Annotated in this window: 55 protein-coding genes (1 of these 55 running past the window's edge); 26 read left to right on the forward strand and 29 right to left on the reverse strand. The window is 32.4% G+C overall.

Features of this window, described 5'->3' with window-relative positions; all coding sequences use genetic code 11:
- Positions 1–66: 66 nt before the first annotated feature.
- Positions 67–1,335 carry a serine--tRNA ligase gene (serS, locus tag B4L98_RS13720; RefSeq protein ID WP_038334750.1) on the forward strand — a complete coding sequence of 423 codons (1,269 nt, stop codon included), beginning with the start codon at positions 67–69 and terminating at the stop codon, positions 1,333–1,335.
- A gap of 68 nt (positions 1,336–1,403) precedes the next feature.
- Here the strand turns inward: serS and rfbD are convergent, their stop codons facing one another.
- From rfbD to B4L98_RS13760, 8 genes are all read right to left on the reverse strand, one after another.
- A complete protein-coding gene (gene rfbD / locus B4L98_RS13725; protein WP_038334743.1) occupies positions 1,404–2,258 on the reverse strand; it encodes a dTDP-4-dehydrorhamnose reductase in 855 nt (284 codons plus the stop codon).
- A gap of 54 nt (positions 2,259–2,312) precedes the next feature.
- A complete protein-coding gene (locus B4L98_RS13730) occupies positions 2,313–2,828 on the reverse strand; it encodes an OmpH family outer membrane protein (RefSeq protein WP_114998374.1) in 516 nt (171 codons plus the stop codon).
- Between the two features lie 26 nt (positions 2,829–2,854).
- Positions 2,855–3,442: an OmpH family outer membrane protein gene (locus B4L98_RS13735; RefSeq protein WP_286495463.1), complete on the reverse strand. Its 588-nt coding sequence runs from the start codon at positions 3,440–3,442 to the stop codon at positions 2,855–2,857.
- A gap of 61 nt (positions 3,443–3,503) precedes the next feature.
- Positions 3,504–6,026 (reverse strand): outer membrane protein assembly factor BamA, encoded by a 2,523-nt coding sequence (gene bamA, locus B4L98_RS13740; protein ID WP_286495464.1) that lies wholly within the window; start codon positions 6,024–6,026, stop codon positions 3,504–3,506.
- A gap of 20 nt (positions 6,027–6,046) precedes the next feature.
- Positions 6,047–6,790: an isoprenyl transferase gene (locus B4L98_RS13745; RefSeq protein ID WP_221854130.1), complete on the reverse strand. Its 744-nt coding sequence runs from the start codon at positions 6,788–6,790 to the stop codon at positions 6,047–6,049.
- A gap of 11 nt (positions 6,791–6,801) precedes the next feature.
- A complete protein-coding gene (locus B4L98_RS13750) occupies positions 6,802–7,575 on the reverse strand; it encodes a DUF6089 family protein (protein ID WP_291071124.1) in 774 nt (257 codons plus the stop codon).
- A 118-nt stretch (positions 7,576–7,693) separates the two neighbouring features.
- The gene (locus tag B4L98_RS13755) at positions 7,694–8,578 is read right to left on the reverse strand and encodes an NAD kinase (RefSeq protein WP_280049239.1); all 885 of its coding nucleotides are present in this window, start codon (positions 8,576–8,578) and stop codon (positions 7,694–7,696) included.
- The gene (locus tag B4L98_RS13760) at positions 8,578–9,234 is read right to left on the reverse strand and encodes an HPP family protein (RefSeq protein ID WP_291078510.1); all 657 of its coding nucleotides are present in this window, start codon (positions 9,232–9,234) and stop codon (positions 8,578–8,580) included. Before B4L98_RS13760 ends, B4L98_RS13755 begins: the two co-directional genes overlap by 1 nt.
- 243 nt (positions 9,235–9,477) lie before the next feature.
- On the opposite strand from B4L98_RS13760, the gene B4L98_RS13765 reads away from it, so the two are divergent.
- The 3 genes from B4L98_RS13765 to B4L98_RS13775 are packed head-to-tail and all read left to right on the forward strand — an operon-like array spanning position 9,478 to position 12,300.
- The gene (locus B4L98_RS13765; protein WP_291078512.1) at positions 9,478–10,395 is read left to right on the forward strand and encodes a mevalonate kinase family protein; all 918 of its coding nucleotides are present in this window, start codon (positions 9,478–9,480) and stop codon (positions 10,393–10,395) included.
- A 26-nt stretch (positions 10,396–10,421) separates the two neighbouring features.
- Positions 10,422–11,345 (forward strand): UbiA family prenyltransferase, encoded by a 924-nt coding sequence (locus B4L98_RS13770; protein WP_291071128.1) that lies wholly within the window; start codon positions 10,422–10,424, stop codon positions 11,343–11,345.
- Between the two features lie 10 nt (positions 11,346–11,355).
- Complete coding sequence (locus B4L98_RS13775) at positions 11,356–12,300, forward strand: pseudouridine synthase (RefSeq protein WP_038334708.1); 945 nt, start codon at positions 11,356–11,358, stop codon at positions 12,298–12,300.
- A gap of 54 nt (positions 12,301–12,354) precedes the next feature.
- On the opposite strand, the gene B4L98_RS13780 is transcribed toward B4L98_RS13775, so the two are convergent.
- The 3 genes from B4L98_RS13780 to rluF form a co-directional block, all read right to left on the reverse strand.
- Positions 12,355–13,077, reverse strand: coding sequence for a GLPGLI family protein (locus B4L98_RS13780; RefSeq protein ID WP_291059439.1), 723 nt, complete (start codon positions 13,075–13,077; stop codon positions 12,355–12,357).
- Positions 13,078–13,161: 84 nt separating this feature from the next.
- Positions 13,162–15,606, reverse strand: a complete 2,445-nt coding sequence (locus B4L98_RS13785) for an alpha/beta hydrolase family protein (protein ID WP_291078513.1) — start codon at positions 15,604–15,606, stop codon at positions 13,162–13,164.
- 114 nt (positions 15,607–15,720) lie between these two features.
- Complete coding sequence (gene rluF, locus B4L98_RS13790) at positions 15,721–16,635, reverse strand: 23S rRNA pseudouridine(2604) synthase RluF (protein ID WP_038334704.1); 915 nt, start codon at positions 16,633–16,635, stop codon at positions 15,721–15,723.
- 110 nt (positions 16,636–16,745) lie between these two features.
- Here rluF and B4L98_RS13795 point away from each other — a divergent pair, with 110 nt between their 5' ends.
- Together B4L98_RS13795 and B4L98_RS13800 are read left to right on the forward strand one after the other, a co-directional pair.
- Entirely contained in the window at positions 16,746–17,093 is a 348-nt protein-coding gene (locus tag B4L98_RS13795) for an arsenate reductase family protein (protein WP_038334703.1), read from the forward strand.
- A gap of 9 nt (positions 17,094–17,102) precedes the next feature.
- Positions 17,103–19,241, forward strand: a complete 2,139-nt coding sequence (locus tag B4L98_RS13800) for a S9 family peptidase (protein WP_291078515.1) — start codon at positions 17,103–17,105, stop codon at positions 19,239–19,241.
- A 91-nt stretch (positions 19,242–19,332) separates the two neighbouring features.
- Here B4L98_RS13800 and B4L98_RS13805 read toward each other — a convergent pair whose 3' ends face one another.
- From B4L98_RS13805 to B4L98_RS13840, 8 genes are all read right to left on the reverse strand, one after another.
- Entirely contained in the window at positions 19,333–21,534 is a 2,202-nt protein-coding gene (locus B4L98_RS13805) for a M1 family metallopeptidase (protein WP_221854110.1), read from the reverse strand.
- 267 nt (positions 21,535–21,801) lie between these two features.
- The gene (locus B4L98_RS13810) at positions 21,802–22,413 is read right to left on the reverse strand and encodes a DUF4254 domain-containing protein (protein WP_114998393.1); all 612 of its coding nucleotides are present in this window, start codon (positions 22,411–22,413) and stop codon (positions 21,802–21,804) included.
- 81 nt (positions 22,414–22,494) lie between these two features.
- Complete coding sequence (tatA, locus tag B4L98_RS13815; protein WP_038336575.1) at positions 22,495–22,677, reverse strand: twin-arginine translocase TatA/TatE family subunit; 183 nt, start codon at positions 22,675–22,677, stop codon at positions 22,495–22,497.
- A 37-nt stretch (positions 22,678–22,714) separates the two neighbouring features.
- Positions 22,715–24,382: a murein hydrolase activator EnvC family protein gene (locus B4L98_RS13820; protein ID WP_286495470.1), complete on the reverse strand. Its 1,668-nt coding sequence runs from the start codon at positions 24,380–24,382 to the stop codon at positions 22,715–22,717.
- Positions 24,382–25,182, reverse strand: a complete 801-nt coding sequence (locus B4L98_RS13825; protein ID WP_291046187.1) for a DUF4292 domain-containing protein — start codon at positions 25,180–25,182, stop codon at positions 24,382–24,384. Before B4L98_RS13825 ends, B4L98_RS13820 begins: the two co-directional genes overlap by 1 nt.
- 5 nt (positions 25,183–25,187) lie before the next feature.
- Complete coding sequence (locus tag B4L98_RS13830) at positions 25,188–26,210, reverse strand: sugar nucleotidyltransferase (RefSeq protein ID WP_291046185.1); 1,023 nt, start codon at positions 26,208–26,210, stop codon at positions 25,188–25,190.
- 93 nt (positions 26,211–26,303) lie between these two features.
- Positions 26,304–26,738 (reverse strand): dUTP diphosphatase, encoded by a 435-nt coding sequence (dut, locus tag B4L98_RS13835; protein ID WP_038336568.1) that lies wholly within the window; start codon positions 26,736–26,738, stop codon positions 26,304–26,306.
- A 2-nt stretch (positions 26,739–26,740) separates the two neighbouring features.
- The gene (locus tag B4L98_RS13840; RefSeq protein WP_125349197.1) at positions 26,741–28,159 is read right to left on the reverse strand and encodes a lipopolysaccharide biosynthesis protein; all 1,419 of its coding nucleotides are present in this window, start codon (positions 28,157–28,159) and stop codon (positions 26,741–26,743) included.
- A gap of 96 nt (positions 28,160–28,255) precedes the next feature.
- Between B4L98_RS13840 and B4L98_RS13845 the strand changes: the two genes are divergently transcribed.
- The 8 genes from B4L98_RS13845 (at position 28,256) to B4L98_RS13880 (ending at position 35,720) form a co-directional block, all read left to right on the forward strand.
- A complete protein-coding gene (locus B4L98_RS13845; protein WP_280062638.1) occupies positions 28,256–29,257 on the forward strand; it encodes an NAD(P)H-dependent glycerol-3-phosphate dehydrogenase in 1,002 nt (333 codons plus the stop codon).
- A gap of 1 nt (position 29,258) precedes the next feature.
- Positions 29,259–29,672: a hypothetical protein gene (locus tag B4L98_RS13850; RefSeq protein ID WP_291078517.1), complete on the forward strand. Its 414-nt coding sequence runs from the start codon at positions 29,259–29,261 to the stop codon at positions 29,670–29,672.
- A gap of 87 nt (positions 29,673–29,759) precedes the next feature.
- On the forward strand, positions 29,760–30,218 hold the full coding sequence (locus B4L98_RS13855) for a hypothetical protein (RefSeq protein WP_291078519.1): 459 nt from the start codon (positions 29,760–29,762) through the stop codon (positions 30,216–30,218).
- Between the two features lie 150 nt (positions 30,219–30,368).
- Positions 30,369–31,244 (forward strand): bifunctional 5,10-methylenetetrahydrofolate dehydrogenase/5,10-methenyltetrahydrofolate cyclohydrolase, encoded by an 876-nt coding sequence (locus B4L98_RS13860; protein ID WP_125349219.1) that lies wholly within the window; start codon positions 30,369–30,371, stop codon positions 31,242–31,244.
- Positions 31,245–31,248: 4 nt separating this feature from the next.
- On the forward strand, positions 31,249–31,896 hold the full coding sequence (locus B4L98_RS13865; RefSeq protein WP_052217917.1) for a 7-carboxy-7-deazaguanine synthase QueE: 648 nt from the start codon (positions 31,249–31,251) through the stop codon (positions 31,894–31,896).
- Between the two features lie 96 nt (positions 31,897–31,992).
- Positions 31,993–32,514, forward strand: coding sequence for a plastocyanin/azurin family copper-binding protein (locus B4L98_RS13870; protein WP_125349193.1), 522 nt, complete (start codon positions 31,993–31,995; stop codon positions 32,512–32,514).
- A gap of 234 nt (positions 32,515–32,748) precedes the next feature.
- The gene (locus B4L98_RS13875) at positions 32,749–34,482 is read left to right on the forward strand and encodes a thiamine pyrophosphate-dependent enzyme (RefSeq protein ID WP_286495849.1); all 1,734 of its coding nucleotides are present in this window, start codon (positions 32,749–32,751) and stop codon (positions 34,480–34,482) included.
- Positions 34,482–35,720: an MFS transporter gene (locus B4L98_RS13880; protein ID WP_286495848.1), complete on the forward strand. Its 1,239-nt coding sequence runs from the start codon at positions 34,482–34,484 to the stop codon at positions 35,718–35,720. Before B4L98_RS13875 ends, B4L98_RS13880 begins: the two co-directional genes overlap by 1 nt.
- A 46-nt stretch (positions 35,721–35,766) precedes the next feature.
- Here B4L98_RS13880 and pgi read toward each other — a convergent pair whose 3' ends face one another.
- The gene (gene pgi / locus B4L98_RS13885) at positions 35,767–37,419 is read right to left on the reverse strand and encodes a glucose-6-phosphate isomerase (protein ID WP_286495847.1); all 1,653 of its coding nucleotides are present in this window, start codon (positions 37,417–37,419) and stop codon (positions 35,767–35,769) included.
- Positions 37,420–37,582: 163 nt separating this feature from the next.
- Between pgi and B4L98_RS13890 the strand changes: the two genes are divergently transcribed.
- Genes B4L98_RS13890 through B4L98_RS13910 form a run of 5 tightly spaced genes read left to right on the forward strand, consistent with a single transcriptional unit; the run spans position 37,583 to position 43,278 of the window.
- Positions 37,583–39,208, forward strand: a complete 1,626-nt coding sequence (locus B4L98_RS13890; RefSeq protein ID WP_291046169.1) for an alpha/beta fold hydrolase — start codon at positions 37,583–37,585, stop codon at positions 39,206–39,208.
- A gap of 55 nt (positions 39,209–39,263) precedes the next feature.
- A complete protein-coding gene (locus B4L98_RS13895; RefSeq protein ID WP_291078521.1) occupies positions 39,264–40,010 on the forward strand; it encodes a lysophospholipid acyltransferase family protein in 747 nt (248 codons plus the stop codon).
- Positions 40,007–41,857: a M1 family metallopeptidase gene (locus tag B4L98_RS13900; protein ID WP_280049255.1), complete on the forward strand. Its 1,851-nt coding sequence runs from the start codon at positions 40,007–40,009 to the stop codon at positions 41,855–41,857. Before B4L98_RS13895 ends, B4L98_RS13900 begins: the two co-directional genes overlap by 4 nt.
- 3 nt (positions 41,858–41,860) lie before the next feature.
- Entirely contained in the window at positions 41,861–42,334 is a 474-nt protein-coding gene (gene rnhA, locus B4L98_RS13905; protein ID WP_038336544.1) for a ribonuclease HI, read from the forward strand.
- A 29-nt stretch (positions 42,335–42,363) separates the two neighbouring features.
- Entirely contained in the window at positions 42,364–43,278 is a 915-nt protein-coding gene (locus B4L98_RS13910; protein ID WP_125349186.1) for a hypothetical protein, read from the forward strand.
- A gap of 61 nt (positions 43,279–43,339) precedes the next feature.
- On the opposite strand, the gene B4L98_RS13915 is transcribed toward B4L98_RS13910, so the two are convergent.
- Positions 43,340–44,113: a TrmH family RNA methyltransferase gene (locus B4L98_RS13915; protein ID WP_291078522.1), complete on the reverse strand. Its 774-nt coding sequence runs from the start codon at positions 44,111–44,113 to the stop codon at positions 43,340–43,342.
- A 39-nt stretch (positions 44,114–44,152) separates the two neighbouring features.
- The gene (locus tag B4L98_RS13920) at positions 44,153–44,494 is read right to left on the reverse strand and encodes a DUF4377 domain-containing protein (protein WP_291078524.1); all 342 of its coding nucleotides are present in this window, start codon (positions 44,492–44,494) and stop codon (positions 44,153–44,155) included.
- Positions 44,495–44,648: 154 nt separating this feature from the next.
- Here B4L98_RS13920 and B4L98_RS13925 point away from each other — a divergent pair, with 154 nt between their 5' ends.
- The 3 genes from B4L98_RS13925 (at position 44,649) to B4L98_RS13935 (ending at position 47,118) form a co-directional block, all read left to right on the forward strand.
- Positions 44,649–45,941, forward strand: a complete 1,293-nt coding sequence (locus B4L98_RS13925; RefSeq protein WP_038336270.1) for a peptidase U32 family protein — start codon at positions 44,649–44,651, stop codon at positions 45,939–45,941.
- A gap of 13 nt (positions 45,942–45,954) precedes the next feature.
- The gene (locus B4L98_RS13930; protein ID WP_291053483.1) at positions 45,955–46,185 is read left to right on the forward strand and encodes a ferredoxin; all 231 of its coding nucleotides are present in this window, start codon (positions 45,955–45,957) and stop codon (positions 46,183–46,185) included.
- A 375-nt stretch (positions 46,186–46,560) separates the two neighbouring features.
- On the forward strand, positions 46,561–47,118 hold the full coding sequence (locus tag B4L98_RS13935) for a 5-formyltetrahydrofolate cyclo-ligase (protein WP_291066275.1): 558 nt from the start codon (positions 46,561–46,563) through the stop codon (positions 47,116–47,118).
- Here B4L98_RS13935 and B4L98_RS13940 read toward each other — a convergent pair.
- Both B4L98_RS13940 and B4L98_RS13945 read right to left on the reverse strand, forming a co-directional pair.
- Complete coding sequence (locus B4L98_RS13940) at positions 47,058–47,687, reverse strand: hypothetical protein (RefSeq protein ID WP_291078526.1); 630 nt, start codon at positions 47,685–47,687, stop codon at positions 47,058–47,060. The two genes, B4L98_RS13935 and B4L98_RS13940, sit on opposite strands and share 61 nt — an antisense overlap.
- Positions 47,671–48,753 carry a hypothetical protein gene (locus tag B4L98_RS13945; protein ID WP_286495841.1) on the reverse strand — a complete coding sequence of 361 codons (1,083 nt, stop codon included), beginning with the start codon at positions 48,751–48,753 and terminating at the stop codon, positions 47,671–47,673. The genes B4L98_RS13940 and B4L98_RS13945 overlap by 17 nt, the downstream gene beginning before the upstream one ends.
- A gap of 306 nt (positions 48,754–49,059) precedes the next feature.
- Between B4L98_RS13945 and B4L98_RS13950 the strand changes: the two genes are divergently transcribed.
- Positions 49,060–49,317 carry a hypothetical protein gene (locus B4L98_RS13950; protein WP_286495840.1) on the forward strand — a complete coding sequence of 86 codons (258 nt, stop codon included), beginning with the start codon at positions 49,060–49,062 and terminating at the stop codon, positions 49,315–49,317.
- Positions 49,318–49,347: 30 nt separating this feature from the next.
- Positions 49,348–49,569 carry a hypothetical protein gene (locus B4L98_RS13955; protein ID WP_125349179.1) on the forward strand — a complete coding sequence of 74 codons (222 nt, stop codon included), beginning with the start codon at positions 49,348–49,350 and terminating at the stop codon, positions 49,567–49,569.
- A 61-nt stretch (positions 49,570–49,630) separates the two neighbouring features.
- Here the strand turns inward: B4L98_RS13955 and B4L98_RS13960 are convergent, their stop codons facing one another.
- The gene (locus B4L98_RS13960; RefSeq protein WP_219034651.1) at positions 49,631–50,680 is read right to left on the reverse strand and encodes an NAD(P)-dependent alcohol dehydrogenase; all 1,050 of its coding nucleotides are present in this window, start codon (positions 50,678–50,680) and stop codon (positions 49,631–49,633) included.
- Between the two features lie 79 nt (positions 50,681–50,759).
- Positions 50,760–52,874: a prolyl oligopeptidase family serine peptidase gene (locus tag B4L98_RS13965; RefSeq protein WP_125349177.1), complete on the reverse strand. Its 2,115-nt coding sequence runs from the start codon at positions 52,872–52,874 to the stop codon at positions 50,760–50,762.
- Between the two features lie 200 nt (positions 52,875–53,074).
- Here B4L98_RS13965 and B4L98_RS13970 point away from each other — a divergent pair, with 200 nt between their 5' ends.
- A complete protein-coding gene (locus B4L98_RS13970) occupies positions 53,075–54,499 on the forward strand; it encodes an MATE family efflux transporter (RefSeq protein ID WP_291078529.1) in 1,425 nt (474 codons plus the stop codon).
- Positions 54,500–54,533: 34 nt separating this feature from the next.
- Here the strand turns inward: B4L98_RS13970 and B4L98_RS13975 are convergent, their stop codons facing one another.
- Positions 54,534–55,859, reverse strand: coding sequence for a hydroxymethylglutaryl-CoA synthase family protein (locus tag B4L98_RS13975; RefSeq protein ID WP_291078530.1), 1,326 nt, complete (start codon positions 55,857–55,859; stop codon positions 54,534–54,536).
- Positions 55,860–56,033: 174 nt separating this feature from the next.
- On the opposite strand from B4L98_RS13975, the gene B4L98_RS13980 reads away from it, so the two are divergent.
- Complete coding sequence (locus B4L98_RS13980; protein ID WP_291078532.1) at positions 56,034–56,672, forward strand: HdeD family acid-resistance protein; 639 nt, start codon at positions 56,034–56,036, stop codon at positions 56,670–56,672.
- A 42-nt stretch (positions 56,673–56,714) separates the two neighbouring features.
- Here the strand turns inward: B4L98_RS13980 and B4L98_RS13985 are convergent, their stop codons facing one another.
- Positions 56,715–56,858 carry a hypothetical protein gene (locus tag B4L98_RS13985; protein ID WP_168801854.1) on the reverse strand — a complete coding sequence of 48 codons (144 nt, stop codon included), beginning with the start codon at positions 56,856–56,858 and terminating at the stop codon, positions 56,715–56,717.
- Positions 56,859–56,892: 34 nt separating this feature from the next.
- Positions 56,893–57,671 carry the 3' portion of a cardiolipin synthase gene (cls, locus tag B4L98_RS13990; protein ID WP_291059471.1) on the reverse strand. The gene runs 718 nt beyond the window's last position, so the window shows 779 of its 1,497 coding nt (coding positions 719–1,497); its start codon lies beyond the right edge, outside the window; its stop codon occupies positions 56,893–56,895.

Raw genomic sequence — 57,671 nt, forward strand, 5'->3', positions numbered from 1 at the left:
CTAAATCATTTAATCTTTATTCTAAAAAATTAATTATTTATACATTTGTATAAATTTAATAAAAGTATGCTAGTAGTTTCTTACATTCAAGAAAACAAAGATCGTGTAATTGAAGGACTTAAAAAACGTAACTTCAAACAATTAGATCTTGTTGATGAAGTTTTAAATGTGGATGAACTTCGTCGTAAAACACAATTTGAATTAGATAATGTATTAGCTGAATCCAACAAATTAGCAAAAGAAATTGGTAATTTGTTTAAAGATGGAAGATCGGAAGAGGCTAATGAATTAAAAAACAAAACGGTTGATTTAAAAACTCAATCAAAAGAGTTACAAGATTTATTATCGTCTTACGAAACATCCGTTAAAGATATTTTGTATCAAATCCCGAATATTCCGAACGAAATCGTAAAAGCAGGAAAAGATGCTGATGATAATGAAATCGTTTTTGAACACGGAGATGCAACTGCAAAACCAAACAATTTGCCACACTGGGAAGTTGCTAAGAAATTTAACATCATTGATTTTGAATTAGGTGTTAAAATTACCGGAGCTGGTTTCCCTGTTTACAAAGGAAAAGGTGCTCGTTTGCAACGTGCTTTAACACAATTTTTCTTAGATAAAAATTCTGATGCTGGCTATACAGAAATTGTTCCTCCCTTCGTTGTGAATGAGGCTTCTGGTTATGGAACTGGACAGTTACCAGACAAAGAAGGACAAATGTATTATATTGGAGAAGATGATTTGTACTTGATTCCTACTGCGGAAGTTCCTGTGACGAATATTTACCGTGATACAATTGTAAAAGCAGAAGATTTACCAATTACGTTGACTGCATATTCACCATGTTTCCGTCGTGAAGCGGGTTCTTATGGAAAAGATGTTAGAGGATTAAATCGTTTACACCAATTTGAGAAAGTTGAGATTGTACGTATCGAAAAACCAGAAAATTCTTACGCTGCTTTAGACGGAATGATTGAGCACGTAAAAGGAATTTTAGAAGATTTAGAATTACCATACCGTATTTTAAGACTTTGTGGTGGTGATACAGGATTTACATCTGCAATTACATACGATTTTGAAGTTTTCTCTGAAGCGCAAGAAAAATGGTTAGAAGTTTCATCTGTATCTAATTTTGAGACTTTCCAAGCGAATCGTTTGAAATTACGTTACAAAGATGAAAACGGAACTCAATTAGCACATAGTTTAAATGGTTCTGCTTTGGCTTTACCACGTATTTTAGCCTCAATTTTAGAGAATCACCAACAAGCTGATGGAACAGTAAAAATTCCGAAAGCGTTGCAACCTTATACTCGTTTTGAGATTTTAGATTAATCAATAATCTGTCAGATAAATAAAAGCTCGAGAATTTCTCGAGCTTTTTTATGTTATTAAAATTGAAACTAAATCAGGTGTTTCAATTCTTTTTTCAAACTATCTTCCCAAGTCGGAATATCAAATTGATAAACTTCTTTTATTTTCGATTTATCCAATAAACTATACGCAGGACGTTTCGCTTTTGTCGGATAAGCTGAAGTTGGAACAGGATTAATTTCGATTGTTGAATTAGACAATTCTTTAATTTTTTGCGCAAATTCAAACCAAGAACATTTTCCTTCATTCGAATAATTAAAAATTCCATAGGTTAAATCATCTTTCAAAATAATCGTTAAGATTACATCAGCCAAATCAATTGCATTTGTTGGCGAACCAATTTGATCTGCTACAACAGAGATCGAATCTTTGTCATTAAACAACCTAAGCATCGTTTTAACGAAATTATTTCCAAATCGAGAATAAACCCAAGCTGTGCGTAAAATAATCGTTTTAGAATTGTTTTCTAATGCTAAATTTTCGCCATCTAATTTTGTTTGACCATACACCCCTATAGGATTTGTTTGATCTGTTTCTAGACGAGGTTGAGCTTCAGTTCCATCAAATACATAATCTGTCGAAACGTGAATAAAAGGAATTCCTTTTTGATTCGTGATTTTTGCTAAAAATTCTGTTGCTTTTGCGTTTACTAAATAAGCATTCTCTTGATCATCTTCAGCTTTATCAACCGCTGTATAAGCTGCACAATTGACAACAAAATCGAATGATTTATCTTCGAAATAATGATTAATTAATTCTTCATTCGTAATATCTAATTCATTTCGAGTGACAAAAAAACATTCAATTTCCTTGTAGTTTTTTGATTGCTCTAAAATCGATTGACCTAACTGACCATTCGCTCCGGTAACTAAAATTCTTTTCATATATAAAAAAAGCCACTAAAATAGTGGCTTGAAGGTATTATTAATATCTTAAAATTATAATCCTAATTCTTTTTTAACGTCATTTAATAAGTCGTATCCTCCAGCTTTGTAAACTAAAACACCTGCAGGTAAAACATATTTAACTCCTTTTTTTGCAGCAGCAGCATTAATTGCATCCATTACTCTTTTCTCGATTGGATCCATTAAAGCTTTCTCTTTTGCTTGCATTTCATCTTGAGCAGCTTTTGCATACGTTTCGTATTTCTTTTGCATTTCTTGCTCTTTCTCTTGGTATTTGTTCGCTGCAATTAATTTTTGAGCCTCTTCTTGAGATTTACCAGCTAAATCTTTTTGAGCAGTTTCCATAAAAGTTTTATAGTCTGCTTGTAATTTTGCGATAGCATCTTCGTGTTTTTTACCTAATGCTTGTAAATCAGCCTCTGCTTTTTTGTAAGCTGGCATTGATTCAATTACTGCTTGCGTATCAATATGTGCAATTTCTTGAGCGAAAGATAAAACGCTTCCGAAAACCATCATTGTAAATACTGCTATCAATCTAATTTGTTTCATTTCTAGTCTAATTTGTTTTTTAAAATTTATTTTCTTGTTTTATTGCTACTATTACTAGTTTTATTATTTCCAGAAGTTGATGTTTTTGAATTATTTGGTTTCAACTCTGGTCTTAAAGTCATTAATACTTCTCTACTTATGTCAAACTTTGGATCTGTATAAATCATGATTAAATCACTTCCTTTATCAAATACAAAACCATATCCTCTTTTATCTGCAACTTCTTTTGTCGCATTATAAATTTGATCTTGTAAAGGCTTTACCATTGATCTTCTCAGATTAACTAAATCACCATTTGGTCCATAACGTTTATCTTGCAAAATTCTTACAGCCGCTACTTCATCAGCTAGCTTTTTCTCTTGCTCTTTCACCTGTTCTGCCGTTAATAAAATCTTTTCGGCTTCGAATTCGGCTTGTAATTTAGCTAAATTTTCTTGTTTTTGCTCAATTTCTTTTTGCCAAGACTCTGTTTGAGATTTTAATTTGTTTTGAGACGATGTATATTCTGGTAAATTTTCTAAAATATACTGACTGTCTACATAACAAAATCTTTGCGCAAAAGAGAAACTTGCTAATCCAAAGAACAACGCTATAAAACTAATCCATTTTTTCATATTTGTGGTGTGTTAATTCTAAAATTATGCCAAAATGTTCTAAGCAAATTTATTCAATTTATTAGAATTGTTGTCCAATAATAAAGTGAGTTTGCCATCCTGAGCGTTCTGTTTGTCCAAATCCTTTATCAAATCCATATCCGAAATCGAATCCTAATAAACCAAATGCTGGCATGTAAATACGAACACCTGCCCCTGCAGAACGTTTTAATTCAAACGGTTTAAATTCACTTGTATTGTTCCAAACGTTACCTCCTTCCGCAAAAGTTAATGCATAAATTTTAGCTGTTTGGCTCATTGTGATTGGATAACGCAATTCTAATGAATATTTATTATAAATCGTACCACCTCCTTCTGGCGTAATATCTCCTGTTTGTCCACCAGAATTTGTTGCATCTTCGTAACCTCTTAATGAAATAATCTCACGTCCATCGAAACGATTTTGTGTAAGACCTGTTCCTCCTAAGTAAAAACGTTCGAAAGGAATTGTTCCAATTTTACGGTTATATGTTCCTAAAACTCCAAACTCTCCACCGGCTTTTAAAACTAATTTACCAGTTAATTCTTTGTAGAAATATGCTTTAGCTTTGAATTTATAATATTCTAACCATTTGAATTTTTCTACATCAGACATGTTTGTATAGTCTTTGTTATTAAAAGCTGAATAAGGAAATGTTGTCGTAAACGATAAACTAATTTCTGATCCTGATTGTGGGAAAATAGGGTCTGGTCCAGCAGAATTACGTGTTAAACCTAATGTGTAGTTTAAGTTGTTTGACGAACCATTTTCATATTGCATATTACCAACAGACATCGCATAATTATCGAAGTTATATAACTGATAAGAAATTGAGTTTGATAAACGGAAATAATCATCTGGCCAAGTTAATAACTTAGTTAACCCAACTGAAGCTCCTAAGATATCCAATTTCGCTTTTTCTCCATAATTATCACGGTAATCATATTGCGAATAATAAAAAGACGTTGATAAAGCTGTAGGGCGTTTTCCTCCAATCCAAGGTTCAACAAATGATAAACTATAATTTTTATATCCGTTACCAGCTTGTGCTCTTAATGATAATTGTTGTCCATCTCCCATTGGAATTGGTTTCCAAGCTTTTTTATTGAAAAAATTCTTTAATGAGAAATTCCCGAAAGTTAATCCTAATGTACCAATGAAAGTCCCTGCACCATATCCTCCTTGTAATTCTACTTGAGAAGATGATTTTGGCGCAACTTTCCACTCCACATCAACTGTATTATTATCTTGATTTGGTTGAATATCTGGAACTATTTGCGTTGGTTCTAAGTATCCCAAAGAAGCTAACTCCATCATCGTACGCTTAATGTCCGATTTAGAGAATAAATCTCCTGGTTTAGTTCTTAACTCACGGTATAAAATATGATCGTGTGCTTCTGTATTACCGTTAATCGTTACTTTATTAAGTGTAGCTTGTGTACCTTCGAAAACTTTAATTTCAAGATCGATTGTATCATTTTTTACACTTTTTTCTACAGGAATAGCACGAGCAAACAAATACCCTCTATCCATATATAACGTAGAAATATCATCGTCTTTTTCTGATCCAGAAATCTTTTTGTTGATACCTACTGCGTCATAACGATCTCCTGTTTTGTAACCAAAAATTCGCTGTAACTGTTCAGAAGTATAAATTGAGTTTCCAGAAAACGTTACATCTCCTAAGAAATATGGTTTTCCTTCGTTAACTTTAATCTTAACCAATAAGTTTTTATCATCAACTTTTTCGATATTGTATGACTCAACTTTAGCATCTCTAAAACCAACAGATTTGTATTCTTCAACCAATGTTTTTAAATCTTCCTGGAATTTTTCAGGAATCATTTTAGATGACTTGAAGATATTGATAGATTTCTGTTTGGTATTTTTCATCCCTTTTTTACGTAAACGAGCAGCAGTTAAGTTTTCATTTCCTTCGAAAATGATTTTCTTAATCTTTACACGCTCTCCACGATTCACATTTAATGTAATGTTTTCTTCGTCTTCTTTACCAACAATTGGCTGACGTTCTACATTAATTGTTGTGTTAGGATAACCTTTTCCAGTATAATAATCTTTGATTTTATTATTTGTCGTATTGATTAAACTTTGTGTAATCTTAACACCTGGATTTAATTTATTTTGTTTGATTAAATCTTCGCGTTGCGATTTTTTCACACCATTAATCTTAATTTCTCCTAAACTAGGAACTGAAACCAAGGCAAGTTCTAATGTAACTTCGTTACCTTCTATTTTATCTACATACAAGTCGATGTCAGAGAAAATATTAGATCTCCATAATTTTTTTACAGCATTATTTACCTTCGTACCTGGTAATTCTATCTCTTCACCGATAGCAAAACCTGCATAACGGATAATTTGATTCTTAGAATATTTAGAGTCACCTGTTACAACGATATCTTTCAATTTGAAAGTTCGTGCATTGTTATAATCTAAGACAAAATTATCTTGTTGTGTTGAATCAATGGTTTTCGTAGAATCTACGACTTGCGCTTGTGCCATGTAAGCTCCAAGCATACACATTGTCCAAAAAATTTTCTTCATAATCCTCTATTTCAGTTCGATTAGTTCGTTAGTTGCTCGCTTATCTTACCAAATCTACGTTCTCGATTTTGGTAATTTAAAATTGCTTTATAAAATTCTTCCTCGTTAAAATCAGGCCACAAAACCTCTGTAAAATATAATTCTGCGTAAGCAATTTGCCACAACAAGAAATTACTAATTCTGGTTTCGCCACTTGTTCTAATCATAAGATCTACCATAGGTAAATCGTGTGTATATAAGTTTTGATGAACTAATTCTTCATTAAAATCATTGTCGGATATTTCTCCGTCTTTATATTTTTGCGCAATAGATTTCATCGCGTGTAATAGTTCTTCTTTCGAACCATAACTTAATGCTAATGTCAAAACACAAGCTGTGTTGTCTTTCGTTTTTTCTATTGCTTGAGTCAAATCTTTGAATGCTTTTTTTGGTAATTTTGATAAATCTCCAATCACATTCAAGCGAACTCCATTTTTGTGTAATTCATTTATTTCGTCCTTAATTGCAGAACTTAATAAAGTCATTAAAACATTGACTTCTAATTTTGGACGGTTCCAATTTTCAGTAGAAAATGCGTAAAGTGTAAGATGTTTTATACCTAATTTTCGACAAGTTTCGATTGAAGATCGTACAGCTCCCAAAGCACTTTTGTGACCAAAAGTTCTTTCTTTACCGTTCTTCTTAGCCCATCTTCCATTACCATCCATAATGATTGCAACGTGATTAGGTATATTATTTTTATCTATTTGTTCTACTAAACTAATTTCCATTCTTTTTAATCACAATAACAAGCAGGTCGACCAAAACTGTACGTTAAGGAAATTCCTGTTAAAACATACCAATCTTTGTTTGATGTGTTTCCATATATACGTTTATCATATTCAGATTGAGACAAAGTACCTGTTTCTACAGCATCTACAAAATTTTGAGTAAATTTTCCAGTGTTATAATCTAAATAATCAACATTTGTATATCGAACACCTGTCTCAAAAGATAAAATCCAATTGTAATTGAATCTTACTTTATATCCAACTCCAAAAGGAATTGTTAAATCGGTATTATATTTTGTTTTTTCGATAATTACGTTGTTTGTTCCATCGTAATCATATTCTTTTCCTTTTGCAGAAAAAGCTCCAACTCCTACAAAAATATAAGGTGATTGCGCTTTTTCTTGATCATCATTGATGTTAAAGAAATTATACTCAAACATCAAAGATCCTTCTACAATATTATTTCGAAAATTTTTATTTCTTTCTAATTTATAATATTCTTTCGAACGATGGTCACTTGCTCCAACTTTTGAATAAGATATATTTGCTCTAAAACCCATTTGTGGATTTATATTAAAACGATATAATCCTCCAATAGAAATAGGTAAATATATTTTACCTCCTGCTTCAGTTTTAGTAGGAAATGGATTGATATAGCTAGCTTTACCAACATCTCCAATCACATTTGCTCCACCAGCAAAAATTCCGAGTTCATGTCTTTGCGCAAAAGTTAATTGCGAAAAACATAATATAAAAACAAACAAAAATAATCTCCTCATAAGTTGTGTTATTTTTTCGGCTTTTGCTTTTTATCTTCTTTTAAATTCGAACAAATATAAACAAAAGTCAATTCAACGTAACTGATTTAACAAAAATTAAGAAGTTTTATTGTAAATTTTAATTCCTTTTATCTGAACCCCAAAGCATTTTTTCTCTCAAAGTTGTGAAATAAGTCGCGTCAATAGCTTCAACGATTAAGATTTTGAAGTCAGCTTTTTGTATTGTCAATTCGACGTCAGTTGTTAAAGGAAAGTTACGAGAATCTAACGAAAGGAAATATTCATTAGCTCTACTGCGTATTTTTAAGTCAATTTTTTCGTTTTCTGACACAACTAATGGACGCACATTTAGATTATGTGGCGCAACAGGTGTAATGACAAAATTTTGATTAGACGGATGAACAATTGGTCCACCACAACTTAACGAATATCCTGTAGAACCTGTTGGCGTAGAAATAATCAAACCATCAGACCAAAAAGAATTTAAAAATTCATTGTTCAAATAAGCATCAACCGTAATCATACTAGTTGTTTCACGGCGAACTACAGTCACTTCGTTAATCGCAAAATTATTTTCAATTTCTACACCATCACTTCTTTTAACGGTTAATAAAGTTCGTGGAATAATGTTATAATCATCATTGAAAAAACTATCCATTTGCTCCAATAACACACTTTTATTAATTGTTGCTAAAAAGCCTAAACGTCCCGTATTTACGCCAATAATTGGAATATTAGAATCCCTAACAATTGTAGTTGCTGATAAAATTGTTCCGTCTCCACCAAAACTGAATAAGAATTTAACCGATTTGTCTAAATCATCATGAGAAGTATAGGTTTCTACATTATCAGTATCAAAATCAGTTGTTTCTTTTAAGATTTGAAGAAAATTTTGCTCAACACAAAAAGCAATTTCATTCTGAATTAAATAATTAATAAATGGTGGAATAATATCCGTTAAAGACGTACTTGTTTTTTGTCCAAAAAGTGCAACTTTTATCATTAGGTATTCATGTATTTTAACAATTGTGCATAACGACTTTGCAAAAGTTCTTGTTTTTCGTCGTTATAAAATTTTTGAATCACTTGATATCCATATCGCTCAAATGTTTCACCAATTGTTAACAAGTTTGATGAACTAAATTTCAGCAAAACATAAACGCTATCTTCTTTATTTCCAACAATCATCATTCCCAATATTTTTCCGTTATTCACTTCTATAATATTAGAAATCGCCGTCATCGATAAATCTTTTTCCGCAATCGAAACCAACATCGAAACGCCTTGCGCAGCGACAAAAGGAAAATTTGCAAATGTGTTGATAATATCCGTTTCCGTAATAAAACCAACATAGCGCGATTGTTCGTTAATAATTGGTAAGATATTCGCCTGATTCGTGTGCATCATCTGAATTGCATCTAAAAGCGTACTCGATTCAGAAAGATAAAAACTCTCCAAATACGAGGTATAATCTACTTTTTCATCATCAATTGATAATTCAATCAAATCTTCTTCCGAGATATTTCCAACAAAATCCAACCCTTTAAACAAAGGTAAATGCGTCAATTTATTCTCTTGCACAACTTCCAAAAGCTGACTTGGAGAAGAATTAACTTTCCCTGGTTTTATCTCATTCGATAGATATTCGGTGATATACATGGCACAAATTTATATATTTTAATACATTAATTCTCTATTTTTAATGCTAATTCGGTTAAAATCATTGATTATTAATTGAAATTTAACCAATTTATTCTAAATTATTTAGTCAAAATATATTCCAAAATCTACTAATAATCAAAAAATAATGTGATTTACAATTTTTTAAAGCAAAACTCTTCCTCAAATTCAAAAAAGAATGGCTTAAATTTTGTACATTTGCAGTACCAATTTTAGCATTGAATGAAGAACCCATTATTTTATGCCAAAATCTTACTTTTTGGCGAATATGGAATTATTGAGAACTCGAAAGGATTAACAATTCCTTATAATTTTTACCAAGGTGCATTAAAATTTGAGCCTTCTGAAATTGCAGAATCATCAAATGCTCACTTGAAAAATTATGCAAAATTTTTGGAAGAAAATTTTGCTGATAATTTTGATACAAAATCTTTTTCGGAAGATGTTGCAAACGGAATGTACTTCGATTCTAACATTCCTCAAGGATATGGTGTAGGTAGTTCTGGCGCTTTAGTTGCCGCTATTTATGACAAATATGCGTTGAATAAAATTGATATCAATCAAAATCTAAACAAAGAAAAAATCAGCAAATTAAAAGCACTTTTCGGAAATTTAGAATCTCATTTTCATGGAAAAAGTTCTGGAATTGATCCTTTAATTTGTTACATGAATATTCCTTTGTTAATTCAATCAAAAGATGATATCTCGACAATTGGTTTACCTTCTGCAAATGCTGACGGAAAAGGAGCTGTTTTCTTAATCAATTCGGGAACGCCGGGTGAAACTGCCCCAATGATTCATATTTTCTTCGAAAAAATGAAAAAAGAAGGTTTCCGTAAAACATTGAAAGAAGAATTTATTAAATACAACAACGCATGTATCGAAAACTTTGTGAAAGGTGAATACAATCCGCTTTTTGCAAATCTTCAAAAATTGTCAGCTTGGGGTTATGAGCATTTCAGACCTATGATTCCTCAAAAATTGGTGAATGCATGGAAAACTGGAATTGATACAGATACGTATTACCTAAAACTTTGTGGTTCTGGCGGAGGCGGTTATGTTCTTGGTTTTACACAAGATTATGACAAGGCGAAAAGCTACCTAAAAGACTTTCAGACCGAAGTTATTTACAAATTCTAAAAAAATAATTTATAAAAATATAATCAATGAACGTTCAGAAAATAATCTTAAAGGTTTTTGCATTATTTTCTGTTGTTCGTGGCTATAATTTAATTGTGCTTATTTTGGCACAATATCTTGCTGCGCTTTTTATTTTTGCGCCAGAAGTTGGTCATCGTCAATTGTTGACAAATCCAAAGTTGGACGGGCTTATTCTTTGTTCGATACTTTGTGTGGCCGCGGGATATATCATCAATAATTTTTACGATTTAGAAAAAGACGAACTCAAACGTCCTTTACAAGTTTATCTTCAGAAACAAGTTTCGCAAGGTTTCAAGCTAACCGTTTACATTGTTCTAAATGCTTTAGCATTGATTATTGCAGCTTTAATTTCGTGGAAAGTTTTCATTTTCTTTTTGGTTTATCAATTTTTGGTTTGGTTTTATAGTCACAAAATCAATCGATTTGCATTGATCAAAAACTTTTACTTGGTTGTCATTCGTGTGATGCCATTTTTCGCCTTATTGGTTTATTTTGATCATTTCACATTCAATTTGGCCTTGCATGCTACTTTCTTGACCATTTTATTATTGATTACTGATATTGTAAAAGATTTGAGTTCTCAAAAAGCAGATTTGATTTATAATTATGATTCAATTCCAATTAAATATGGAATCGATTTTACAAAAGTTTTGATTTCATGTTTAATTATTATAGAATTAATCATTGGAATTATTATCATTATGAAAAATGATGTTGGCGCAATGAAATACTTTTTTATTGCTGCAAATATCGCTTTCACAGTGATTTTATTTATCATTTGGAGAATAAAATCGACACAAGCATATAAGATTTTACATTATTTTTTTAAGGGAATGATTGTTGCGGGTGTATTTAGTATCGTATTAATCGAAATAAATCCCTTAACTTTGCAAACTATTGCGCAAAATTTTAATCAGCGCATAAATTAATCAAATTCAGATGAATAACAGACGAAATCAATCCAACGACAGAAATTCCCAAGGCGGGAACAATCGTGGAAAAGGTGGAGCAAGAGGAAATTCTTCTTCTAAACCATCTTCAGGGAAAGGAAAACCAACTTTTGGTGGAAAACCATCAGAAGAAGGAAAGAAAAGTTTTGGACCAAAGAAACCGTTTAACAAACCAGGTGAAAAACCATTTGTTAAAAGACTGAAAAAAGCACCAGTTGATGACGGGACTATTCGTTTAAATAAATATGTAGCGAATGCAGGGATTGCATCCAGAAGAGAGGCCGACGAGTTGATCAAAACTGGAATCGTTACAGTGAATGGTCAAGTGATTACTGAAATGGGTTATAAAGTACAACCCGATGATGAAGTGCGTTTCGATGGTCGTAAAATCTCTTCAGAGAAAAATGTATATTTTGTGTTGAATAAGCCAAAAGGTTTTATTTCAACATCAAATGATGAAAAAGGGCGTAAAACTGTGATGGACTTAATGTCTACAGCAACTACAGCGAGAATTTTCCCAGTAGGACGCTTGGACAGACAGACAACAGGCGTTTTATTGTTTACAAATGATGGTTATTTAACTAAGAAATTGACGCATCCAAGTCATGATATCAAAAAAATATATCACGTTACATTGGACAAAAAGTTAACAGCAAATGATTTAGCTGACATCAAAAAAGGTGTTCGTTTAATTCCTGAAGGAATTGCAGTTGTTGACGAAATTTCTTTTATCGAAGGTAGACCGAAAAATGAAGTTGGTGTAGAATTACATATTGGTTGGAACCGCGTTGTACGTCGTATTTTCGAAACAAAAGGATACGAAGTAGAAGCGTTAGACCGCGTTTCTTTTGCAGGACTTACAAAGAAAACTTTACAAAGAGGTGATTTTAGAAGATTAACAGAATTAGAAGTTAACTTCTTGAAAATGTTATAATACCTCAGCTATAAAATTTAAAAACCACTTCGAAAGAAGTGGTTTTTTTATGTTTTAATCTTTCGAAACCTTGTTATTATAAGCTTCCATCATCTTTTTATTTGCTTCTTTCACAAAATCATCTTTCTCAATTTGTGTCATTTTCTGACCTTTTGTTGGAATTTTAATCACTTCGTTTTTAGATGCTTCTTTTATATTAATTGCTCTGAAAATCGTTTCATAACTCTCGTCTTTCATTGTTGTTACAGCTTTCAATTCTAAAATTAAACCTGGTAACCCATTGAAAAATATTGGTCCTCCTTTTGGTTGTAAAGTTGGCGCAAACCAAGCTTCTATCTTAGAATCTTTGTATTCGGTTATTGCTTTTTTTACTTTAATTCCCAACATTTCTTTTGATTCTCTACTAATTGTCCAAGTGTATTTAGGCAAATTATCTATTATTAAAATATTCTTGTTCACATAATTTCCTTCAATTTTATATTGTGAAGTTTTATAATCGATGTAAATATTATCATCAATTGTACTCATCGACATAGATGATTGATTTTGACTATTATCAATTCTTACAATTTCAGAAAAAAACGACTGATTTTCATTAAAAAGTAATTGATAGTATTTTGGTGTAGAATTGTTTTTATCTAATTCTGCCTTAAAAACAGGATCTTTTTCGTCAAAAAACATTTTATCATAGGTTTCATATTCTACTTTCCACAAATTTTGAGCAAATAGAAATGGAGAAAAAATCGTTAGAAAGAAGAGTAAAGCTTTTAATTTCATAGTTGATTAATTATGAACTAAATATAATAATTATTTACAATAAAAAAGCGATTCAAAATTGAATCGCTTTTGTAATATTGAGAATTATTTCTTTTCAGAATTTTTCCCTTTGTTTTTCACATATTTCTCTAACCATTGATCTTGTTCCCACAACATGTGAAGAATATTTTCTCTGGCTGCATATCCGTGAGATTCTTTTGGTAATAAAACCAAACGAGTTGTCGCTCCCAAACCTTTCAATGCATTGAAATAGCGCTCAGATTGCATCGGGAAAGTACCTGTATTATTATCTGCTTCACCATGAATTAATAACAATGGTGTTTTCATTTTATCTGCATTTTGGAAAGGCGCCATTGTGTTGTAAACATCTGGAGCTTCCCAATAATTACGTTGTTCAGATTGAAATCCAAAAGGCGTCAATGTACGGTTATAAGCACCTGAACGTGCGATACCTGCCGCAAATAAATTAGAATGTGTTAATAAATTTGCTGTCATAAATGCGCCATAAGAATGTCCACCAACCGCAACTCTTTCACGATCGATAAAACCTAATTTATCCACCGCATCAATCGCAGCTTTTGCATTGGCAACCAATTGAGGAACGAACGTATCATTTGGCTCCTCTTTTCCTTCTCCAATAATTGGGAAAGCCGCATCATCTAATACCGCATATCCTCTCAATGCCCAATAAATAGGACCTCCATAAGAAGGAGAAGTAAATTTATTTTCAGAAGTTGTAACCTGACCAGCCGTAGATGCATCTTTGAACTCACGAGGGTAAGCCCACATTAACATTGGCAACTTTTCCTTTTTCGTTTTATCGTAATTTGGCGGCAAATATAAAGTTCCTGATAATTCTACACCATCAGCACGTTTGTACGTAATTAATTCTTTCGAAATTTTGTTCATTGCCTCAAAAGGATTTTTTGTAAACGTTACTTGTTTTGGCTTTCCTCCTTTCTGAAAAATATTACGAACATATAAATTTGGATAATCTGTTTTCGATTGAATCTGTTCTAAAATGATCCCTTTCTTCGGATCGATAACTCGAGCAATCGCTTCTAGTTTATCTGATTTCTGTGCTCTCCATAAACGAGAAGTTTTTTGCGTTTTGATATCAAAATCATCTACAAAAGGTAAGATTCCTTCCGCAGAAACTCCTTCTCCAACTAACATCAATTTTCCTTTGTTAATTGCTAAAACATTGTAACCATAATCATTCATTTCAGTTACAAAACTTCCAGGATTATTGTAAGCATCTTGCGAGTTTCTACTAAAAAAGCGTATCGGTTCTTGATTTGGATTTGACGGATTGAACAAATAACTACTTTCGTTACGTGTATTATACCAAGCATCTCTCACAATCGCAACCTCATCATTCCCCCAAGTCACTCCTCTATAGCGATCTTTTACTTTTACCAACAACTCTTTATTCGCTGTAAATGGCGCCGTTACTTGATAAAGCGCATCGCGATATTCCACAGGCTTGTTTGCATCACCACCATCTAAAGCCTCAACCCAATATAAAGTATTTGGTTTATCTGCTCTCCAATTCAAACCTCTTTTTCCCATAATCGTAGAAGAAAATCCTTTCGGAACAACTTCTTGTAACTCTTTATGATCAACTTCTTTTATTAATTTTCCGTTGATATCATACACAATATTGGTTGAAGGAAAACTATTGTACGTTACTAAATATGAAAAAGGTTTTTTGATTTCGTTCACCAAAACATATTGTCCATCTGGAGAAGTCGAAATATCTGTGTACATCGCAGCGTCTTTCCATTTCGATTTTGCACCTGTTTCGATATTTACTTTTACTAATTCAGAAATTGCTAATTGTTCGAAGTTAAACTCATCATTTTTATTTTGTAATAAATCTTGATAGGTTCTGTTTTGCGCTTCTTTTCCGTCAGCAACAGAAACTGTAGGTCCAGTTGCAATCGCATCTTTCGTGTCAATCAAAGCTTTTTTAGAAGCTGGAATTACATTCACAATTAATTCTGTATCTGAAATCCAATTGAAAGGACGACCTAAGTTTGCGTTTAATTTATCTTCATAAACTTTTGTTGCAGCTTGTGTTTTTACATCAACAATCCATAGTTCTACACCTTTATTTGTTGTATTTGTAACGGCAAATTTCGATTGAGAAGTGTTCCAAGATTGATTAGAAAAACGACCTTTTGCAGGTAAACCAGCAATCGTTTTTTCTTTTGAAGTTTTTAAATCAAAATAAGTAATTTTCTCGCTGAATGTTTCACGTGAATTAATATTTGTAACTGGATTAATTCGTAATCCTGCTAAACGTAATTCTTTTTCTGACAATTCATTAATCGTTTTATAACGACTTCTATAAGACAAAAATGCATTTTCTGCCTTGCGATCTGTACTAATTGAGGGTGGCATATCCGCGTCTGCCAATTGTAAAATTTCTTGCGGAGGCAATTGATAAGTAACATTTTCTTGCGCTTTTACCGACGCACCAAAAGTCATCGCTATAAAAAGCAACGAGTAAACAATTTTCTTCATGTGTTTTTAAGATTTTACTTTATAAAGATATTGAATCTTTGGTAAAATGACATGATAGAAGTTAGTTTTGACTAAAATGTATAAAAAAAGACGAAAAATATTCGTCTTTTGATTTTATCTTCTTTTACCAAATTTACCTCCTTTCGTATTTGTAGGTGGTTTACTTTTTCCTACTCTGGCTTGAGTTGTTGATTTTTTTACTGGCTTTTTAATTGATTTTCCTTTCGAATCTTTAAAATCTGGAGAAATTTCTTTTGTTTTTTTCGCTGATGATTTTTTTGATTTTGAAGCTGGTTTCTTTTCTTCGTGTTTTTCCGAATCTTTCGTCAAGCGATTGATTTCTGCTAATTCTTCTGCCGTTAAATCTCGATGTTGACCAATTCCTACATTCAACGTTAAATTCATAATTCGAACACGTTCTAATTTTTTTACACCATATCCAAAATATTCGCACATACGGCGAATCTGTCTATTCAAACCTTGGATTAATGTAATTTTGAAAACATTTGTACTTATTTTTTCGATCTTACATTTCTTCGTAACCTGATTAAGAATCGGAACACCTTTCGACATTCGTTCGCAAAATTCATCCGTAATTGGTTTATCAACGGTTACAATGTATTCTTTTTCGTGATTATTTCCAGCACGTAAAATCTTATTCACAATATCACCATCGCTTGTCAATAAAATCAATCCTTGCGAATCTTTATCTAAACGACCAATCGGAAAAATTCGTTCTCCAAACGAAAGAAAATCGATAATATTATCTGGATCTGTAGGATCTGTTGTACACGTAACGCCCACAGGTTTATTCAGCATAATATAAACCGCATGCTCCTTTTCGCGCGGTTCTATTTCGACACCTTTTACAGTCACCACATCATTTGGTCCTACAAATTGCCCAATTTTAGCAACTCGTCCATTAATTTGTACCAAACGATTTTCGATGTATTGATCTGCTTCACGACGCGAACAAAAACCACTATCGCTAATATATTTGTTTAAACGCAAAAAATTAGTTTCTTCCATACTTGCAAAGATAGTTTTTTATCGATTTGAAATATATTTTGACAAAATTCTTTATCATTCTGCAAAACGATGAAACTTATTTATCTTTACAAAACCAAAGATTTTGAGAAATGAAAAAAATATTTTTTTTGAAAACTTGCGATACGTGCAAACGTATTATGAAAGAGTTTGATTTTACAGGTTTTGATTTGCATGAAATAAAATCGACTGCGATAACAGCAGAAGAATTAGAAGAAATGAAGAATTTAGCTGGCAACTACGAAGCTCTATTTTCACGTCGTGCACAGAATTACAAAAAATTAGGATTGAAAGATCAACAGCTTTCTGAAGATGATATCAAAAATTATATTTTATCAGATTATACTTTCCTAAAACGTCCTGTCGTGGTAGATGGAGACAAAATTTTTATTGGGAATGAAAAGAAAAACTTAGAAGCACTTGGGCAATATTTGAAATAGAAATCACACATGAAAAAAACAATTTTATTGACTACACTTTTAATGAGCGCTAGTTTAATTGCTCAGAAAAAGAATGTCACAATGGAAGATGCTGTACTTGGATTATCGACGAATTTACGTATCGAAAATCTAAATCAAGTTCAATGGATTCCGAATCAAAATGCGTACACGCAAAATGTAAAAACATCATACGGAGAAGCTTTAATCAAGAAAGAAGTTCCATCTCTTAAAACTGATACAATTTTTAGAAGTTCTCAATTTGAGAATAAAAGAATTCCTTCTTTGAATTGGATCAATGATAAGCAAGCTTATTTTTCTACAAAAACAGGTTACAAAACAATTACAACTGCTGGTCAACAAAACGATTGGTTGAAATTACCTGAAAATGCAGAAAATATAGAATTTGACGCGACGAATAATCAAGTTGGATATGTAATTGACAACAATTTATTTTTTGTTGATAAATCTGGAAAAACACATCAAATTACCAAAGACGGAAAATATGAAATCGTGAATGGAAAATCGGTTCATCAAAATGAGTTTGGGATTCACAAAGGAATTTTCATCTCTCCAAAAGGGAATTTAGTTGCATTTTATAGAATGGATCAAACAGCGGTTACAGATTATCCAATTATCGATTGGTCTGTACAACCTGCTGTAAACAAAAATATCAAATATCCGTTTGCTGGAACAAAAAATCATACGGTTACGTTAGGTGTTTATAATCCAACCACTCAAAAAACGACTTTCTTAGAAACTCACCCAGAAGTAGATCATTATTTAACTTCGGTTACGTGGTCGCCAGACGAAAAACATATTTATATTGCTTTACTTTCTCGTAATCAAAAGCACATGGAATTGAATCAATATGATGCAGTTTCAGGGAAATTGATTAAAACATTATTCAAAGAAGATGATACAAAATATGTAGAACCTCAAAATGAATTACATTTTATTCCAGGAAAAAATAACGAGTTTGTTTGGTGGTCGCAACGCGATGGTTTTATGCATTTGTACCGATTCAATACGGAAGGAAAATTATTGAACCAAATCACAAAAGGAGATTGGATTGTAACGGATCTTGTTGGAGAAAATGCGAAGAAAAAAGAATTCTTAATCATGACAACAAAATATTCTCCGAAAGATCGTCATTTATATGCGGTGAATTGGGAGAATGGAAAATTGCGTAAAATAACAACTGATGCTGGAACGCACAATGTTTCGGTTTCAACGAACGGAGAATATGCAATTGATAATTGGAGTAATGATAACACGCCTCGTAAAATTGATGTATTGGATGCAAACGGAAAATTCAAACAAAATATCTTAACTGCTCAAAATCCTTTGGCAAATTACAATACAGCGAAAGTTGAAAATGTAACGTTAAAAGCAGATGATGGAACAGATTTGTATGGAAAATTAATCTATCCAACAAACTTTGATTCTTCGAAAAAATATCCCGTTATCGTTTATTTATACAATGGTCCTCACGCGCAATTAATCACAAATCGTTTTCCTGCAACAGGAAATCTTTGGTACGATCATTTAGCGGAAAAAGGTTATGTTGTATTTACAATGGACGGACGCGGATCGGCGAATAGAGGTCTTAAATTTGAACAAGCGATTCACGGAAATGTAGCAACTACAGAAATGAATGACCAAATGAAAGGTGTTGATTTCTTGAAAACTTTGCCTTTCGTAGATGCGGAACGCATGGGAATTCATGGTTGGTCTTATGGTGGATTTATGACTACTTCTTTTATGTTACGTAAGCCTGATGTTTTCAAAGTTGGTGTTGCTGGTGGACCAGTTTTAGATTGGACACAATACGAAATTATGTACACAGAACGTTACATGGAATCGCCACAAGATAATCCTGAAGGTTTCAAAAACACGAATTTAATTAACCGTGTAAAAGACTTAAAAGGTAAATTATTGATGATTCACGGAGCGCAAGATAATGTGGTTGTTTGGCAACATTCGATTGATTTTATTCGCGAAGCAGTGAAAAATGGTATGCAAATGGATTATTTTGTTTATCCTGGACATGAGCATAATGTTCGTGGAAAAGATCGCGTTCATTTGATGCAAAAAATTACAGATTACTTCGATTTATATCTTAAACCAGAAGGTACATCTCAAAAATAATAGTCAACAAAAAACCACTTCTTATGAAGTGGTTTTTTATATTTTATGATGTGATGCTAAAACGGGTTCAGTATGAAAATTTAGAACAAATTTACTTCTTTGTAAACTCAAACTTTTGTCCAGCTTCTTCTACAGAAAATGTCTTTTTATCTTTTGCAAAAGTCAACTCCAAACCGCCTTGTTCATTCACAAATTTACTATCACCTTGATAATCTAATGGAATAGTTTGTCCACCAAAAACTAATTTCAATTTATCGTTTTCAGCTTTCAACACAAATTCTGAATTAATTTGTTTATTCGTAAATGTACCTTCGTATTCTTTTGGATTAACCTTTTCAACAGGTTTTGCATCCGCCATATTGAATGTATTATTCTTCAAATCAATATCTGGTAAAGCTCCATTTGGATCCAATTTAATCATCGAAACTTCTTTTGTTGAAGGCACTTTGAATGTCCATTCTGTATTACGTTTCCAAACTTCAATCGGTAATTTAACTTCTTGAGAAGTCCCATCTTTAAAGTTCACTTGAACAGTAGTTGGCATTGGTAATTGTCCAAAATTTTCAACTTTCAAAATCAAGCCTTTTTTGTAATCTCCATCTACATATTTTGCACTGTTAATTCCTTGATCAATTGTCCATTTATTCAAAAACCAACCTCTCCAAAACCAAGATAATTCTTCTCCTGAAACATTTTCCATCGTGCGGAAAAAATCTTCTGGCGTTGGATGTTTATATGCCCAATATTTGATGTATTGGCGCAATGCTTTATCGAATTTTTCTTCACCCAAAATTGTTTCACGCAAAACTTTCATTCCTGCACCTGGCTTATAATACAACAATGCACCGATATTTCTTTCGCGCATATTATCTGGTTGAGTCGTTACAGGCTCAAGATTATCGCTGAATAAATAACCCGCCATTCGTTGTGCAGATTGCTTTTTGTAATATTCGCCATTGTTGAAATTCTTCGTCGAAATATCATTGATAAACGTATTAAAACCTTCGTCCATCCAACCATGAACACGCTCATTAGAACCAACAATCATCGGGAACCAAATATGTCCAAATTCGTGATCTGTAACACCCCAAAGTCCTTCACCTTTCGAAGTCATATGACAAAAAACAATCCCAGGATATTCCATTCCACCCTCATTTCCTGCCACATTTGTCGCCGCTGGATAAGGATACTCTAACCATTGTTTCGAGTAATGCTCAATAGAAGCTTTTGTATATTCTGTCGATCTTCCCCAAGCATCATTACCGTCACTTTCTACTGGATAAGCCGAAATTGCCAACGATTTTTGACCACTTGGAAGATTAATTTTTGCTGCATCTAAGATGAACGAAGATGATGAAGCCCAAGCAAAATCACGTGTATTCTGAATTTTAAATTTCCACGTTTTTGTTCCTTTTGCAACTTTTGTCGCTTTGTTTACCTCATCAGCAGAACGAATAATAACGGTTTTATCACTCGCTTTTGCTTTGTTCCAACGATTCACTTCTTCTTTCGAGTAGACTTCGTTTTCATTCAATAATTCTCCTGAACCAACCACATAATGCGTAGACGGAACTGTAATATTTGCTGTTACATCTCCATATTCCAGATAAAATTCTCCTGGTCCTAAGTATGGTAATGTATTCCATCCCATGATGTCATCGTAAACCGCCATGCGAGGAAACCATTGCGCCATCGTAAAAATCTTTCCATTTTTAGTTGGTTCTACACCCATTCTATCGGCTCCATAATCTGGTGAAACAAATGAATATTCGATTTTTATTTTTGTTTTTCCTCCACGAGCTTTCAAATGATTAATCAAATCAATTTGCATGCGTGTATCCGAAACAGTGTATTTCGCTTCTTTTCCGTCTATTTGAACAGATTTAATTTTATAACCTCCTTCAAATTCAGAAGTTGAATCACCATAACGGCTTCCAGAAATCGGTAATAAAGCACTTCCTCGAGATTCTTTTTTGAATAAATTTTGATCCAATTGTAACCACAAAAAGTCTAAATCATCAAAACTATTGTTGGTATATGTAATTTCAGATGTTCCCGAAATTTCATTTTTTTCTTCATTCAAACTAACATTCAGATTATAATCTGCACGATTTTGCCAATAATTATGACCTGGTTTTCCACTCGCCGAACGAGTTTCTGTTGCATTATTCTGATAAAAAAATGGTTTGAAAGCTTCTTGATAATCGTATTTTGGTTTTTCTTGTTGACCAAAAACCGAAATCGAGAATAAACTTATTCCTAAAAGTAAGGGTTTGAAATAATTTTTCTTCATGTGTGAAATTTTACAGTAATTATAAAATTACCTCATATTTTTCAATACGAGGTAATTTCAACTTTATAATTATTCTAAAATTTTAGTTTGAAGCTTTTTAAATTCTTCTGGTGTTAATTTTTAGGTTGATTATAAGGTAAAGCAAGTAATAAATTTCAGTTTTTTCATTCTAATATTTTGATTAGATGAAATTAACATATTTGTACGCAATAAAAAAACTCATCCAAAAAAGATGAGTTTTCTATATTTTATTAATTTTTCTGAAAATTATTTCTTGTTTGCATAAAGAACTGGATTCAAATCCTCGTCATTATACATTTTCATTTGTTTATACACTTTCATGTATTTTTTACCTGCTTCAAAATCAGCCAACAATTCTTCAATCGCTGTTGATAAATCTTGATGTTGTTGATTCAAAACATCTAATTTCACTTGACAAGCTGCTTTATGCTCCGGTGTTGCATCCTCACGTTCTACCTCTTGTTTCATGTGATAAACCTTAAGCGATAAAATAGAAAAACGGTCTACAGCCCACGCAGGAGATTCTGTATTGTAAGTTGCATCTGCTTTTACTTCTACATTCGCATATTGTTGTAAAAACCAGCTATCCACATATTCTACCATATCTGTACGTTCTTGGTTTGATTTATCAATCCAACGTTTTAAGCTTAATGCTTCTACTGGATCAATTTGTGGATCACGAATAATATCTTCTAAATGCCATTGAACTGTATCAATCCAATTTTTTTTGTACAATAAATGAGCGATTAAATCTTCTTCGCTATATGGATTTTCGATTTGACGATTTACATCATCATATTTGTGATAATCATTGATACTTTGATTAAAAATAGACCAAGCTTTATCTGTGAATTTCATGTTTTGTTTTAGTTTATAAAATAAAAGCATTGTAATTGTATACGCAACTACAATGCTCTATTATCTAATTAAAAATATATTTTAATTTTCTTTTTTGTCAGAAGTACTTTCAGTAGCTTCTGATTTGTTATCATCTTTTGTTGCTTTCTTGAATTCGTTTAATCCAGAACCTAATCCTTTCATTAATTCAGGAATTTTCTTTCCTCCGAATAATAATAACACAACAAGTACGATTACGATCCATTCTTTACCTCCTAATCCCATACTGAATTGATTTTAATGCAAATATATAATTAATTTATTACATTCCCGCTACCCAAGAAGCAGGATTTTGTTTTGTTGTTCCGCTCCAAACTTGGAAATTCATGATTGTTTCTCCATCTCCACTTGTATAGATAATTCCTAAAGACTGACCACGTTTTACATCATCACCTTTCGAAACACTTACACTTGATAAGTTTGTATAAACTGAATAATACGAACCATGTCTTACCAATACAGACTTACCATTTCCAGATACACTCATTACAGCTTGAACAGTTCCTTCGTAAACAGCACGTGCATGTGCTCCACGATAAGTTGAAATATCAACACCACTATTTTGCGTTGTAATATTAGATAAAACTGGGTGAGAATTAGCTCCAAATCTACTTACAACCGTTCCTTTATCAACAGGCCAAGGTAGACGACCTTTGTTTGATGAGAATTCTCCCGAAATACCTTCAGAATCTGGACGTTCTGCAAAAGTCTCAGCTGGTTTTACTGCATCTACTTTTACAACACGTTCTTTTTCTGGCACTTTTACAACAACTTTCTGCTCAGCTTCTATCTTCGCTTTACGCTCAGCTTCAGCTTTAGCTGCTGCAATTTTACGAGCATCTTCTTCTTTTTGAGCTTTCAAACGAGCTTCCTCTTCTGCTTTACGTTGTGCAATGATACGTTGACGTTCTGCTTCAGCTTCGCGTTCTAATTGTTCAAATTTAGCAACTTCTGTTTTTGCTGTAGATACGAAACTTCCTGTTGGATGATGATTTAAATAAGATTGATACGCTTGTTTTGTATGCGCTGAACGTGCAATATTCCATGCTTTGGCATCATTCTCAATTCTTAAAATAGCTGTACGAGCTGATTTCGCATAATCTCCTTTTGGGTTATCTCTTAAATACTCATTATAAGATGCAATTGTATTTCCTCGTTTAGCTTCGTTCCAATCTTTTAAATCTTTTTCTGCACGAATCTTTGCTTGTCGAATCTCTTCTTCAATAATTGCTTTAATCTGTGCATCAATTTGACGTTGTTGTGCTTCTTTTGCATTGATTTCAGCAACAATAACACCTTCGTTTTTACGGAATTCTTCGACCGCTTTCTCTTTTGTTAATCTTTCTTTTTCAAGATTTTGACTAAATAAAGTTTGCTGAGAAAGTACTTTTTCTTTTTCGTCTTTCGCTTTTTCTTTTTTTGCTTTTTTCGTCTGAATATCAGTTTGTTTACCAATTATTTCATTTGCTTGTCCTAATTGAAAAGCCGAATATTTTTCTAAATATTTGATACGACGATATGCTTCTCCCAAACTTTTAGAAGAAAGAACAAAAAGTAATTTATTTTCAACAGATTTGTTCTTATATGCTCGAACCAAAACCTGTTTGTAGTCTTTTTTTAGCTCAACCAACTCGCGCGAAAGTTTATTAATCTCTAATTGAGTTAAATAAATTTCATCCTCGATAAAGCGTTTTTCTTTCGATAAGTTGTTAACTAATTTTGTTTGTACCTGAATTTTTTTCGTCAAATTCTGTACAAAATCAACATTTAACTTCGAATTTTGCTTATTAACCTCGAGTTGTTTGTTTAAGTTTATAATCTCTTTTTTAAGCTGAGCATTCTGTTTTTGTAAGTTCGCTTTATTGTACGGAACCTGCGCAAACACTGATAATGACAACGTTAAAAGTACAGTTGATAAAACAAACTTCATTATTTTATTTCTTTTTTCTTATACCCATCTGGAATTGAGAACGGTGTGTTCGTTTCCTGAAACGTAAAACTATTATATTCCAAGTCTATTTGACGCGTTTTTTTCTCTTTTATAATAATTTTAACATTTTTCGGAAATTCCTCTGCTCCAGCTTTTATCCAATTGTCATAAGCCAAATCAACTTCCATTTTTCGTTTTGGATCTTTCAGATGTGCTTCTTTCAATCGAAAACCGTTATCAAAAACATATGTTTGTATATATTCGCCTTCTTTTGGAGAAGTCGCAATTGCTTGATTTTTATTATATGTAATCGTATATTGATTATTTGTAAAAGTAGCTGTATAATCTGTTGGATTTAGATCAACGAAAACTTTTCCTAACATCAAATTTTGTAATTTTTGATAATCGACAAAATCAACTTTCAATAATTTATTTGCAATAGAAAAATCTCCTTCATAATATGTTCCACCTAACTTTTCAAAAGCTGAAAAACCATCAGGCGTAATCAATGCGCGAGCACCTGTAAATCCAAATTTTGTTGCATTAACCCATATCTTTTGCCCATTTTTCACAGCAATTGTAGCGTTTGCATCTCCAGAAATCTCTTCTAAATCTGCTGTTACTTTTGCCTTAATCGTCAAATCTTTGAATGATGATTTTTTTGACAAGGTTTGCTGAATAATTTTTGAAGAAGCCGAAACAACTTCTGTATTATCTTTATCTACTTTTGCTGCTTTCTGAGTGTTACAAGCTGTTGCAAGAACCCCTAAACAAAAGATATACGTTAATTTTTTAATCATAATTTTTATGCTTTGTGTGATTTGAAATCCAATTCTGAATAATCTCCTAAACTGATACTTCGCGAAACACCATAATATTTGGCATTGTTTCCGATCATTGTATCTGTAAGATTTGCATTACTGATGATTGAATTTTCTTGAATCAAACTGTTATCAATATTCGAGTTTTCAACAACCGTTCCATTTCCTAATGAAACAAAAGGTCCGATTTTCGAATTTTTAATCACGACATTTTCTCCAATAAAACATGGTTCAATGATTAATGAATTGTCAATTTTTGCAGAAGAATGAATCGTTTTGAAATCTTCTTTATCCAGATTCAACACACGTGTATTGGTGTCAACTGTAACCGCTTTATTACCACAATCCATCCATTCGTCCACTTTTCCAAGCGTAAATTTATCACCTGCAGCACGCATATTTTCTAATGCATCTGTCAATTGATATTCTCCACCTTTTTGAATATCATTTTCTAATAAATATTCAATTTCTTTATATAACTTTTGTCCATCACGGAAAAAGTAAATCCCAATAATCGCCAAATCCGAAACAAATTCTTTTGGTTTTTCAACGAAATCTGTAATAACACTGTTATCATCTAATTTCACAACGCCAAAAGCCGAAGGATTATCGACCTGTTTTACCCAAACAACGCCATCCGATTCCATATCTAATTTGAAATCTGCACGAAATAATGTGTCTGCATACGCCACAACCGTTGGTCCATCCAAAGCTTCTTTTGCCATCCAAATAGAATGCGCTGTTCCAAGCGGCTCCAATTGATGACAAATTGTTCCTTTTGCTCCTAATTTTTCTGCAATTGCAATTAAATCAGCTTCAACCTCAGCTCCAAAATCACCAATTACAAAAGCAATTTCGTCAATTTTTTCTGAACAAACCTTCGCAATATCTTCTACCAAACGATGCACGATTGGTTTTCCTGCAATTGGAATTAATGGTTTTGGTGTTGTTAATGTATGAGGGCGTAAACGTGAACCACGTCCTGCCATTGGGATAATAATTTTCATTTTATTTCTAAAAATATTTTTTGTTAGATTGATATTTTATAATTGAATTACTTCTTTTTTAGATTCTTCGACAAGCTCAGAATGACAAAAAAATTATTGTTTTCCTGTACTTCCGAAACCTCCAGCTCCGCGTTCAGTTTCATTTAAAGCGTTAGATTCTTCCCACTCAACCGTTTCGTGTTTCGCGATCACTAATTGTGCAATACGCTCCCCATCGTTGATTGTAACGGCTTCGTTTGAAACATTAGCTAAAATAACACCGATTTCTCCACGATAATCTGCATCAATTGTTCCAGGAGAATTCAAACAAGTTAAACCATATTTTAACGCCATTCCACTACGAGGACGAACTTGTGCTTCGTAACCTGCTGGTAATTCGATGCTCAATCCTGTTGGAATTAATCTTCTTTCCAAAGGTTTTAATTCGATTGGTGCATCAATGTTAGCTGTTAAATCCATTCCAGCCGATAAAGCTGTTTTATATTCTGGTAAAGCGTGTTTCGAGATGTTGATAACTTTTACTTTCATCTTTATTTTCTTAGTTTTTTAAGTGTATTTTTTTCCGCAAACGCAATAAACGCAATGTACACGATAAGAATCAGATTACCAATAATCAAATTAGAATCGAGAATGTAATAATTTGTACATGCTAAAGCAATTGCAATTCCCATGTAAAGTACAATTTTATTGACTTTATACGGAATCGGATAAACTTTCTGACCCCAAATGTACGAAATCACCATCATTACACCATACGCCAATAAAGTTGTCCAGGCAGAAACCATAAAACCATATTTTGGCAATAAAAAAACATTCAAAATAATAGTAATCGCACCACCAACCAATGAAATTATAGTTCCGATACTTGTTCTATCCGTTACTTTGTACCATGTTGAAAGGTTATAATAAATTCCGAAAAATAAATTCGCAATTAAAATAATTGGGACAATATCTAAAGCATTCCAATACGTTGAATTTGGAACAAATATTTTCTTAATCCAGTCAATATTTGCTAAAATTCCAAGAATTACAATATTACAAATGATACTGAAAAAGAACAAAATATTCGCGTATGTCTGTTTTGCATCTCCTTTTTTGGCAACTTTAAAGAAAAATGGTTCTATTCCCATTCGATAAGCTGTAACGAAAAGCGTCATTAATGTTGCTAATTTGTAACAAGCACCATAAGAACCCGCTGCTGCTGGATCTATTAATTGTCGTTGAACTAATTTATCGAAATTTTCATTTAAAATATACCCCAAACCAGCAATCATAATCGGATAACCGTACAAAAACATTTGTTTGAAAAGTGATTGATCAAATTTGAATTGAACATGACGTACAACGCCTATTAATAATACAAATCCTAAAATACTCGCTAATAAATTCGCTATAAAAGGATAGGAAATCGCATTATCAAAACCTAAACCTAGCATAAAATCTTTCGAAACATAATACAACAAACCAATTGTCAAAACTGCTTGAAAAACATTCTGAATTACGCGAATTGTTGTATATAATATTGGTCGATTTTTAAAACGTAGAACTGCAAAAGGGATCACACAAATTGCATCAAAAAAAGCAATCCACGCAAACCACAAAATATATTCTGGGTGATCGCTATAATTTGCAGAATCTGCCAGAGGTTGTAAAAAAAGAAAAACTAAAACGAGCATTGCAGTAGAACTCATCACCATAAACCAAAAAGCTGTATTCAACACTTTTTGATACATTCCTTCTTCGGTTGCATAACGGAAAAATGCAGTCTCGAAACCAAATGTTAAAATGACATTCAGGAAAGAAACCGCAGAATATAATTGAGAAAACATTGCAAAATCTGAATTATCAACTTGCTTGATAATAAAAAAATTCAATGCTAAAATAATTACCCTCGGCAATATAGAGCCAATACCGTAGATAATGGTCTCACTAAAAAGCTTTTTATACAAAGTCGTTAAAATTTTTACAAAATTGAGTTTCTTTTCGTAAAATTCAAAATACCTAAGCTACAAATTAATTAACTTTGTCTGTTCAATACATATATTATGATAGAGTTATCTAATCGTAAAGTTGGATTAATAGGGAATGGAAGCTGGGCAACTGCGATTGCAAAAATGCTGAATAAAAACCTTGAAACTTTCAACTGGTGGGTAAAAGATGAATACGTAAAAGGATATTTGGAGCGAAATAGACATAATCCAAATTATTTAACTGATGTCGAATTTAAGTCAGAAAAGCTTAAAATTTCAACGGATATCAACGAAGTTGTCATGAATTCGGATATCATCTTTTTGGTTGTGCCATCTATTTACGTTGCCGATTGTTTGAGTAAATTAACTGTTCCGTTGACAGATAAATTTGTTGTGACATCAATCAAAGGAATTATTCCAGATTATTATCAATTGGTTGGACAATATTTATTTGATAAATTCGACGTAAAAGAAGAACAATTAGGAATTGTAAGTGGTCCTTGCCACGCAGAAGAAGTAGCTTTAGAGCGACTTTCATATTTGACAATTGCGGCGCAAGACGAAAACAAAGCGCAAGTTGTTGCGGATTGTTTGGCATGTGATTTTATCAAAACAAAACTTTCAAACGATATTTACGGAACTGAATTTGGCGCGGTATTGAAAAATATTTACGCAATTGCAGCAGGTATTGCACACGGTTTGGGTTATGGAGATAATTTCCAAGCAGTTTTGATGAGTAACGCAATTCGAGAAATGAATCATATCTTGAAAACAGCAAGTCCAATGAAGCGTAAAATTAACGATTCGGCTTATTTAGGCGATTTGTTGGTGACTGGATATTCGTTCTTTTCACGAAATCGTATGTTCGGGAATATGATCGGAAAAGGTTACACTGTAAAATCTGCTATTTTGGAGATGAATATGGTTGCCGAAGGCTATTATGCGACAAAAGGTGTGGCGATTATGAATGAGCAATATCAAATAAAAGCGCCAATTATCAACGCTGTTCATAAGATTTTATATGAAGATAAAAATCCGAAGAAAACTTTCGAAAAGTTGTCTAAAAAATTAGATTAAGATGATTAAACAAGATTTTATTTCAAAATATATTCAAGAATTAAACAAAACATTGGCACGAATTATTTCGTTAGAAGTTGGAAATGCTGATGAAGGTTTTTTGATTATTTTCAATCAAATGTTACAATCGTATTACAAAATTGATGACAATAATTTGTCTACTTTATTGGAAGCAAACGAAGAACGCGATCAATTTTTGCTGGCAGATGAATTGAAAAAGAAAAATATTTTGACGTTTATGAAAGCGATTCGTATTTATCTAAATCGAGAAGATGCTGTAAAAGCAAAAGCATCTTACGAAGTCTTGAAACGCATTGAAAGCATCAATTCTGGAATTTTTCAATTTCCGACAGAAGAAGATAATTTGATTGCACAAGAACGAAAAGTAGTGGAAGAGAAAATGAGTAATTTGTAATAAAATCAAACTTTATAAAATTTAAAAAAAGCTGTTAGAAAACTAACAGCTTTTTTTGTATCTTAACACAACCTAAATCAATCTACTATGGATAACATTCTTTCATTACTATCATCATTACTTTGTTGTATTTTGCCTTTTTTGTTAATTTTTGGAATTGCTTTTTGGGCAAGTAAATCACGCGAAAAGAAACAAAATGCTTTGTTAGCACAAGTTCCTACAAATGCTGAGTTCAAAGCAGTTTTGCGTTATAACTTTGGAAATCAACAATCAAAATTTTGGAAAATGAAAGCGTTTCAAGGAAGTGGTGTTTTATATGTTTTGGACGACAAAATACATTATATCACCACAAATAATCCGAATGATAATTTTATTTTCGATCTGAAAACTTCACAAATCAATTGGATTGGTGTTAATCTTACAAATGGTTTGTTGGAATGGTTTCAATTGAAAAATGGAGAAAAAGATTATTATTTCAATTTCGAAACTGGCATGTTTATTTTTAATATAAATTCTAAAAAAAATGAACACAACACAAGTTTTTAATTACTTAAAAGAATCGCAGAAAAAATATCAATAATGCTAAAACCACTTCACAACGAAGTGGTTTTTCTATTTAATCAGAAAATCATCAACTCAAAACTTAATGATTTATTTTCCAATTTGTCCGTATCTTTGCGCAAACACAACAAAACAATGCAAATTTTAGACGGTATTAAACTGGCAAAAGAGATCAAACAAGAGATCAAGGAGCTGGTGCAGAATTACAAGGACCAAGGAGTTCGTGTACCACATTTGGGTGCAATTTTAGTAGGAAGTAATGGTGCTTCTCAGACCTATGTTGACAATAAAATCAAGGATTGTCATTTTGTAGGTTTCGAGTCATCAGAATTACGTTTGCCTGATACAATTTCTCAAGAAGATTTGATTGCAGAAATTGAAAAATGGAACAATGATGATACATTGGACGGGTTTATCGTGCAATTGCCATTACCAAAACACATCGATCAAGAAGCGGTTATCAATGCAATTGATCCTAAGAAAGATGTAGATGGTTTTCATCCGATGAATTTTGGTAAAATGGCGTTAGAAATGGAAACATTTTTACCTGCTACACCTTACGGAATTATGGAAATGTTAGAGCGTTACAACATTGATACAGCTGGTAAACATACAGTTGTGATTGGTCGTTCTCGCATCGTTGGTCGCCCAATGAGTATTTTGATGAGTAAAAACGGAAATCCTGGAAACAGTACAGTAACATTAACTCATTCGAAAACTCAAAATTTAGAACAATTTACAAAAGAAGCTGATATTGTGATCACTGCATTAGGTGTTCCTGGTTTCTTAAAAGCTGATATGGTAAAAGTTGGAGCGGTTATCGTTGACGTAGGAATTACACGCGTTGATGACGAAACTAATCCACGAGGATTTAGATTAGCTGGTGATGTAGATTTTGATAATGTAAAAGAAAAAGCATCGTGGATAACGCCAGTTCCAGGAGGAGTTGGACCAATGACACGCGCTATGTTATTAAAAAACACATTGTTGGCATACAACAACAAAAAATAAAATTATGATACACATTGCATCAACAACTGCAGAAGAACAACAATTGATACAAGAAGGGAAATTATTGCCTGTTATGGAGCATTTTTACACAATTCAAGGTGAAGGAATGTACACAGGTGTGGCTTCTTATTTTATTCGATTAGGAGGTTGTGATGTTGGTTGCCATTGGTGCGATGTAAAAGATAGTTGGGATGCTGAAAAGCATCCCTTAACTAATGTGGATGAATTGGTGGATTTGGCAACTTCTCAAGCCAAAACAATCATCATTACAGGAGGAGAACCTTTAATGTGGGATTTGACTTATTTGACAAAAAAACTACACGAAAAAGGTGCAAGAATCCATATTGAAACTTCGGGTGCCTATCCGTTGAGCGGAGAAATTGATTGGGTTTGTCTTTCTCCTAAGAAATTAATGTTGCCGTTAGACGAAGTTTGCGAAGCTGCAAATGAATTGAAATGTATTGTGTTCAATAATCACGATTTTCAATTTGCTGAAGAACAAGCTGCTCGAGTTGGAAAAGATTGTACGCTTTTCTTACAAACAGAGTGGAGCAAACGCGACAAAAACCTTCCATTGATTGTGGAATATGTAAAAGAAAATCCAAAATGGCGTTATTCTTTACAAACACACAAATATTTGGATATTCCTTAGAAATTTATCTGTTTAAAATCAGTTCTATTTAGACTGAGTAAATTTTTTTAAGTTACTGAATTTCATTATTTTTACATCAAACAAAAAATTGAAATAATGAAAAAAATAGCTTTGATGAGTTTCGCGGCAATTTTGATGATGAGCTGCGGAGATTCTAAGAAAGATGAATCAACTCAACCAGAAATAGATTATAGTACAGCTCCATCAGAAGATGCTGAAACTTCTACAGCTACGCCTGCTACAAACAATCATATTGTTTTGAAAGCGAGTGATGATATGCGCTACGATAAAACTGAATTTACAGTAAAAGCTGGTGAAGAAGTAACTTTAATCTTAATGAATGCTGGTGAAATGTCAAAAGAAGCAATGGGACATAATTTTATTTTGTTAAAACCAGGTTCTGATGCTTCTGCTTTTGCAAATACAGCGGCTTCTGCTAAGGCGACAGATTATATTCCGACAGAATTACAATCAGAAATTATTGCGCACACAAAATTGTTAGGTGGTAAAGAAAATGATCAAATCAAATTTACCTTAGAAGAAGGTACTTATGATTTTTTATGCTCTTTCCCAGGACATTTTGCAACAATGAATGGAAAAATTAAAGCAGTTAAATAGATTGTGCAATTATTTTTTATGTCAAATATAGTTTTGGCACAAATATTGAAATATTCATGTACGTATAAGATTTAGTAGAGTAAATTTTGTCCTCATGTGTTAATTTTAAGCCTGTTTTTCAACAGGCTTTTTTGTTTTTCAACAATTTAATATTCAAATATTTAACACTTATTTTAAACATTTTTATCCTATAATTTCATAACTTGTTAGTCACAATCAAAAAAATACTTTATTATGGGAAAGAATGTAGCACATCAAATTGTAGAATTACTAGAAAAAGCGAATATAAAACGTGTTTATGCAGTAACTGGTGATAGTCTCAATTTTTTTAATATTGCAGTTAAACAAAGTGACAAAATTGATTGGGTTCATGTAAGACATGAAGAAGCTGGAGCAATAGCTGCTACTGCCGAATCAGAATTGAATGGGATTGGATGTTGCGCTGGAAGTTCTGGTCCTGGTCATGTACATTTGATTAACGGAGTTTATGAAGCGCATAAATCAAGAACTCCTTTAGTTGTAATTGCCTCTACTCTGCCTACAATAGAATTTGGTACAGATTATTTTCAGGAAACGAATACTATTAAACTTTTTGATGATTGTAGTTGTTATAATCAAATTATAACTCGAGCAGAACAAGTTCCTAGAATGGTACAAACAGCAATACAACATGCTATTTCAAAAAAAGATGTTGCAATTATTGGACTTCCAGGAGATATTGCAGAAATGGAAGCCGTTGAAAGTAATTATACCTCGAATTTCTATTTCAATCAACCTATTATTACTCCAAATAAAACTGAATTAAGAGAAGCTGCTTCTATTATAAATGATGCTAATAATATTACCTTATTCTGTGGAATTGGCGCATCTCAAGCAAATGAAGAAGTTATAAAACTTTCTCGTCATTTGCATGCTCCAGTTGGATATTCGTTCAAAGGAAAAATGAGTATTCAACCCAATAATCCAAATGAAATAGGAATGACAGGATTACTTGGTCAACCATCTGCTTATCATGCTATGCACAAAGCTGATTTAATTATTTTGATTGGTACCGATTTTCCTTATAAAGATTTTATTCCAACAGATAAAAAAATCATTCAAATTGATTCAGATGGCTCTAAACTTGGACGAAGAGCTAAAATTGATTTAGGATTAGTCGGAAATGCAAAAGAAACAATTAACGAATTAATTGAGTTATTAGAACCTAAGCAAGACAAAGATTTTTTGGATAGTCAATTAGAAATGTACAAGAAAGTTCTTGAAAGCAAAATGACATTTGTTCATGAAAAAGGAAAAGAAAATGCCATTCAACCCGAATATGCAGCTTATTTATTAGATGAGTTAGCTACAAAAGATGCTATTTTTACAGTTGATACAGGAATGTGTTGTGTTTGGGGAGCACGTTATATAACGGGTACGGGGGAAAGGAAAATGTTAGGATCTTTTAATCATGGTTCTATGGCAAATGCAATGCCTCAAGCGATTGGTGCACAAATGGCATATCCTGATAGACAAATTATTGCGATGTGTGGAGATGGTGGAATCTCAATGTTATTAGGAGATTTAGCAACCATCAAACAATATAATCTACCTGTTAAACTAATTATTTTTAATAATAGAACATTAGGAATGGTCAAATTGGAAATGGAAGTTGCTGGTTTACCTGACAATGAAACAGATATGGAAAATCCTGACTTTACTTTGATTGGAAAAGCAATGGGAATAGAAAGCGAATCGGTTAAAAATCCTGATGATTTACCTGATGCAATCGGAAGAGCTTTTGCGCATAATGGACCGTATTTATTAAATGTATTTACAAATCCAAACGCTTTAGCAATGCCTCCAAAAGTAGATCTTGATCAAATGATTGGAATGACAAAATCTATGGCGAAACTAATGTTAGGTGGAAAAATGAATGAGGTAATGGAAACGATTAAATCCAATTATAAACATTTAAAAGATTTATAATGAATCAACCATCATCTATCACACAATCAAGTAAAAAACTTTTCATCATTGCATGGGTTTTAGGCTTAATCTTTTATTTCATTGATTACGCAACTCGTTCTGCGCCTTCATTAATGATCACAGATTTGGCTCAGAATTACAACATTTCTAAAGAAAATTTAGTTTCTCTCATTGGAACATATTATTACACCTATTCGATATTCGCTTTAATTGCTGGAATATTTTTAGACAAATTTGGTGCAAGATATTCGATGTTTGCAGGATGTTTTATACTCGGAATAGGATGTATTTTATTTATCGCTTCCTCCCAATTCGCTGGAACAACAGGCAGATTATTACAAGGAGCAGGTAGCGCATTTGCTTTTCCTGGTTGTGTCTATTTAGCAACCAAAGGATTCTCATCAAAATCTTTAGCAACAGCAATAGGCTTCTCTCAATGTATAGGAATGCTTGGTGGAGCGGCAGGACAATTTGTGGTTGCGCCATTATTAGAAAATGGTTTTGGATATAAAACATTTTGGATAATTGCTGGAGTTTTATGTATAATTCCAGCTGTAGCAATGCTGTTCATAACTCCAAAATCGTCTGAAGAAGAGATCGAAAAAAGTAAACAAACCTCTTTTATTGAACCTTTCAAAATTATTTTCAGCAATCCAAATTCTTGGTTAACTGGTATTATTTCTGGATTATTATTTATACCGACAACAATTTTTGCCATGACTTGGGCTGTTCCTTTTTTCAAATTAGACTTAGGTTTTGATGCTCACAATGCTGCTATGACTGCTGCTATGGCGTCACTAGGCTGGGTAGTTGGATGTCCATTAATGGGTTATATAACGGATAAAATAGGAAAAAGAAAACCTGTTATTCTTTTTGGTTGTATCGGAATGATCCTGATGTTTTTACAACTCATTTATCTTTCAGATTTAATTCCAATAAAAGTTACATTTTTCATTTTTGGGCTTTTCTCTGGAGTCGCAATGATCCCATATTCGGTTATCAAAGAAGCTAATCCAGATTATGTAAAAGGCTCTGCAACTGGAGTTCAAAACTTTTTGACATTTGGTGCAACTTCTCTAGTTAATCCTGTTTTTGCTAAATTATATGGAAACGAAATTGTAAATGTTACAGATAAAACTGTACATTATCATCAAGCAATTTGGTTTTGGATCATTGGAATATTTATTGCCATTATTCTAACCTTATTTTTAAAAGAAACTGGTCACAAAAATTCATAAAAAAATCCGCTCATTGAGCGGATTTTTTAGTAATTATATTGATAAATTATTTTCTCCAATATTTATAAGCATTGATTAATCCATTTGTAGAAGCATCATGAGAAGTAACTTGTTCATCATTTTCTAACTCTGGTAAAATCACATTTGCTAATTGTTTTCCTAACTCTACTCCCCATTGATCAAAAGAGAAAATATTCCAAATAACACCTTGCACAAAAATTTTGTGTTCGTACATCGCAATTAAATTTCCTAAAACTTTTGGAGTCAATACTTGATATAAAATTGAGTTTGTAGGACGATTTCCTTCAAAAATTTTGAAAGCAGTTAAGAAATCAATTTCTTCTTTCGATTTCCCTGCTTTTTCTAATTCAGCAACAACCGTTTCTTCATCTTTTCCAAAAGCTAAAGCTTCTGTTTGAGCAAAAAAGTTTGATAATAATTTTGCATGATGGTCGCCTAAAACATTCAACGAATTAGCTCCTGCAATAAAATCGGCTGGAATTAATTTTGTTCCTTGATGGATTAATTGATAAAAAGCATGTTGTCCATTTGTTCCTGGTTCTCCCCAAATAATTGGTCCCGTTTCATAATCTACTTTTTTTCCATCACGACCAACATATTTACCATTACTTTCCATATCTCCTTGCTGAAAATATGCTGCAAAGCGCGATAAATATTGTTCATAAGGTAACAAAGCAACCGAATCTGCACCAAAGAAGTTGTTGTACCAAATTCCTAAAAGCGCCAAAACTACTGGTATATTTTGATCTAAAGTTTCTGTCTTGAAATGCACATCCATTTCATGCGCTCCCTCTAACAATTCTTCGAAATTATCGAAACCAACTGCCAAAGCAATGCTCAAACCAATCGCGCTCCACAACGAATAACGACCGCCAACCCAATCCCAAAATTGGAACATATTTGCTGTATCAATTCCGAAATTTGCAACGCCTTCTGCATTTGTCGATAACGCCACAAAATGTTTCGCTACATCAGCTTCTTGCGCATCAGAATTCAAAAACCACTCTTTTGCCGAAAACGCATTTGTCATCGTTTCTTGCGTTGTAAATGTTTTTGAAGCAACAATAAATAAGGTTGTTTCTGGATTTATTTCTTTAAAAGTTTCTGCTAAATGCGTTCCATCAATATTCGAAACAAAATGAATATTCAAACGAGTTTTATAATGTTTCAATGCTTCCGTCACCATCACAGGTCCAAGGTCAGAACCTCCAATTCCAATGTTGACAACGTCTGTAATTTCTTTTCCTGAAAAACCTTTCCATTCACCCGAAATTACTTTCTCCGAAAAAGATTTCATCTGATCTAACACCTCATTAATTTGAGGCATCACATCTTTTCCGTCAACCAAAACTTCTTCATTAGAGCGATTGCGTAAAGCTGTATGTAGAACAGCACGTTTTTCAGTAACGTTAATGACATCTCCTTCAAACATTTGCTGAATTGCTGTATCAACATCCATTTCTTTCGCTAAATCAACCAAAAGTTGAATCGTTTCTGCATTAATTCTATTTTTCGAATAATCCACTAATAATGAAGGATATTGAATCGAAAATTCTTCAAAACGATTTGCATTTTGAGCAAATAATTCTTTGATTGACGTATGTTGAATCGTTTGAAAATGTTTCTCTAACGCATTCCAAGCATTCGTAGTTGTTGGATTGATTGTATTTAAAGCCATAATATTTTTAGTATTCTTTCCTTAACAAATTTAATCATTTCATGCTCATCTCAAAACCAATATTATTACGATAACGTTTTAGATGAAAATTTTATGAAATAATTAATAAACGATTAATGTAACCTTTTTAAAAACAATGCGTCATATAGCAAACAACAAAGTCATGAGCAACTATTTTTTTGGATTAATTTTAAGTATTTGTACAATCGTTCAAGCCCAAATTCAAGTGAAAGGAACTGTAAAAGACAGTAATAATTTGCCAATTTCATACTGTTCTATTGGAATAGAAAATTCAGAAGTTGGAGCAATTACAGATGAAAATGGTCAATTTTCTATCGAAATTCCCGAAAATTTAACTAAAACTCATTTAGTTTTTGATGCGTCAGGTTATAATTTAACTTCAAAATCGGTTCATGATATTCAACAAAGTTCTGTTGTTATATTAACTGAAAAATCAATTTCATTGTCAGAGGTGACACTGAAAACAGAAAAAATGAAAGAGAAAATTATTGGACAAAAAACTCGTCCGATGCTTACTTTTTCTAAAATGTTTGATGAAAATGTACCTACAATTGAACAAGGAAATATTTTTGAAATTTACCCAACTACAAAACTGAATGCGTTTAATTTTCATATTATTCCAAGTTCTAAATTTGAAGAAATAACGCTGAAAGTTAATATTTATTCGGTCAAAAATGGGTTACCCGTAGAATCCATTTTAGATAAAAACATTATTTATAAAACTTCTACAACAGGATGGCAAAAAATTAATTTAACACCTTATAAATTTCGATTCAAAAATGTTGATCAAATTGCTGCAACACTACAATTAGTTGGTTATAAAAAATTAGATCAAGAAGATTTTGTTTTTGGTGTTTCGGCTAAAAAATCTTTAGCAAAAGATTTATTGTTTAGGTATCAAAGTCAAGGTAATTGGGAAGCTTCCGAAGGCGTTTTTATCGCCAACTTAGATCTTTTATATTCAAAAGATAAATTGACTATAAATGAGGAAAAGCCTGAAGAAATTGATACAAAAACAAAAGAATTAATTTCATATTATCAACATAAAGAGAATGCTAAAAAGTTGATTTATGGAAAAAATAAGTTAGGAAAATATATTGACATAAACGATGCAAAGATTTATTATGAAGAATATGGACAAGGTGAGCCTTTGATTTTTTTACATGGAAATAACGGAAGTATAGAAGATTTTTATCAACAAATTCCATTTTTTGCCAAGCATTATCGAGTAATTGTTCTTGATACGCGCGGACAAGGGAGAAGTACAGATTTGACAAATACACCTTACACTTATGAAGAATTTTCAAACGATTTACTTCAAGTGATACAAAAACTTAATCTAAAGAAAGTAAATCTTGTTGGTTGGAGTGATGGTGCAAACACAGCTTTAATTATCAATACTCAACATCCTGAATTAGTTAATAAAATTATAACAATTGGAGCAGTTCTTAATCCAAATGGAGTAAGCGAAGAACTGATTGAGAATTTGAAAAGTTTAGTAAATAGATCTTCAGAAAATACGAATTTACGCTTAATCAAATTGATGTTAAATGAACCAAAAATTACTAAACTAGAATTAAATAAAATTCAAAATCCTGTATTGGTCATTGCTGCAGAAAAAGATGAAGTAAAAGAGAGTCATACTAAAGAAATTCAACAAAATATTTCAAAAGCAGAGTTATTGATTATTCCAAATTCGACACATTATGTTCCTTTCGAGCAACCAAAAGTATTAAATGAAGCCATTTTGAAGTTTTTGAAAAAATAGGAACATAGGTTTAGTTTTCATTTTCTCCATATCTTTACCCAACTAAACCAACTCAATGAAATACATCACAGGTTTTTTCGTCCTTATTTGGCGCATTTGGATGATTTTATTAGCCTCAATTTATGTCCTAACAATTGGTGTTTTTATCGTGCTACCTTTGGCAAGTTTCGAAAAAACATTCCCATATATTTATCCGTTAATTAGATATTGGGGCAAATTTGTGTTGTATGGAACAGGATTCAGAATAGATTACAAAAAACTTGTTCCACTCGATCCGAAAGAAAATTATGTTTTTATAGCTAATCATACTTCGGTGATGGATATTATGTTGATGTTGACGATTCTAAAACATCATCCTATCGTATTTGTTGGCAAGGCAGAATTGCTTAAAATCCCTATCTTTGGACGAATATTCGAACGAATTTGTATCCCTGTCGACCGAAAAAGTGCACGTAGTAAAGCACTTGTTTATCCCGAAGCAAAGAAAAAGTTAGACAAAAATCTGAGTATTTTTATTTTTCCTGAAGGCGGCGTTACAAACGACAAAGAATTCAAAATTTATTTGGATCCTTTCAAAGATGGAGCGTTTAACATTGCGATTGAAACACAAACACCTTTGGCTGTTTTGGCGATTCACGGTGTTAATAAAATGTTTCCATTCAATTGGTTTCGAGGATATCCAGGGAAAATAAAAGTTCGATTATTGGCGACTTTCGAAACCAAAGATTTAGACGTTAAAAAAGATAAAGTGGCGCTGAAAGAAGCTGCTTACAACACAATATTAAAAGACTTAGAACAATGAAAAATTTAGTTTATATCGCATTAGGAACGGCTTTAACGGCGGTTAGTTGCAATAAACAAATCTCTTCTAGCACAGAAACTGAAGTAAAGGATAATCAAACTTTTGCTGATTTAGATAAAGCTCGCATCAAACATTTGAGTTTGGATATCGAAACCGATTTTGATACGCATCAAATTAAAGGTTCTGCGGCTTATACATTCGAAAATAATCAAGCAAAACAATTGATTTTAGATACCGAAAAGTTAACAATTGATTCTGTTTTATTAGCGAATGGTCAAAAAACAACATATAAATTAGGCGAAAAAGATTCGATCAAAGGTCAAGCATTAATCATAGATGTTACACCAAATGATACAATTGTAAAAGTTTTTTATAAAACTTCGCCTGATGCAAATGCCTTACAATGGTTAAATCCGCAACAAACGCACGATAAAAAACATCCATTTTTATTGTCACAAGGACAAGCAATTTTAACTCGTTCTTGGATTCCGATTCAAGATACACCAAGTGTTCGTCTTACATATGATGCGAAAGTAAAAACACCGAAAGATTTATTGCCTTTGATGAGCGCAATCAATCCGAAAGAAAAAAATGCAGAAGGAGTTTATACTTTCAAAATGCCTCAGCCAATTGCGCCTTATTTGATTGCTTTAGCTGTTGGAGATGTGCAATATCAACCAATTGATAACAGAACGGGTGTTTATGCAGAACCTGGATTATTGAAAGCTGCCGCTTGGGAATTTGCTGATATGGGAAAAATGGTGACTGCTGCTGAAAAATTGTACGGAAAATATCCTTGGGAACAATTTGATGTCTTGGTTTTACCACCTTCGTTTCCGTTTGGTGGAATGGAAAATCCGCGTTTAACGTTTGCTACGCCAACTGCTATTGTAGGTGATCGTTCGATGACGAATTTGATTGCACACGAATTGGCGCATTCTTGGTCTGGAAATTTGGTAACGAATTCTACTTGGGATGATTTCTGGGTAAATGAAGGATTTACAGTTTATTTCGAACGTAGAATTATGGAAGAATTAGAAGGAAAAGATTATGCGGATATGATTTCGGTAATCGGTTTTCAAGATTTAGAAACATCAATGAAAAATATTCCAGAAAAATATACTTCATTAAAAGTAAACATGAAAGGGGCAAATCCTGATGATGCTTTTTCTGATGTTCCTTACGATAAAGGTTATTTATTTTTGAAAATGTTAGAAGATAAATATGGACGAGAAAAGTTTGATAAATTCTTGAATCAATATTTTTCTTCGCACGCTTTCCAAACAATGACTACAGAAAAATTTGTCGAATATTTGAAAGCTAATTTGACAAATGGAGACGATTCTTTTGTTCAAGAATGGATTTATAACATAGGTTGGCCAAAAGATTTGAAAAAACCTACTTCAAAATTATTCGATTTAGCAGAAGCACAATTACAGCAAGATATTACAAACGGAAGAAATAAAGTTGCACCAAAAAAAGTGGCAATTTCTACGAAATCTACAAACGAATGGGTTCATTTTATTCGTCAAATTGATACGACTAAAAACACAAAGGAAGATTTAGCTTATTTGGATGCTATTTATGATTTTACGAATTCTAAAAATCCAGAAATAGAAACAGCTTGGTACGAAAAAGCATTTTTAATGCATTACGATAAAGTCAACACAAATGCGAAAGAATTCTTGGTAAATGTTGGTCGTCGTAAATTTTTAGAACCTTTATATTTAGCTTTAAAAGAATCTAATCAATTGGATTTAGCGAAGAATATTTACAAAGATGCACGTCCAAATTATCATTTTGTTGCGCGTCAAACAATTGACACAATGTTAAACTACAAACCATAAAACATGGCGATTGTAGCATATACAGACGGTTCGTCGTTGGGAAATCCTGGTCCAGGAGGATTTGGTTGTATTTTGTTGGAAACCGAGAAAAAAGTCAAAAAAGAAATTTCTCAAGGTTTTCGATTAACAACGAATAATCGAATGGAATTGTTGGCAGTCATTACGGCTTTGGAAACGCTAAAGTTTACCAACACGGAGATTACCATTGTGACGGATTCTAAATATGTGGTAGATGCTGTGGAAAAACGTTGGGTTTTTGGTTGGGTGCAAAAGAATTTCAAAGGAAAGAAGAATGCTGATTTGTGGAAAAGATTTTTAGAGGTTTATAAAATTCATCGCGTAAAATTTCAATGGATAAAAGGTCATGCTGGACATCATTGGAACGAAGAAGCTGATAAATTGGCGGTTGCGGCAGCAAATAAACCAGAAAATTTTAAGATAGATTCTTACTTCGAAATTCATCAAAACGAAGAATAATTTTCTACTTTTGTGAGGCAGAGAGAAAAATGAAAATGAAGACGTTGTGGAGATTTCTCCTACTACTTTTAATTACAATTTACAGTTGTTCGCCTAAAAAAGAAAAAGGTGAACTTGTCTACTTTAGTGGACGAATCGCAAATGCGCAAACAGATAGCATTTATCTATTATTGAATAATCGTGAAAAAGCTTTTGCTTTAGATTTTGATGGAAACTTTTCGGATACTCTTCAGTTAGTTGACGAAGGCTACAAAACACTTTCTATCGAGCGCGAAGAGTTTACAATTTATTTGATTCCAGGTGATAGTTTGATTCTAAATACAGATTTAAAACATTTGGAGAATAATTTCAAATTCTCTGGAATAGGAAAAAATCGAAACAATTATTTGGTTGACAAAAGTTTTAAAACGGATAAATTCTTAACTGAACATACCGAATTATTTAAACTTGCTCCGCCAGATTTCAAAAATCAAATCAAAAAGTTTCATCAAAAAGTTTTCGAAAATTTAGAAAAATTAGAAGTTAATTCTTCGTTCATCAAAACAGAAAAAACGAATTTAAATTACGATTTTATCAATTTGTTGTACATATACAAGGATTCGTACACTTACTACAATCCTGCTTCACAACAATTACCCGTTAATTTTTTGACAGAATTAGACGAAATTGATTTAGATAATGACGAGGATTATAGAACGTATCAGAGTTACCGTAATATTGTCTTAACAAACTTACAAGAAAAATTATATCAAGGTCTTTCCCCAGATACTTTATTGGAAAACATCAAAAGTCAATCGATAAAAAACGGATTTATTAATTCATTAATCTATGAACTTGATCCAAAAGATCCGAATAGCAACGGAATTTATCAAGCGATACAAAAACACTGTAATTATCAACCTTGGTTGAATGAGGCTGCAAAGCGCATGAAAAAATTTGGTTGATAACTTAAAAAAATAAAAGCCACTTCTTTCGAAGTGGCTTTTATTTTTAATATTATATCTCTTATTGTCTTTGTCTCACTGCTTCGTAAACACAAATCGCTGCAGCATTACTTACGTTCAGTGAATCTACAAAACCTAACATCGGAATTTTAATCAACGAATCTGAATGATCAGCCCAAAAGTCCGAAAGTCCTGTTGCTTCAGTTCCTAAAATAATCGCAGATGATTTTGTAAAATTAGCCTCGTATAAATTCTTTGTTTCATCTTTCAAAAATGTTGAAACAACTTGAATATTTTTCGACTTTAAGAAATCCAAAACATCCTCTTTACTTGCTGATGTAATTTGATTGGTAAACAATGTTCCAACCGAAGAACGAATCACATTCGGATTGAAAAAATCAACTGTTTCATCACAAACAATTACAGCATCTACTTTTGCTCCATCTCCAGTTCGTAAAACTGCACCAAGATTCCCTGGTTTTTCTACAGCTTCCAAAACAACAACCAACGCATTTTCTGGTAATTGTAAATCCGTTAATGTCGAAGATTTCGTTTTATAGGCACCGATAATTCCGCCTGTCGATTTTCTATACGCAAGCTTTTCAAAAACTTGTTTGGTAATTGTAAATACTTTTGCCTGTCCAAAATCAATTGATTTGTTATAAATATCTTCGCAAATATAAATTTCAACCGCTTCGTAACCACCTTTTACAGCTAATTCATTTTCTTGTGTTCCTTCCACAATAAATAAACCTTGATTTTTACGTTCTCTCGATTTTTCTTGCAATTTCAGCAAGTTTTTAATCCTTGGATTTTGAAGACTTTCTATTAACATTTTACAAAATTACTCGAAATTCTTTGAAGTAGATTCAAATTATTTCATTGTTGCTAATTTTTTACTTACAACTTTTACCAACTTATATTTTAATGAAGATGCCTCTGCTGGTGAATTTTCAATTTTAGATTTTGAAACAATAATTTGATATTCATAACCTGGTTCATGCTTAAATCCTTCAATCTGATTATAAAAATATTGCCACTCAGCTGCATTTGCTTCTTTTACCATCATACATTGCATTTTCGCAACTCCTGCGGTACATTCTCTTGTTTCTGGAGCAACTGTTAACAATTCTTCTCCTTGTTTCAATTCTTTAGTTGAAGCACAAGAAGCAAATAAACCAACACTTAAAATACTTGATAAAATAATTTTTTTCATAGTATATCATATTATTGTTTGACAACAAATATTATGCTAAAAACTTGCTCAAACTTCAAAGTAAATTCATTTTCAAAAATTTAACTTGAATATAAATAACTTAATCACTTGTATTTTTTGTTGTACCTTTGCACCTTAAAATCAGAATTTTCGTATGACCAAAGATGGAAAAATGGAGTTGATGGCTCCTGCTGGGAATTTCGAATCGTTACAAGCAGCTTTAGATAATGGAGCTGATTCTGTATATTTCGGAGTTGAGCAGTTGAATATGCGTGCGAGAGCATCAATAAACTTTACAATGGACGATTTACCAGAAATCGTAAAACGTTGTGAGGAAAAAGGTGTGCGTTCTTACCTTACTTTAAATACAATTATATACGATCACGATTTATCTTTAATCAAAAACTTATTGGACAGAGCAAAAGAAGCTAATATTACGGCTGTTATTGCAATGGATCAATCGGTTATTGCCTATGCAAGACAAATTGGGATTGAGATTCATATTTCGACACAAATTAACGTTACGAATATCGAAACAGTAAAATTCTATGCAATGTTTGCTGATACAATGGTATTGTCTCGTGAATTGAGTTTGAAACAAGTGAAAAAGATTTGTGAACAGATTATCAAAGATGATGTTCGTGGACCAAGTGGAAATTTAGTTGAAATTGAAATTTTCGGTCATGGAGCATTGTGTATGGCTGTTTCAGGTAAATGTTACTTGAGCTTACATTCTCACAATTCTTCTGCAAATCGTGGAGCTTGTAAACAAAACTGTCGTAAAAAATATACCGTAATCGACCAAGAATCTGGTTTCGAAATCGAATTAGATAACGAATACATGATGTCGCCAAAAGACCTTTGTACAATGGAATTTTTGGATGAAGTGGTTGATGCTGGTGTAAAAGTATTGAAAATTGAAGGTCGTGGACGTGCTCCAGAATATGTTGCAACTGTGATTCGTGCTTATAGAGAAGCGATTGATTCTATTGCGGATAAAACATATTCGAAAGAAAAAGTGGATTACTGGATGGGATTATTGCAAACTGTTTATAACCGTGGTTTTTGGTCTGGATATTATTTAGGTCAAAAATTGGGAGAATGGTCTGCTGTTCCAGGTTCTATGGCAACTCAGAAAAAAGTTTATATCGGAAAAGGTGTTCATTTCTTCCCAAAACCAAGCATTGGTCAATTTGTAATTGATGCCTATGATTTGAAAGTTGGAGATTTGATTTTAGTAACAGGACCAACAACTGGAGCCAAAGAAATGGTGGTTACAGAAATGATGGTGGAAGATGTAAAATCTGATACAGCTAAAAAAGGTGATTCGATTACAATTCCGATGGAATTTAGAATTCGTCCTTCTGATAAATTATACAAATTAGTAAAAGTAGAAGAGCCAGGAACGCAACAAAATAGTGTTGAAGAAGGCGCTTATTCTCATTAAAAAATAGTTATCAATGGTCATTATTACGTTACAGCGCGATAAATGCATCGGATGCAACTATTGTTATGAGTTAGCACCAGAACGATTCAGAATGTCAAAAAAAGACGGTAAATCTGTTTTATTAAAAGCAATTGATAAAAAAGGTTTCCACACGTTGAAAGATCCTGATCATTCTATCGTAGATAATTGCGAACGTGCTGCCAAAGCTTGCCCTGTAAATATAATTACAGTAAAAGAAATATAGATTAAAACATTAGCTATATAAAAAGTCCATCAAAATTTTGATGGATTTTTTTATTTTTAAAATTTATTGGATTAATACACAACCACATAAAAGACAATTACGGTTTCCCGCATTTTTTATAAGCAACCTTTTTACCATATTTGCATCTAGATAATAGAATTGATAACGAAATTAAAAATGTCAAAACCGAAGAGAATTCACAAAACTTACAAAAAGTCTTTGTTTAGTAAAATGAAAGTAAAACCTGTTAACTTATTGTTATTTATGGCAATCGCTTGTTTTATTTTTGTATTAGTTTTTCTGAATTAATTGAATTTCTTACTCTCTACTTTTTTACTTTAATAATTTCTTAACTTCGTATCAAACTACGAAGAAATGACAAAGTCTGAAGCTAGAAAATATTACCGAACGTTAAGAAAATCATTCACCAAAGAAGAAGTGAATAGTTTCAGTGAGCAAATTTTTGAACACATCAAACAATTGGATTTTTCTACAGATCAGACTTTTCATATTTTCTTACCTATCGAAAAAAACAACGAAATCAATACTTATCCGATCATAAATTGGCTATTTCAACAGCAAAAAGAGGTGGTTTTACCATTGGTTGTTGGCGATGATATGATTAATTGTAAAGTAGAAAAAGGTTTCGAAACGATTTTAAATTCACTTCAAATTCCAGAACCCACTCAGTATTCGGAAATTGATTCAAAAGCGATTGATGTTATTTTTATTCCAATGTTCGTTGCCGATAAAAAAGGAAATCGCGTCGGATACGGTGGCGGATATTATGATAAGTTTTTGGCAAGATGTAAACCTAATTCAAAAAAAATAGGTCTAACTTATTTTAGACCTATTGAATATATTGAAGACGCTTATTTCGGCGATTTTCCTCTTGATTTTTGTATTACTCCAGACGAAATTGAATCCTTCTGAATTGAGTCTTGTTTTTCATTTAACGTTCTGAAATAGAATTTAAACTCTCGTTGAAATTTGATCGGCTCTTGTTTTAGCACAAATACACCAACATGATTATTGGTTTCGATTAACTTTTTATCCGAATTGAAATAATTAATTGTATATGCAATTCGCTTGATAGAGTCTGGTGTAATCGAATCTTTTGGTAAAATTGCAAATTTAGAAACGGAAGTAAATGTTACTTTTTTCGAACGAAGTTCTCTCAATAACGAAAATATTTCGGTCGTATCTTTTTTAGGAAAATAAGATAACAATTGATCTCTCAACAAACTATCAACAACCGTATCATTGGTATTAGATGCCAGCGCCGAAAGCTCGAAAAACTCGCGCAATTTTTGTTTTGCAATAAAATTTACAGCTTCTACCGAATCCATTTTATTACTTACTGTCGATGCTTCGTTTTTGTAACCTTTTATCGCTTCTGGGTTATAATCTCCTTTATATTTATCGTCTTTGCACGAAAATATCATCCAAACACTCATCAGCAATATCATGCTAAACTGAACTATTTTACTTATCGTTCTCATCTTGCTGGATTTTAAATTTTAATTTCACAATTTTTCCATTTTTCCTTTCCGATTCGATCAAAGAAAAATTCTTTAACGATGTCGTAGGCATTGTAACTAAATTGATATATTGTTGTTTCGAAAGAATCTCTACACCAAAAAAATCATTGTCATACACTTGATAAATCAACGCATCATCCGCAATCATTTGATTTAGCTTAGAAATTCGTTGTTTCAGATCTTTTGCTGAATTCGAATAATAATACAGCATAATTTTATAATCATCTGGCTCTAACAAAAGCTTTTCTGGCTGATTATATTGATGCAAATTAACCTTAAACGTATCTTGTTTATAATAAGGTGAACTCACAAACATCTTGATTGTATCTTTTTGCGATTCGAATTTGATACAACCTGTTTTCGTTGATAAATAAAGTGGCGTAAAACCATCTCTAATAATTGTAACCTCAACAGAATTGGTAATTGCAGCTTGTCTATCCGAATCTACAAAACAAAATTCATATTCTCGCTGACCAAAAATTGAATAATAAATAGTTGCTCCAATTCCGCTCAACAAAACAACTGCTGCTGCTATTATCGAAATCAATTTTAGCTTAGGTTTTGTTTTAGCAACTTTCTCTTTTACCGGAATTATTTCTTTTTCTGTTGATGGTTTAACTTCTGCTGGAATCTCTACTTCAGATTCTTCTGGAATTATATGTTCTGATGAAAAATTTTCGTTTTCTGTTGCTTCAATCGTCGATTCTTCAGTCTTATTTGGACCAAAATGTTCGATTTTCTGAACATTAAGAAAGTGTGCCCAATTTTTATATCCACAATATTGTGCCAAAAGATTGAGCATATCAATACGCGGAAGTTTCTTAAAATCTGACTTAAAATACGTATAAAACCATTTTTCACTAACAGTAGATCTGGTTTTATTGAATAAATCGTCTTGAAAAGATGTAATTTCTTGCCCCTTCCAATCGGAGATATTTTCGGATTGAGCAGAATTTTCTTCCAAAAATCGATTTGAAATCGTTTTTTTCAGAATTTCGAAAATTTCTATATCTGTAAATTTGCTCAAAAAAATAAAATTTATAAAGTTGGTTTTCAATATTTTGTAAAATAATTTCGATTTTACAAATTTTCTTTTAATACAACTACAAATAAAATAATTTTTTTGATATGTTGAGTTGTATTTCTTTATTAATGCTTTGTTAAATGATTTCTTTTGTTGTAAAACATTTGTTGAATATTAGATGATTGGATTACAATCATCTTACAACTATTTTACTTCAAAAAACTTTGATGTCTGCTTAACTTTGGTTCAACAAAATGATTGAAAAAATCAAGAAAAAAAAATCAATTAAACATATCAAAAATTAAAGTTATGAAAAAATTAGCATTAAACGTAATCGTATTAGGAGTAATCGGAACTTCATTTGGTCTAACATCTTGTAATTTATTTGGATCGAAAGAAACAAAAACTGAAACAGAAGTAAAAAATGACACGATTACAACAATCGAAGATTCTGTAAAAATTGACTCTGTAGGAAAAGATTCTGTTGTTATCAAAGATTCGGCAGTTGTAAAAGAAACTCCTGTAAAAGTTGAAACAACTACGACTACAACAACAGAGAAAAAATAATTTGTAGAATAGATTAAACAAAAAAATCAAATGAAAAAATTAGCGTTATTCGCTTTCGCAGCGATTTCTTTCACAGCAATTTCTTGTAAACAAGAACCAACAAGTGTAGGAGAACCAACAACAGTTATTGAAGATTCTGTAAATGTTGAAAAAGCAGAAATTCCTTCGGCAGATTCTGTAGAAGGAGTTACGGTAGATTCTTCGAAAACTGTAAATCCAGCAGGAACAACAAAAGATTCTGTTGCGAAATAGAACTTAAAAACTCAAAAAAAATCCGCTCGTTAAGCGGATTTTTTTGTTTCTATATCTAAGATTAAGATTCTTTCAATGATTTAATATCAATCACAAAACGGTACTTCACATCAGATTTCATCATTCGCTCGTAAGCTTCATTAATGTTTTGAATATCGATCATTTCGACATCAGACACAATATTATGTTCTCCACAAAAATCTAACATTTCTTGTGTTTCCTTGATTCCTCCAATTAAAGATCCTGCTAAATTACGACGTTTCATAATCAATAAACCTCCGTGAACAGCATCTAAAGGCTCGATAGCTCCAACCATACACATTGTTTTATCTAATTTTAATAATTGTAAATATGGATTAACATCGTGTTTTACAGGAATTGTATTCAATAAAAAATCAAATGAATTTGCATGCGCTTTCATTTGTGTTGCATCTTTCGAAATCAAAACCTCATCAGCTCCAAGTTTCTTTGCATCTTCACCTTTAGACTCAGATGTTGTAATCATTACAACATGTGCACCCATTGCTTTTGCAAATTTAACACCCATATGTCCCAAACCTCCAAGACCAATTATACCAACTTTATCGCCCGATTTTACATTCCAGTGACGCAAAGGCGACCACGTTGTAATTCCCGCACACAACAATGGCGCAGCAGCTTTTACATCGATATTTTCGGGTACGTGAAGCACAAAATCTTCTTCTACCACGATGTTTTCTGAATAACCACCGTAAGTGATTCCACCATGTTTCGAGTTTTTAGAATTGTACGTTCCTGTAAAACCATTTTCACAATACTGCTCCAAACCTTCGTCGCAAGAATGACAATGTTGACAAGATTCTACCATACAACCTACTCCAACCAAATCTCCAACTTTAAACTTTGTTACATCAGAACCAATTTCTTTTACTCGACCAATAATTTCGTGCCCTGGAACAACTGGATAATTTGGTTTTCCCCAATCGCCTTTCGCTGTATGAATATCGCTGTGACAAACTCCACAATACTCGATATCTATAAAAATATCTTTCGCATGTAAATGTCGACGTTCTATTGTGTGTGGCGCTAATGGATCAGTTTCATTAAACGCTGCGTATGTTTTTGTGTTCATTATTTTTAAAATTTTTAATCCTATAAAATTAAAAAATCTACCTGAATAATCAGATGGTTTTGAATGAATTAAATTATAATTATTTCAATTTTTTGATTCCCATGTTCCACAAAGTGAATGCATATTTATCAGCTGTTTCATTAATCACAACTTCTGTCGAACGACCTGCTCCGTGACCAGCTTTCGTTTCAATTCTGATTAAAACTGGATTATCACACGCTTGTTTCGCTTGTAAATTTGCCGCAAACTTGTACGAATGCGCAGGAACTACACGATCATCATGATCTCCTGTTGTGACTAATGTAGCAGGATAACATGTTCCTTCTTTTACATTGTGAACTGGTGAATATCCTTTTAGATACTCGAACATTTCTTTACTATCATCAGCTGTTCCGTAATCATAGCCCCAACCTGCACCAGCAGTAAATGTATGATAACGTAACATATCCAAAACACCAACCGCAGGCAATGCTACTTTTGCTACTTTTGGATTAATTGTTTCTGTTGCTCCAACTAATAATCCTCCGTTAGATCCTCCTGATAATGCAGTATAATCTGGCGAAGTATAGTTGTTTTTCTGTAAATATTCTGCTGCTGCTATAAAATCATTAAAAACATTCAATTTATTGAATTGACGCCCTCCATCGTGCCATTTTTTACCATATTCTCCACCTCCACGTAGGTTTGGAACAGCGTAAACTCCACCATTTTCAATCCAAGCAGCAGTTGCTGGACTAAATCCTGGCGTTAAACTAATATTGAATCCTCCGTATCCATAAACGATTGTAGGATTTTTACCATTTTTCTTCAATCCTTTTTTATACGTAATAATCATCGGAACTTTTGTTCCATCTTTTGACGTATAAAAAACTTGTTCAGAAATGTAATCATCTGAATTAAATTTTACATTTGGTTTAATGTAAACATCCGAAGATCCCGTTTCTACATTGTATTTGTAGCTTGTAGATGGTGTGATATAATTTGAAAATCCGAAATAGATTTCTTTCTCTGATTTTTTTCCTCCAAATCCTGATGCAGAACCAACGCCTGGCAATGTAATTTGACGGACTTTTGATCCATCATATTTGTATTGCTCCACAACCGAAATTGCATCTTTTAAGTATTTAGCAAATAAATAACCTCCTCCTGTAGAAACAGATAATACATTTTCAGTTTCTGGAATAACTATTTTCCAAGCAGCTTCGCTCAAATCAGAAATAGTTGCTTTAACTACTTTATTGTTTGGTGCTTTGTTATTTGTAAAAATGTAGAAAGTCTCTCCATCGTTATCAATCACAGAAGTATTTGTATCAAAATTATTCACAATTGTTTTGATTGGGCTATTTGCTTGAGACAAATCTTGATAATACAACTCATTTCCAGTTGTTGTATTTGCAGCTGTAATAATTAAGAAACGCTCATCATCCGTCAAATAAGCACCAACATAGCGGCGAGGTGTTTCTGCTCCTCCAAAAATCAATTGATCTTTTTTCTGAGCTGTTCCTAATTTGTGGTAATATAATTTGTGTTGATCTGTTTTCTCAGATAATTCAGATCCTTTTGGTTTATCATAAGACGAATAGTAGAAACCGTCGTTTCCTTTCCAAGCTGTTCCAGAGAATTTAACATCAATCAATGTTTCTCCAACTTGTGTTTTATCTTTTGCATTCAAAACAATTACTTTTCTCCAGTCCGATCCACCTTCTGAAATAGAATAGGCAACTAAGCTTCCATCTTTAGAAAAGCTAACATCAGCCAACGAAACAGAACCATCTTTCGAGAATTTATTCGGATCTAAAAAAACTTCTTCCGTTCCGTTTTCACCTAATTTACGGTACAAAACTGAGTGTTGTTGTAAACCATCATTTTTGTAGTAATACGTATAATCTCCTTCTTTAAAAGGAGTCGAAATTTTCTCGTAATTCCAGATATCTGTCAACGATTTTTTCAATTGCGTGCGTAATGGAATTTCATTCAAATAAGCATAAGTTGCTTTATTTTGTTCGATTACCCATTTCTTAGTATCCTCAGACAAATCGTCTTCCAACCAACGATATGGATCTTGTACATTCTCTCCAAAATACGTATCAACATGATCAATTTTTTTTGTATCTGGATACTTTTTCTTATAACTCTGTGCATTCACTCCTACCATAAGGGCAACATTAAATAAAATAAAAGCAGTTTTTTTCATTTCTTCTTAGTATAGCTGTTTTGGTAAAGATAATAAAATCAAAAAGATAAATTGGTATTGAAAAAAATGATTTAATTTTGCGCAAAATCCTCTCAGATTTTAATTGAAATGAATACTTAAAACTTCGCGGCAACTTAACGTTAAATTCATTTTGATTTAAAAATTTATCAAGTATTTTTAATTTGAAAAACCAAAAAAAAATGACTTTAGAAAAGTCTTTAACAGCCAAAATTGGGTCTATTTTTTCGTTGATTAAACAATCTTTTTCAAGCGAAAACTTAGATTTAACCGCGTTACCAATCAAAAAATCAGTCTTTCTATTAGCAATTCCGATGATGTTCGAAATGGTGATGGAATCTGTCTTTGCATTGGTCGATTTATATTTTGTAGGACATTTAAAAGAAAGCGCTTTCGCCATACAAACCGTTGGTCTTACAGAATCTTTATTAACAATTGTTTATTCGATTTCAATAGGAATAAGTATGGCTGCAACTGCCATTATTGCACGAAGAATTGGAGAAAAGAAACCCGAAAAAGCTTCGGAAAGTGCTTCGCAAGCAATTTTATTATCGATAATCATTACAATTCTGTTGAGTATTTTCGGATTTATATTCTCCAAAGATTTATTGATTTGGATGGGATCAACCGAACAAGCCGCAGAATACGGGAAGAATTTCACTAAAATAATGATGGCAAGTTGTTTATCAATTGTGTTATTATTCTTGATTAACGGAATTTTTCGCGGAGCTGGAAATGCAGCAATTGCGATGAAAAGTTTGTGGTTAGCTAACGGAATAAATATTATTCTGTGTCCAATTCTTGTTCGCGGATGGTTCTTTTTTCCTGAAATGGGATTAGAAGGAGCAGCCTTAGCTACTGCAATTGGTAGAAGTGGTGGTGTGGTTTATCAATTGTATGGTTTAACGAAAAAAGATTCATTAATTCAAATCAAATGGAGTTATTTCGTTCCAAAATCTAAACTAATTATCAATATTGTAAAAATTGCAGTTCCTGCTATTGTACAATATATTATTGCAAGTTGTAGTTGGATTATTCTTGCGCGAATTGTTGCTCAATCTGGTGGAGAAATTGCGTCTTCTGGTTATCAAACAGCTTTACGACTGATGATGTTTTTTATGTTACCTGCTTGGGGATTGAGTAATGCTGCGGCAACTTTAGTTGGTCAAAACTTAGGAAATAAAGATCCCGAAAAAGCAGAAAAATCAGTCCTTATGACCATGAAATTTAATATCATCTACATGTTGATTGTAAGTGTTATATTCTATGGATTAAGTAATTATTTAGTTTCAATTTTTACAACAGAAGAACATATCAAAATTGTTGCAAAAGAAGGAATGTACATTTTGGCAACTGGTTTTTTATTATACGGAATTGGAATGGTAATGATGAATGCTTTTAACGGCGCGGGCGATACAATGACGCCAACGATTATCAATTTTGTTGGATTTTGGTTATTCCAAATTCCATTAGCGTATATGTTAACGTATCATTTCAATTTGAAGGAAGAAGGCGTTTTTATAGCAATTCCTGTTTCGGAAACGTTTATTGCAATTTTAGCATTTATTCTCTTTAAACGAGGGAAATGGAAGCAGAAAATAGTATAAAAAATCCGCTCAAATGAGCGGATTTTTTTATGTTTTATCCTTTAAAAGTATAATATCTTGCACCTTTCAAATCTGGAATTTCAGTTTCAATGCGATCTAAAGCAAATCCTTTTGAAGCATTGATTGATGTTTTCAGATTTTTATTGTGTAAATCTTGGTATTGTTCAAAAGAAATCGCTTCTCTTTGATTCAAATAATTGAACAAATCTATTTTATTCATCACATTTTTCCAACCTTCGCCAATTTGTCCTTGAAAAACTTTTGATTTAGATCCAGAACCATATGCAATAAATCCAACAGTTTTTCCATTCAACTCTTCATCATTATCAGCACTCACTTGTAAAGCTGATAAAAATGCCGTGAAAACAGAAGCTGTGTACATATTTCCGATCTCCGAAGAAGCACGTTGAGTTGGTTCTACTTTTTCTTTGATTAACGCTTTATATTCATCCGATTTCGCAACAATTTTTAAGTTATCATTCGAATTATCTTGACCATTTTCTAATGCAAAAACATCCGAAAACATTCTTTTTCCTTGAAATGCATAAGGCAAGTGAAAAGCAATATATCGCCAACTTTCGTACAATTTACCTTCTATTTTAGCCTCATCTTTAAAGTTGAAATAAGCTTCTCTAACTCTGTTTTTATAACATTCGTTAGAATATTGCCCTTCAAAAACGGGTTCATCAGAAAAGATTTCGATTTCAGATTTTGTTGTTCCTAAAGCATTCAAAATCGCTTCATCAGAAGTTGATTGATGTGGTTTAAAGAAATCAAAAACAGATTCCATTCCAATTCCCCAATTGTTATCAAACGCAATCAAATCTGGTTGATTCGAGATTAACATCGCTACTGCACCAGCACCTTGCGTATATTCTCCCGTCGATTCTAAGCCATATTTTGCATAATCGGCTGCAATTACAATTGCTTTTTTAGCTGGATTTACACGAACATAATCGATAGAATTGTGCATCGCATCTACTCCACCCACGCACGCAAACGTCATATCCACAACATCTGTATGTCTAAAAGGTCGTTCACCAAATTGTTTAGCCAAAACAGATTCTACCAATTGTACTGCATAAGTTGCGGTTGGTTTTGCTCCATCTAAAGCGCTTTCTGTTCCTAAATAAATTCGTCCGATTTCAGTTGGATTTATATCAAAATCTGTGATTAATTTCAACAAAGCATTCGCAGCGATAGTTGCTGTATCTTCATGAACATCTAAAACAGACATTTTTTTTAATCCTAATCCTATTTCAAGTTTATCAGGATCAATATTGCGCTGAATTGCTAAATCTTTTATTGGTAAATATATATGCGGAACGTAGATAGAAGCCGCCTCTATTCCATACTTCATTTTCGTTGATTTTTAAGCGAACTTCAAAGTTAAGAGTATTTAATTTTTAGTAAGCATGAAATAAATCCTGAATTTTAAGAAATCAATAATCATTATAAAAAAACAAAAAAATAGAGGTTTAATTAGAATATTTCTTAATTTTAAGTCTATAATTTTAAATATTTTTTTTTCAAAATGGCTCGTACTTTTTACAAATCAATCAAAAATTCTGTCAAATATTGGTGGATTTTATTAATCATTGGATTATTATTCGTTGGACTTGGAATTTATACATTCGCATTTCCAACAGCATCGTATGTTGCACTTTCAGTATTTTTTGCTGTATCTTTTTTATTCTCTGGAATTTCGGAAATTGTTTTTTCGATCTCAAATAAAGATGAAATTGACAGTTGGGGCTGGACATTAACGTATGGAATTATCACAACAATTGTTGGATTTATGTTAGTTGTTAATCCTATTTTAAGCTTAGAAGTTTTTGCTTATTATGTTGGGTTCTTAGTGTTATTCCGCTCAATTTCTGGAATTAGTTATGCTTTCGACCTAAAAAATTATGGCGTAAAAGATTGGGGAATTTCTCTGTTCTTAGCTATTATTGGATTAATCATTTCCCTAATTTTATTATCATCTCCACAATTAGCAGGTTTAACAGCAGTAGCTTGGCTTGGATTAGCTGTAATTTCATCAGGATTATTTGCTATTTTTATTTCGCTTCAATTGAAGAAAATAAAAGATATCCCGAATAATATTTCAGACGATTTGAGAAGTCGATATGAAGAAATTAGAAAAGAAATCGAAGATTTTAAAAATCAATAAAAAACAAAAACCTCCACTTTAATTGAAGTGGAGGTTTTTGTTTTATTTTCCTAAGATTCCTTCTAAAAATCCAGTTTTAAAAGATTCAATCATAACATCTGGTTGATCTATAAAATTTAGAAAACCATAAGCTAGAACTGCACCTATAGCAATTTTTCCAATTGATAACAAAGATAGCTTTTTCATATTACCTTGATTTAAAATTAAATATAATAAATATTTACAATATCGGTGCTAATAATCTACAAATCGATGCAAACGCACGGTTATACCAAGGTCTATTTTCCCATTTTTCAATAGTTAATAATTCTGAATCCTCTTTATCTATATCAAATTGAGCACTCATTTGTTGCAATAACGTTGCATTTTCAATCACCGAAGTAATCTCGAAATTAATCATAAAACTACGATAATCTAAATTCACTGTTCCAATAAAAGCCAATTTATCATCAACCGTTATTGTTTTGGCGTGAATAAATCCTTTTTCGTATAAATAAACTTTTACACCCCGCTTCATCAAAGGTTTTAGGAATGATAATGACGCTTGTTGCACTACAATAGAATCGCCTTTTTTAGGGATAATCAACTCCACTTCTACTCCGCTCGAAACAGCAATCATCATCGCTGTCTTAAATTCGTCACTTGGTATAAAATATGGTGTACACAATTGCACTTTCTTTTTCGCTAAAGTAATTGCCAAAATCATCGCTTCCATTGCCGAATGTACATCACTACCAGGCGAAGAAAGTCCGAAACTAACAGTTGCAGCATCTTCAAAAATCTTACTTTGAGAATTGTAAAAATAATTTGAATCAGAAATATTATACTTTTTGCCTTCCGTCATCATCCAATTTAAGTAAAAATGCAATTGCAAACTATTGATAGAATCTCCTTCAATCATCACAGAAGTATCACGCCAATAAATCTTATTATTTGGACTTATTACACCATTTTGATTGATGTATTTATCACTAATGTTAATTCCTCCTAAAAATGCTT

Source organism: Empedobacter sp. UBA5528 (assembly GCF_002426075.1).
In the GTDB taxonomy this organism is placed as follows: Bacteria; Bacteroidota; Bacteroidia; order Flavobacteriales; family Weeksellaceae; genus Empedobacter; species Empedobacter falsenii_B.

Excerpts from the sequence above, each read along its gene's own strand:
- serS (WP_038334750.1), top strand. The coding sequence starts at position 67 with ATGCTAGTAGTTTCTTACATTCAAGAAAACAAAGATCGTGTAATTGAA.
- rfbD (WP_038334743.1), bottom strand. The coding sequence starts at position 2,258 with ATGAAAAGAATTTTAGTTACCGGAGCGAATGGTCAGTTAGGTCAATCG.
- B4L98_RS13730 (WP_114998374.1), bottom strand. The coding sequence starts at position 2,828 with ATGAAACAAATTAGATTGATAGCAGTATTTACAATGATGGTTTTCGGA.
- B4L98_RS13735 (WP_286495463.1), bottom strand. The coding sequence starts at position 3,442 with ATGAAAAAATGGATTAGTTTTATAGCGTTGTTCTTTGGATTAGCAAGT.
- bamA (WP_286495464.1), bottom strand. The coding sequence starts at position 6,026 with ATGAAGAAAATTTTTTGGACAATGTGTATGCTTGGAGCTTACATGGCA.
- B4L98_RS13750 (WP_291071124.1), bottom strand. The coding sequence starts at position 7,575 with ATGAGGAGATTATTTTTGTTTGTTTTTATATTATGTTTTTCGCAATTA.
- B4L98_RS13755 (WP_280049239.1), bottom strand. The coding sequence starts at position 8,578 with ATGATAAAAGTTGCACTTTTTGGACAAAAAACAAGTACGTCTTTAACG.
- B4L98_RS13760 (WP_291078510.1), bottom strand. The coding sequence starts at position 9,234 with ATGTATATCACCGAATATCTATCGAATGAGATAAAACCAGGGAAAGTT.
- B4L98_RS13765 (WP_291078512.1), top strand. The coding sequence starts at position 9,478 with ATGAAGAACCCATTATTTTATGCCAAAATCTTACTTTTTGGCGAATAT.
- B4L98_RS13770 (WP_291071128.1), top strand. The coding sequence starts at position 10,422 with ATGAACGTTCAGAAAATAATCTTAAAGGTTTTTGCATTATTTTCTGTT.
- B4L98_RS13775 (WP_038334708.1), top strand. The coding sequence starts at position 11,356 with ATGAATAACAGACGAAATCAATCCAACGACAGAAATTCCCAAGGCGGG.
- B4L98_RS13780 (WP_291059439.1), bottom strand. The coding sequence starts at position 13,077 with ATGAAATTAAAAGCTTTACTCTTCTTTCTAACGATTTTTTCTCCATTT.
- B4L98_RS13785 (WP_291078513.1), bottom strand. The coding sequence starts at position 15,606 with ATGAAGAAAATTGTTTACTCGTTGCTTTTTATAGCGATGACTTTTGGT.
- rluF (WP_038334704.1), bottom strand. The coding sequence starts at position 16,635 with ATGGAAGAAACTAATTTTTTGCGTTTAAACAAATATATTAGCGATAGT.
- B4L98_RS13795 (WP_038334703.1), top strand. The coding sequence starts at position 16,746 with ATGAAAAAAATATTTTTTTTGAAAACTTGCGATACGTGCAAACGTATT.
- B4L98_RS13800 (WP_291078515.1), top strand. The coding sequence starts at position 17,103 with ATGAAAAAAACAATTTTATTGACTACACTTTTAATGAGCGCTAGTTTA.
- B4L98_RS13805 (WP_221854110.1), bottom strand. The coding sequence starts at position 21,534 with ATGAAGAAAAATTATTTCAAACCCTTACTTTTAGGAATAAGTTTATTC.
- B4L98_RS13810 (WP_114998393.1), bottom strand. The coding sequence starts at position 22,413 with ATGAAATTCACAGATAAAGCTTGGTCTATTTTTAATCAAAGTATCAAT.
- tatA (WP_038336575.1), bottom strand. The coding sequence starts at position 22,677 with ATGGGATTAGGAGGTAAAGAATGGATCGTAATCGTACTTGTTGTGTTA.
- B4L98_RS13820 (WP_286495470.1), bottom strand. The coding sequence starts at position 24,382 with ATGAAGTTTGTTTTATCAACTGTACTTTTAACGTTGTCATTATCAGTG.
- B4L98_RS13825 (WP_291046187.1), bottom strand. The coding sequence starts at position 25,182 with ATGATTAAAAAATTAACGTATATCTTTTGTTTAGGGGTTCTTGCAACA.
- B4L98_RS13830 (WP_291046185.1), bottom strand. The coding sequence starts at position 26,210 with ATGAAAATTATTATCCCAATGGCAGGACGTGGTTCACGTTTACGCCCT.
- dut (WP_038336568.1), bottom strand. The coding sequence starts at position 26,738 with ATGAAAGTAAAAGTTATCAACATCTCGAAACACGCTTTACCAGAATAT.
- B4L98_RS13845 (WP_280062638.1), top strand. The coding sequence starts at position 28,256 with ATGATAGAGTTATCTAATCGTAAAGTTGGATTAATAGGGAATGGAAGC.
- B4L98_RS13850 (WP_291078517.1), top strand. The coding sequence starts at position 29,259 with ATGATTAAACAAGATTTTATTTCAAAATATATTCAAGAATTAAACAAA.
- B4L98_RS13855 (WP_291078519.1), top strand. The coding sequence starts at position 29,760 with ATGGATAACATTCTTTCATTACTATCATCATTACTTTGTTGTATTTTG.
- B4L98_RS13860 (WP_125349219.1), top strand. The coding sequence starts at position 30,369 with ATGCAAATTTTAGACGGTATTAAACTGGCAAAAGAGATCAAACAAGAG.
- B4L98_RS13865 (WP_052217917.1), top strand. The coding sequence starts at position 31,249 with ATGATACACATTGCATCAACAACTGCAGAAGAACAACAATTGATACAA.
- B4L98_RS13870 (WP_125349193.1), top strand. The coding sequence starts at position 31,993 with ATGAAAAAAATAGCTTTGATGAGTTTCGCGGCAATTTTGATGATGAGC.
- B4L98_RS13875 (WP_286495849.1), top strand. The coding sequence starts at position 32,749 with ATGGGAAAGAATGTAGCACATCAAATTGTAGAATTACTAGAAAAAGCG.
- B4L98_RS13880 (WP_286495848.1), top strand. The coding sequence starts at position 34,482 with ATGAATCAACCATCATCTATCACACAATCAAGTAAAAAACTTTTCATC.
- pgi (WP_286495847.1), bottom strand. The coding sequence starts at position 37,419 with ATGGCTTTAAATACAATCAATCCAACAACTACGAATGCTTGGAATGCG.
- B4L98_RS13890 (WP_291046169.1), top strand. The coding sequence starts at position 37,583 with ATGAGCAACTATTTTTTTGGATTAATTTTAAGTATTTGTACAATCGTT.
- B4L98_RS13895 (WP_291078521.1), top strand. The coding sequence starts at position 39,264 with ATGAAATACATCACAGGTTTTTTCGTCCTTATTTGGCGCATTTGGATG.
- B4L98_RS13900 (WP_280049255.1), top strand. The coding sequence starts at position 40,007 with ATGAAAAATTTAGTTTATATCGCATTAGGAACGGCTTTAACGGCGGTT.
- rnhA (WP_038336544.1), top strand. The coding sequence starts at position 41,861 with ATGGCGATTGTAGCATATACAGACGGTTCGTCGTTGGGAAATCCTGGT.
- B4L98_RS13910 (WP_125349186.1), top strand. The coding sequence starts at position 42,364 with ATGAAAATGAAGACGTTGTGGAGATTTCTCCTACTACTTTTAATTACA.
- B4L98_RS13915 (WP_291078522.1), bottom strand. The coding sequence starts at position 44,113 with ATGTTAATAGAAAGTCTTCAAAATCCAAGGATTAAAAACTTGCTGAAA.
- B4L98_RS13920 (WP_291078524.1), bottom strand. The coding sequence starts at position 44,494 with ATGAAAAAAATTATTTTATCAAGTATTTTAAGTGTTGGTTTATTTGCT.
- B4L98_RS13925 (WP_038336270.1), top strand. The coding sequence starts at position 44,649 with ATGACCAAAGATGGAAAAATGGAGTTGATGGCTCCTGCTGGGAATTTC.
- B4L98_RS13930 (WP_291053483.1), top strand. The coding sequence starts at position 45,955 with ATGGTCATTATTACGTTACAGCGCGATAAATGCATCGGATGCAACTAT.
- B4L98_RS13935 (WP_291066275.1), top strand. The coding sequence starts at position 46,561 with ATGACAAAGTCTGAAGCTAGAAAATATTACCGAACGTTAAGAAAATCA.
- B4L98_RS13940 (WP_291078526.1), bottom strand. The coding sequence starts at position 47,687 with ATGAGAACGATAAGTAAAATAGTTCAGTTTAGCATGATATTGCTGATG.
- B4L98_RS13950 (WP_286495840.1), top strand. The coding sequence starts at position 49,060 with ATGAAAAAATTAGCATTAAACGTAATCGTATTAGGAGTAATCGGAACT.
- B4L98_RS13955 (WP_125349179.1), top strand. The coding sequence starts at position 49,348 with ATGAAAAAATTAGCGTTATTCGCTTTCGCAGCGATTTCTTTCACAGCA.
- B4L98_RS13960 (WP_219034651.1), bottom strand. The coding sequence starts at position 50,680 with ATGAACACAAAAACATACGCAGCGTTTAATGAAACTGATCCATTAGCG.
- B4L98_RS13965 (WP_125349177.1), bottom strand. The coding sequence starts at position 52,874 with ATGAAAAAAACTGCTTTTATTTTATTTAATGTTGCCCTTATGGTAGGA.
- B4L98_RS13970 (WP_291078529.1), top strand. The coding sequence starts at position 53,075 with ATGACTTTAGAAAAGTCTTTAACAGCCAAAATTGGGTCTATTTTTTCG.
- B4L98_RS13975 (WP_291078530.1), bottom strand. The coding sequence starts at position 55,859 with ATGAAGTATGGAATAGAGGCGGCTTCTATCTACGTTCCGCATATATAT.
- B4L98_RS13980 (WP_291078532.1), top strand. The coding sequence starts at position 56,034 with ATGGCTCGTACTTTTTACAAATCAATCAAAAATTCTGTCAAATATTGG.
- B4L98_RS13985 (WP_168801854.1), bottom strand. The coding sequence starts at position 56,858 with ATGAAAAAGCTATCTTTGTTATCAATTGGAAAAATTGCTATAGGTGCA.